The 57,671-nt window shown below is 44.1% G+C and carries 49 protein-coding genes (2 of these 49 running past the window's edge); 33 read left to right on the forward strand and 16 right to left on the reverse strand.

From position 1 onward, the window contains the following. The 3 genes from MHI55_RS15245 to MHI55_RS15255 form a co-directional block, all read right to left on the reverse strand. Window positions 1–410, reverse strand: partial view of an aldo/keto reductase gene (locus tag MHI55_RS15245; RefSeq protein ID WP_036608033.1) — the beginning only. Its footprint begins 571 nt before the window's first position; only the first 410 of its 981 coding nucleotides appear in the window; the start codon lies at window positions 408–410; its stop codon lies off the left edge, out of view. Between the two features lie 231 nt (window positions 411–641). Then, window positions 642–1,520 carry an NmrA family NAD(P)-binding protein gene (locus tag MHI55_RS15250; protein ID WP_101313720.1) on the reverse strand — a complete coding sequence of 293 codons (879 nt, stop codon included), beginning with the start codon at window positions 1,518–1,520 and terminating at the stop codon, window positions 642–644. A 146-nt stretch (window positions 1,521–1,666) separates the two neighbouring features. Further along, window positions 1,667–1,984 carry a helix-turn-helix domain-containing protein gene (locus tag MHI55_RS15255; protein WP_017688544.1) on the reverse strand — a complete coding sequence of 106 codons (318 nt, stop codon included), beginning with the start codon at window positions 1,982–1,984 and terminating at the stop codon, window positions 1,667–1,669. A gap of 362 nt (window positions 1,985–2,346) precedes the next feature. Between MHI55_RS15255 and helD the strand changes: the two genes are divergently transcribed. Both helD and MHI55_RS15265 read left to right on the forward strand, forming a co-directional pair. Next, window positions 2,347–4,761: an RNA polymerase recycling motor HelD gene (gene helD / locus MHI55_RS15260; RefSeq protein WP_340390489.1), complete on the forward strand. Its 2,415-nt coding sequence runs from the start codon at window positions 2,347–2,349 to the stop codon at window positions 4,759–4,761. 220 nt (window positions 4,762–4,981) lie between these two features. Further along, window positions 4,982–5,686, forward strand: coding sequence for an SDR family oxidoreductase (locus tag MHI55_RS15265; protein ID WP_101313722.1), 705 nt, complete (start codon window positions 4,982–4,984; stop codon window positions 5,684–5,686). Between the two features lie 117 nt (window positions 5,687–5,803). On the opposite strand, the gene MHI55_RS15270 is transcribed toward MHI55_RS15265, so the two are convergent. The 3 genes from MHI55_RS15270 to MHI55_RS15280 form a co-directional block, all read right to left on the reverse strand. Next, the gene (locus tag MHI55_RS15270) at window positions 5,804–6,634 is read right to left on the reverse strand and encodes a carbohydrate ABC transporter permease (RefSeq protein WP_017688542.1); all 831 of its coding nucleotides are present in this window, start codon (window positions 6,632–6,634) and stop codon (window positions 5,804–5,806) included. Window position 6,635: 1 nt separating this feature from the next. Further along, window positions 6,636–7,508: a sugar ABC transporter permease gene (locus tag MHI55_RS15275; protein ID WP_101313723.1), complete on the reverse strand. Its 873-nt coding sequence runs from the start codon at window positions 7,506–7,508 to the stop codon at window positions 6,636–6,638. A 68-nt stretch (window positions 7,509–7,576) separates the two neighbouring features. Beyond that, on the reverse strand, window positions 7,577–8,890 hold the full coding sequence (locus MHI55_RS15280) for an ABC transporter substrate-binding protein (RefSeq protein ID WP_101313724.1): 1,314 nt from the start codon (window positions 8,888–8,890) through the stop codon (window positions 7,577–7,579). A 206-nt stretch (window positions 8,891–9,096) separates the two neighbouring features. Here MHI55_RS15280 and MHI55_RS15285 point away from each other — a divergent pair, with 206 nt between their 5' ends. The 3 genes from MHI55_RS15285 (at window position 9,097) to MHI55_RS15295 (ending at window position 14,632) form a co-directional block, all read left to right on the forward strand. Next, window positions 9,097–10,860, forward strand: coding sequence for a histidine kinase (locus MHI55_RS15285; RefSeq protein WP_340390490.1), 1,764 nt, complete (start codon window positions 9,097–9,099; stop codon window positions 10,858–10,860). Window positions 10,861–10,876: 16 nt separating this feature from the next. Then, window positions 10,877–12,403, forward strand: coding sequence for a response regulator (locus tag MHI55_RS15290; protein ID WP_101313726.1), 1,527 nt, complete (start codon window positions 10,877–10,879; stop codon window positions 12,401–12,403). A 243-nt stretch (window positions 12,404–12,646) separates the two neighbouring features. After that, on the forward strand, window positions 12,647–14,632 hold the full coding sequence (locus MHI55_RS15295; RefSeq protein WP_257467812.1) for a methyl-accepting chemotaxis protein: 1,986 nt from the start codon (window positions 12,647–12,649) through the stop codon (window positions 14,630–14,632). Window positions 14,633–14,726: 94 nt separating this feature from the next. On the opposite strand, the gene MHI55_RS15300 is transcribed toward MHI55_RS15295, so the two are convergent. Next, a complete protein-coding gene (locus tag MHI55_RS15300; RefSeq protein ID WP_101313728.1) occupies window positions 14,727–15,599 on the reverse strand; it encodes an AraC family transcriptional regulator in 873 nt (290 codons plus the stop codon). 245 nt (window positions 15,600–15,844) lie between these two features. Here MHI55_RS15300 and MHI55_RS15305 point away from each other — a divergent pair, with 245 nt between their 5' ends. Both MHI55_RS15305 and MHI55_RS15310 read left to right on the forward strand, forming a co-directional pair. After that, window positions 15,845–17,044 (forward strand): MFS transporter, encoded by a 1,200-nt coding sequence (locus MHI55_RS15305; protein WP_101313729.1) that lies wholly within the window; start codon window positions 15,845–15,847, stop codon window positions 17,042–17,044. A gap of 215 nt (window positions 17,045–17,259) precedes the next feature. Next, window positions 17,260–18,015, forward strand: coding sequence for a gamma-glutamyl-gamma-aminobutyrate hydrolase family protein (locus MHI55_RS15310; protein ID WP_101313865.1), 756 nt, complete (start codon window positions 17,260–17,262; stop codon window positions 18,013–18,015). Window positions 18,016–18,123: 108 nt separating this feature from the next. On the opposite strand, the gene MHI55_RS15315 is transcribed toward MHI55_RS15310, so the two are convergent. Together MHI55_RS15315 and MHI55_RS15320 are read right to left on the reverse strand one after the other, a co-directional pair. Further along, window positions 18,124–20,448: an MMPL family transporter gene (locus MHI55_RS15315; protein WP_101313730.1), complete on the reverse strand. Its 2,325-nt coding sequence runs from the start codon at window positions 20,446–20,448 to the stop codon at window positions 18,124–18,126. A 19-nt stretch (window positions 20,449–20,467) separates the two neighbouring features. Further along, entirely contained in the window at window positions 20,468–21,115 is a 648-nt protein-coding gene (locus MHI55_RS15320) for a TetR/AcrR family transcriptional regulator (RefSeq protein ID WP_076253018.1), read from the reverse strand. Window positions 21,116–21,351: 236 nt separating this feature from the next. On the opposite strand from MHI55_RS15320, the gene MHI55_RS15325 reads away from it, so the two are divergent. From MHI55_RS15325 to nspC, 5 genes are all read left to right on the forward strand, one after another. Continuing rightward, window positions 21,352–22,245 carry a TetR/AcrR family transcriptional regulator gene (locus MHI55_RS15325; RefSeq protein ID WP_101313731.1) on the forward strand — a complete coding sequence of 298 codons (894 nt, stop codon included), beginning with the start codon at window positions 21,352–21,354 and terminating at the stop codon, window positions 22,243–22,245. Window positions 22,246–22,462: 217 nt separating this feature from the next. Then, window positions 22,463–23,722 carry a cytochrome P450 gene (locus tag MHI55_RS15330; RefSeq protein ID WP_101313732.1) on the forward strand — a complete coding sequence of 420 codons (1,260 nt, stop codon included), beginning with the start codon at window positions 22,463–22,465 and terminating at the stop codon, window positions 23,720–23,722. Between the two features lie 197 nt (window positions 23,723–23,919). Then, window positions 23,920–24,393 carry an IS200/IS605 family transposase gene (gene tnpA / locus MHI55_RS15335; protein ID WP_340386860.1) on the forward strand — a complete coding sequence of 158 codons (474 nt, stop codon included), beginning with the start codon at window positions 23,920–23,922 and terminating at the stop codon, window positions 24,391–24,393. 1,024 nt (window positions 24,394–25,417) lie between these two features. Beyond that, complete coding sequence (locus MHI55_RS15340; RefSeq protein ID WP_017688530.1) at window positions 25,418–26,656, forward strand: saccharopine dehydrogenase family protein; 1,239 nt, start codon at window positions 25,418–25,420, stop codon at window positions 26,654–26,656. 1 nt (window position 26,657) lies between these two features. Further along, window positions 26,658–27,785 (forward strand): carboxynorspermidine decarboxylase, encoded by a 1,128-nt coding sequence (gene nspC, locus MHI55_RS15345; protein WP_062834375.1) that lies wholly within the window; start codon window positions 26,658–26,660, stop codon window positions 27,783–27,785. A 185-nt stretch (window positions 27,786–27,970) separates the two neighbouring features. Here nspC and MHI55_RS15350 read toward each other — a convergent pair whose 3' ends face one another. Then, window positions 27,971–28,744, reverse strand: coding sequence for an SDR family NAD(P)-dependent oxidoreductase (locus MHI55_RS15350; RefSeq protein ID WP_101313733.1), 774 nt, complete (start codon window positions 28,742–28,744; stop codon window positions 27,971–27,973). 111 nt (window positions 28,745–28,855) lie between these two features. Between MHI55_RS15350 and MHI55_RS15355 the strand changes: the two genes are divergently transcribed. Continuing rightward, on the forward strand, window positions 28,856–29,212 hold the full coding sequence (locus tag MHI55_RS15355) for a MerR family transcriptional regulator (RefSeq protein WP_101313734.1): 357 nt from the start codon (window positions 28,856–28,858) through the stop codon (window positions 29,210–29,212). Window positions 29,213–29,302: 90 nt separating this feature from the next. Next, entirely contained in the window at window positions 29,303–30,175 is an 873-nt protein-coding gene (locus tag MHI55_RS15360; protein ID WP_017688526.1) for a YitT family protein, read from the forward strand. A 73-nt stretch (window positions 30,176–30,248) separates the two neighbouring features. On the opposite strand, the gene MHI55_RS15365 is transcribed toward MHI55_RS15360, so the two are convergent. Next, entirely contained in the window at window positions 30,249–30,920 is a 672-nt protein-coding gene (locus MHI55_RS15365) for a cyclase family protein (RefSeq protein ID WP_340390491.1), read from the reverse strand. A gap of 163 nt (window positions 30,921–31,083) precedes the next feature. Between MHI55_RS15365 and MHI55_RS15370 the strand changes: the two genes are divergently transcribed. The 5 genes from MHI55_RS15370 to MHI55_RS15390 all read left to right on the forward strand — a co-directional run bounded on the left by MHI55_RS15370 (window position 31,084) and on the right by MHI55_RS15390 (window position 36,950). Next, window positions 31,084–31,278, forward strand: coding sequence for a hypothetical protein (locus tag MHI55_RS15370; RefSeq protein ID WP_245838061.1), 195 nt, complete (start codon window positions 31,084–31,086; stop codon window positions 31,276–31,278). Between the two features lie 181 nt (window positions 31,279–31,459). Further along, window positions 31,460–33,430 (forward strand): AraC family transcriptional regulator, encoded by a 1,971-nt coding sequence (locus tag MHI55_RS15375; RefSeq protein WP_340390492.1) that lies wholly within the window; start codon window positions 31,460–31,462, stop codon window positions 33,428–33,430. Between the two features lie 31 nt (window positions 33,431–33,461). Next, on the forward strand, window positions 33,462–34,046 hold the full coding sequence (locus tag MHI55_RS15380) for a nitroreductase (protein WP_339187434.1): 585 nt from the start codon (window positions 33,462–33,464) through the stop codon (window positions 34,044–34,046). 331 nt (window positions 34,047–34,377) lie between these two features. Then, window positions 34,378–35,511, forward strand: coding sequence for a serine hydrolase domain-containing protein (locus tag MHI55_RS15385; protein WP_339187431.1), 1,134 nt, complete (start codon window positions 34,378–34,380; stop codon window positions 35,509–35,511). Window positions 35,512–35,807: 296 nt separating this feature from the next. Beyond that, window positions 35,808–36,950 carry a DUF4309 domain-containing protein gene (locus MHI55_RS15390; protein WP_339187430.1) on the forward strand — a complete coding sequence of 381 codons (1,143 nt, stop codon included), beginning with the start codon at window positions 35,808–35,810 and terminating at the stop codon, window positions 36,948–36,950. 103 nt (window positions 36,951–37,053) lie between these two features. Here MHI55_RS15390 and MHI55_RS15395 read toward each other — a convergent pair whose 3' ends face one another. Together MHI55_RS15395 and MHI55_RS15400 are read right to left on the reverse strand one after the other, a co-directional pair. Beyond that, on the reverse strand, window positions 37,054–38,022 hold the full coding sequence (locus MHI55_RS15395) for a DMT family transporter (RefSeq protein WP_340390493.1): 969 nt from the start codon (window positions 38,020–38,022) through the stop codon (window positions 37,054–37,056). A 160-nt stretch (window positions 38,023–38,182) separates the two neighbouring features. Then, the gene (locus MHI55_RS15400; protein ID WP_340390494.1) at window positions 38,183–38,743 is read right to left on the reverse strand and encodes a TetR/AcrR family transcriptional regulator; all 561 of its coding nucleotides are present in this window, start codon (window positions 38,741–38,743) and stop codon (window positions 38,183–38,185) included. Between the two features lie 201 nt (window positions 38,744–38,944). Here MHI55_RS15400 and MHI55_RS15405 point away from each other — a divergent pair, with 201 nt between their 5' ends. The 10 genes from MHI55_RS15405 (at window position 38,945) to glyA (ending at window position 48,904) form a co-directional block, all read left to right on the forward strand. Continuing rightward, entirely contained in the window at window positions 38,945–39,352 is a 408-nt protein-coding gene (locus MHI55_RS15405) for a cupin domain-containing protein (RefSeq protein WP_076253026.1), read from the forward strand. Window positions 39,353–39,663: 311 nt separating this feature from the next. Next, window positions 39,664–40,653 (forward strand): LacI family DNA-binding transcriptional regulator, encoded by a 990-nt coding sequence (locus tag MHI55_RS15410; protein WP_076212070.1) that lies wholly within the window; start codon window positions 39,664–39,666, stop codon window positions 40,651–40,653. Beyond that, window positions 40,646–41,524, forward strand: a complete 879-nt coding sequence (rbsK, locus tag MHI55_RS15415) for a ribokinase (protein WP_340390495.1) — start codon at window positions 40,646–40,648, stop codon at window positions 41,522–41,524. The genes MHI55_RS15410 and rbsK overlap by 8 nt, the downstream gene beginning before the upstream one ends. Further along, complete coding sequence (gene rbsD, locus MHI55_RS15420) at window positions 41,524–41,925, forward strand: D-ribose pyranase (RefSeq protein WP_017688515.1); 402 nt, start codon at window positions 41,524–41,526, stop codon at window positions 41,923–41,925. The genes rbsK and rbsD overlap by 1 nt, the downstream gene beginning before the upstream one ends. A gap of 14 nt (window positions 41,926–41,939) precedes the next feature. Next, entirely contained in the window at window positions 41,940–43,421 is a 1,482-nt protein-coding gene (locus MHI55_RS15425) for a sugar ABC transporter ATP-binding protein (protein WP_340390496.1), read from the forward strand. Between the two features lies 1 nt (window position 43,422). Next, on the forward strand, window positions 43,423–44,394 hold the full coding sequence (gene rbsC, locus MHI55_RS15430) for a ribose ABC transporter permease (RefSeq protein ID WP_036615973.1): 972 nt from the start codon (window positions 43,423–43,425) through the stop codon (window positions 44,392–44,394). 14 nt (window positions 44,395–44,408) lie between these two features. Beyond that, window positions 44,409–45,341 carry a ribose ABC transporter substrate-binding protein RbsB gene (gene rbsB / locus MHI55_RS15435; RefSeq protein WP_036615972.1) on the forward strand — a complete coding sequence of 311 codons (933 nt, stop codon included), beginning with the start codon at window positions 44,409–44,411 and terminating at the stop codon, window positions 45,339–45,341. Between the two features lie 324 nt (window positions 45,342–45,665). Continuing rightward, window positions 45,666–46,409, forward strand: coding sequence for a YggS family pyridoxal phosphate-dependent enzyme (locus tag MHI55_RS15440; protein WP_339308445.1), 744 nt, complete (start codon window positions 45,666–45,668; stop codon window positions 46,407–46,409). A gap of 19 nt (window positions 46,410–46,428) precedes the next feature. Beyond that, window positions 46,429–47,634, forward strand: coding sequence for a benzoate/H(+) symporter BenE family transporter (locus MHI55_RS15445; RefSeq protein ID WP_101313745.1), 1,206 nt, complete (start codon window positions 46,429–46,431; stop codon window positions 47,632–47,634). Between the two features lie 25 nt (window positions 47,635–47,659). Continuing rightward, window positions 47,660–48,904, forward strand: a complete 1,245-nt coding sequence (glyA, locus tag MHI55_RS15450; protein ID WP_076327916.1) for a serine hydroxymethyltransferase — start codon at window positions 47,660–47,662, stop codon at window positions 48,902–48,904. Between the two features lie 135 nt (window positions 48,905–49,039). Here glyA and MHI55_RS15455 read toward each other — a convergent pair whose 3' ends face one another. Together MHI55_RS15455 and MHI55_RS15460 are read right to left on the reverse strand one after the other, a co-directional pair. Continuing rightward, on the reverse strand, window positions 49,040–49,660 hold the full coding sequence (locus MHI55_RS15455; protein WP_340390497.1) for an SDR family oxidoreductase: 621 nt from the start codon (window positions 49,658–49,660) through the stop codon (window positions 49,040–49,042). 45 nt (window positions 49,661–49,705) lie between these two features. Then, the gene (locus tag MHI55_RS15460) at window positions 49,706–51,136 is read right to left on the reverse strand and encodes a PLP-dependent aminotransferase family protein (protein ID WP_340390498.1); all 1,431 of its coding nucleotides are present in this window, start codon (window positions 51,134–51,136) and stop codon (window positions 49,706–49,708) included. Window positions 51,137–51,421: 285 nt separating this feature from the next. On the opposite strand from MHI55_RS15460, the gene MHI55_RS15465 reads away from it, so the two are divergent. From MHI55_RS15465 to MHI55_RS15480, 4 genes are all read left to right on the forward strand, one after another. Next, a complete protein-coding gene (locus tag MHI55_RS15465) occupies window positions 51,422–53,527 on the forward strand; it encodes a serine hydrolase domain-containing protein (protein ID WP_340390499.1) in 2,106 nt (701 codons plus the stop codon). Window positions 53,528–53,871: 344 nt separating this feature from the next. Next, window positions 53,872–55,317, forward strand: a complete 1,446-nt coding sequence (locus tag MHI55_RS15470; protein ID WP_340032950.1) for an amino acid ABC transporter substrate-binding protein/permease — start codon at window positions 53,872–53,874, stop codon at window positions 55,315–55,317. After that, window positions 55,310–56,038: an amino acid ABC transporter ATP-binding protein gene (locus MHI55_RS15475; protein WP_036615952.1), complete on the forward strand. Its 729-nt coding sequence runs from the start codon at window positions 55,310–55,312 to the stop codon at window positions 56,036–56,038. The genes MHI55_RS15470 and MHI55_RS15475 overlap by 8 nt, the downstream gene beginning before the upstream one ends. Before the next feature lie 121 nt (window positions 56,039–56,159). Further along, window positions 56,160–56,516 (forward strand): hypothetical protein, encoded by a 357-nt coding sequence (locus tag MHI55_RS15480; RefSeq protein WP_101313750.1) that lies wholly within the window; start codon window positions 56,160–56,162, stop codon window positions 56,514–56,516. A 58-nt stretch (window positions 56,517–56,574) separates the two neighbouring features. On the opposite strand, the gene MHI55_RS15485 is transcribed toward MHI55_RS15480, so the two are convergent. Continuing rightward, window positions 56,575–57,671, reverse strand: the 3' portion of a protein-coding gene (locus MHI55_RS15485; RefSeq protein WP_101313751.1) for a glycoside hydrolase family 27 protein. 184 nt of this gene lie beyond the right edge of the window; 1,097 of the gene's 1,281 nt are visible here — the last part of the coding sequence; its start codon lies beyond the right edge, outside the window; its stop codon occupies window positions 56,575–56,577.

The following is a 57,671-nucleotide window of genomic DNA, read 5'->3' on the forward strand; positions in this document are numbered from 1 at the left end:
ATAGGCGTATTGTAGTCCCAACGATGAATGATATAGAGATCCACATAATCGGTTTCCAATCGTTTCAGGCTTTTATCAATCTCACTCAGGATGGCTTTTCTGGAAAGACCAGAACCGTTGGGTCCTTGATGCATTTGTCCGTGTACTTTGGTAGCAATGACAACCTCATCCCGATTTGCATAATCTTTTAACGCCCGACCAAGATACTCCTCGCTTGTACCCAGAGAGTATACATTCGCTGTATCGAAGAAATTAATGCCTAGATCCAGCGCTTTCTTTATCACCGGGCGAGAATTTTCTTCATTCAGTACCCATTCATGAACCCATTTACTGGCATCCCCAAATCCCATACATCCCAGGCAAAATCGAGATACGTCCAAGCCTGTATTACCAAGTTTAGTATATTCCATGTCATGTTCAAATCCTTTCTAATGTTTATTATTGCCACCTGTAGGGTGATCTATATACACATTATTATGTCATAACGAAGGGAACAACCTGTACCACATTTCTATCAAAGTTTTGCCTAATCCTATCAGAATCTCTGAATTTGAATCAGTTGAGCCCATTAAAGTTCTCATATAAAAAGAACAAGCCACTCGTTTCTCCGTTGGAGATTCAAATGGCTTGTTCATAAAATATTATTTAATCATTGTTTGATGAATCCAATCGCTTATTTTGGTTGATTTAAGATTGGCTTTGATATTATCATCTAACTCTTCATACCGTGGAAGAAGATCTGTATGCCCATCAATCCATTGGTACAATCCTTTAAGACCTGCTGCTGTCTCACTTCCCAACAAAGGCTGAATCGCTGCTTCAAAATGATCAAAAGGAAGAGACATGAAGCTGATCTTTTCACCTAATACAGCACTGAATTGTTCCGCTAATTGTGTACCTGTCAGGGCTTCTAATCCGGGTGCTGGGATAATGCTTCCTGCCAATTCCGAATGAGTCAAGGCATAATAGTGGAATTGAGCTGCATCGTTTAAGCTAATCCAGGAGATCGGCTTGTCTGCTGGTACCGGGTAGGCCAAAACGCCATTGTTCAGTATTCCGGGAATCAGGAAGTTTTCCAAGTATACAATGGGTTCCACAATGATATATGGAAGACCACTTTGCTGCAATTCATGGATAACTTCACGTTTCAATTCAATTCCTTTGGAATGGGTGATAGGGTCAGGAACATAGGTACCCGTGTTAACTACAATCAATTTAACGTTTGCCTGTATAGCAGCATCAATTGCATTTTTGGTATATTGTCTGATCTTATCCGAATTGAACTCCACCGGCAGGTTCAGGAAGACTTTACTTACACCTTCATGCGCCGTATGAAGCTGTTCCACATCTGATAGATCCCCGATGAAAGCTTCAATGTTTTGTTCCTTTAGTGTTTTGGCTGTTGCCTCATTTCGAGTAATCGTGCGAACCTCACAACCTTGTTGAACGAGTAATTGAGCGACAGCGCCGCCTTGGGAGCCCGATGCCCCATATACTAAAAATCGATCATTCTGTGTCATAGTGGTCAATAACTTCCTTTCAATATGTGATTGGAATGAATGAGTTAACACTCAGCATTGACCTCAGCATAACGGATTTAGAATAGGAGCGTAAGTACGCACATTAATGATATAAAGTATCCCTTGGGATACTATGGGAAGGCGTTTTACATATGTTTCGATCCCCAATCACCTAACTGAAACAAGATCGAAGTCAGGCTTTGTCCTTTTTCTGTAAGGGAATATTCGACTTTAGGCGGAACTACAGGGTGGGTAACACGGTTTATCAAACCAGCTTCTTCAAGTTCTCGTAATTGCCTGGTTAACGTGCGATGCGTAATGGGGTCAAGCATTTTCTGTAATTCATTGAATCGAATTGTTGAATGGCGGATGAGACGATTTATAATTAATAACTTCCATTTCCCACCAATCATATTGACTGCAAACTCAACAGGACACCGGTCCTCCACAGGTTCTATATTCATATTTATGTATCCCTCCCAAAAGCATCAACTAATGTTTTGTTCATTTTATCGAATTTATAAAGGGGTGTATAGCTTACAGCGCATTCAGGGTATGAACCATGCCCAGGACACAAAAAAAGATGCCCCCAGTGTAGTTCGAGGGACACCTTATATAATATAAATTATTGTTCAACTCAGACAGAACGAAAAAAAGCATTGAACGTGAAAAAAAGCCATGATATAATCTATAGCGCACTTGACATTTATATTGAATGTAAAGGGTGGATCATTATTTCTCCTAATTTAATTTTACATCCGACATTCCGATTTGTCAATGCTCTTTTTTTTGGTCCTAATAAATGGAAAAGGGAGTGGACTTATTCATGGATAAAACAAACGAATGGAAGTTGGAAGAGGAAAGACTAGTGCAGGTGAGGAACAAACTTCAGGCACGACTCGACGAGTTAGAACCGAAGGTTGCCGGACTGCATGAACAGGCTGCCGAAATTCGTAAACGGTTCTGGGAAGAAGTAACGATTAATACGGGTTCGTACACGGATTTTGAAGATGCATTCTATACCATTAATCAGCAGTCGAGAGTGTTGGCCGAGAGGGAGCGCGGGCACAAGCTGTTAACACAACAATGGAAAAATACAAAGAGACTGCTTCCAACGCCGTATTTTGGCCGTTTCGACTATAAGGAAAAAGGCATGACATTGACTGAACAGATCTACATCGGTGTATCATCCTTCATGGATGAAGATGGATTGAACTTTCTAATCTATGACTGGCGTACGCCAATTGCAAGTCTGTACTATGATCACTCTCCCGGGCCAGCAAGTTATGACACACCTTCAGGACGAATCGACGGAAAGATGGAGCTCAAGCGTCAATTCCAGATTCAACATGGGCAGCTTCATAGCATGTTTGATTCAACTGAGACGATTGGTGACGAACTGTTGCAGCAAGTGCTCGCCAAGGGTGCAGACTCACAAATGAAGAGTATTGTAGCAACTATCCAGAAGGAACAAAACGCCATCATCCGTGATGACCGAAGCCGAATGCTTATCGTTCAGGGGGCAGCTGGCAGTGGCAAGACGTCGGCTGCGTTACAGCGAGTCGCTTACTTACTATATAAACACCGCCAGACAGTTAAAGCAGATCAGATTGTACTTTTCTCGCCGAATCCGATGTTTACCAGTTATATCTCGACTGTGCTCCCGGAACTTGGGGAAGAGAATATGCAGCAGACGACTTTCCAGGAATACCTGAATTATTGGCTGGATTCCTCCATCCGACCAGAGGATGCCTTTGATCAGATTGAATATGTGCTGACAGCTCAGAATGATCCGGGATATGAAGCTCGTATGGAGGCGATCAAGTACAAAGCTTCCGAGACATTCCTGCAAGTGCTCCAAAACTACGGTAAGTGGTTAGGAAGAGAGGGGACGCGGTTTAACGGCATTCAATTTCGGGGACGTGAATTCATCAGTTCAGACCAAATCAAGACCCAATTTTACAATTTGGATCAGAATCTTACCTTGTCCAACCGTATACTTCTTTTGCAGGAATGGTTGCTGAGAGAACTTGTTTCGCTGGAACGTCTGGAACGGGAAGCAGACTGGGTTCTGGAGGAGTTGAATTATCTGGACACGGATGAGTATGTGGAAGCTTTCCGCATGTTGCACAAAGAAAAGCCTGTATTCGATGTAGCGGAAAAATACGCAGCACGAGATAACGGTAATGACAGCGCAGTGCAAGATGAGGGTGCCTTTAACTTTGCAGTGCGAGAAGAGGAGCTGCTTCGTCAGAAACTGGTGAAAGACATGTTTAAACCTTTAAGAAAGAGTGTGCGGAAATTTCAGTTCGTGGATGTGAAAGGGATATATGAACAACTATTTGTAGATGAGACCGCTTATCGGGAACAAACGAATGGGGCAATCCCCCCACAGCACTGGCCTGAGATTTGTAAACAGACCAAGGCCATGATCCTTCAGAACAAGCTGTTCCATGAGGATGCTACTCCGTATTTATATGTCAAAGAGATGATCGAAGGCGTCCGGACGAACACAGAGATTCGTTATGTCTTTGTCGATGAAGGCCAGGATTATTCGGCGTTTCAATACGAATATCTCAAGAAACTGTTTTCTCGTGCCCGCATGACGGTGCTGGGGGATTTCGGGCAAGCGATCTTTATGCAGGCTACGGATTTGGCAGCACCTAACTCGCCACTGGTTCACCTTTACGGAGAAGGTGAAACTACTTTGATACGGCTCGTACGCAGTTATCGTTCAACCAAAGAGATTGTTGAATTCACGAGACAGATGTTACCAGGGGGAGAAGAGATTAGACCGTTTGAAAGGGGAGATCAGAAGCCTCTTTTAACAGGATTGAAGGACGAAAAACTGCGTGGTGCGCAGATTCTCGCAGACATCGCCGCTCTTAAGGCGGAGGGGGTTGATTCCATCGCTGTGATTACAAAGACCGCGGCTGAAAGCCGTGACGCCTATGAAAGGTTGCAAAGTCAAGGCGGCGAAGGGTTGCAGCTCATAACAAAGGACACACAGATTTTCGAAAAAGGAATCATGGTTATTCCTGTGTATCTCGCCAAAGGCGTTGAGTTCGATGCTGTCCTGGTCTATGATGCTTCACCCGTTGCTTACAGCCAGGAATATGATCGTAAGCTTCTGTATACGGCATGCACACGGGCCATGCACCGACTTCATCTATATACTGTTAGTGACTGGTCACCATTTGTGCAGGCGTTACCTGCGAATCTATATGACATAAAATCATAATCCATATGTAAATCCATTCTCAATGAAGGACCAAAGAAAGATGCTCGGAGCCTTTTTTCAAAGGTTATCGGGCATCTTCTTTTACTAAAAACATGGATCATAAAAGTTATTCTTTACTGATCGTTCCCAATGTGATAGATTGATATTGGGAGTTATTAGAATGATCATTCCCGAAGATCTCGAAAATGAATACATTCTCAATGAGAGGGAGTAATAATAAATGAATATTTCCAAACAAGTTGCTATTGTAAGTGGGGCTAATCGAGGGTTGGGCAAGGAGCTTGCTCTTGAACTGCTGGCGAGGGGAACCAAAGTGTATGCTGGCGCGCGAAACCCTGAATCCATTAATCTGCCCGGGGCTATTCCACTGCAACTCGATATTACGGATCCACAATCTGTCATGGCTGCAGCTGAGGTAGCTAGTGATGTAACCCTTCTAATTAATAATGCCGGTTCCGCTACGGGTGCTTCTCTGCTCACGGGTGAGCTGAACGATATTCACTTGGAATTCAATACACATGTATTTGGTACGCTTTCAATGATTCGTGCGTTTGCACCGGTAATAGAGAAGAATGGGGGCGGTTCGATACTGAATATCCTGTCCGCTCTATCCTGGCTCAGCCTTGGTAACTCAGGTGCATATTCAGCTGCAAAATCCGCTCAGTGGGGAATTACGAATGCATTACGTCTGGAATTAGCCCCTAAGAACGTTAGTGTTGCCGGATTGCACGTGGCGTTCATGGATACGGATATGACTGCAGGTATCGACGCACCAAAAACGAACCCAACGGATATTGCCAAAATTGCAGTAGATTCCATCGAAGCGGATCTCTACGAGATTATTGCTGATGATACTAGTCGGAATGTACAACAGGGTCTTGCTGGTGGTGTTGCTGCCCTTTACCCGCAATTGTTTCAAAAATAGAGAAGTGTAGATGCATTTTCACGCTATAAATAAAACAACCCCCGCCAGATCTGGTGGGGGTTAAGTATGTCATGAATACTCCAATTCTATTCCTTGAGAACCGTGAGAATATAAGGTTTAACCTTTAACTGCACCGGCAGTAAGGCCGCTGACGATATATTTTTGCCCGAATAGATACAGGATGAATACAGGCAGGGAAGTAAGCACGAGATTGGCGAAGATCAGGTTCCAGTCCCGGCTATATTTGCCGTAGAAATTGTAGATCGATAGTGGCATCGTCCATGTGGAACTGTCTGTCAGGAAGTACACCGGAATTGTGATGTCATTCCAGACGGACATGAACACCATGATGGCTACCGTTGCGTTAACGGGCAGAATGAGCGGTGTGACGATGCGGAAGAACACCCCGAACACACTTGCTCCTTCCAGAAATGCCACTTCGTCCAGTGCTCGTGGAATGGTTTTGATGAATCCACTATACAAGAATACACTGAAGGCTGTATTTAACGCGGCGTAGATCAGGATGACACTTGTGATGCTGCCGTAGAATCCCAATCCCTGTACAACCCGTATGGTCGTAATAATCGACATTGGCGCAATCAGTCCCATGAAGAAATACATGTAGATCGTGCCGGATAGTTTGGTTTCCCGACGTGCCAAAATGAATGCCGCTGCCGAAGAGGCAACGATATTAATGATGGAAGATACGCCAGTAATCAAAATGCTGTTGAAGAATGCTCGCGACAGACCGCCTTCCTGGAAGACACGAACATAGTTCGAGAACTGCCATGTTTCCGGAAAACTCAGGGAGAAACTAAGCACTTCGGCGCTGGTTTTGAATGAACCAAAGATCAGAATGACAAGCGGCAACAGAACGATAAGAGAGGCCAGAATCAGGAAACCTTCCACGATATAGTTGCGGATGGCGAGTTTGCGTGTATAGCCCATGTTATTCCGTAACCTCCTTACGCCGCATGAAGATCAATAGCGGTATAGCAATAATGGTAACGACGACGAAGAGAAGTGTGTTGACCGCGGTACCAAGTCCCCAGTTGCCTTCGCCGAAAGATCGCAGAATGATCGTACCTACGACCTGGGAAGCGTTACCCGGGCCACCACCGGTCATGACATATACTTCGGAGAATACTTTGAGTCCACCGATCAATGTCAACATCAAGTTAATGTTAATTGCGGGCAGCAAGAGTGGTAGTGTGATCTTGAAAAAACTTCTCCACGAACTTGCGCCATCAATCTTGGCTGCTTCGTAATACTCTTGAGAAATGGACTGCAGGCCCGCCAGATAAATGGCCATCTGGAACCCGGCACTCTGCCAGATCGAGACGATGGCAATCGTCCAGATCACAATCGATGGGTTGGTCAGCCAAGCTTGGCTTAACGAATGTAATCCTACAGATTCCAACAAATTGTTGATGGTACCTTCGGTACGCAACATGGGAGTGAACAGGATGCTGATCACAAGGATGCTGAGAATAGAAGGGGCGTAGAAGATCGCGCGTAGCAGGTTCTTTGTTCTTAATCGCATGTTAAGTCCTACGGCCAGCAATAGGCCGATAACGTTTTTGCCAACTACAGTGACGATTGCAAATATCGCCGTGTTTTTCAGCGCCAGAATAAGCGTTTTGTCCGAGAAAATTTTCTGGAAATTATCCCACCCGATGAACTTCAGCTCCAGCCGATCCAGCCGCCAATCCGTGAATGAATAATAGAAAGCGGCGAGAGCAGGCACAACAAAAAAGATGGAGTAGATAATCAGTGCGGGAAATATCATGTAATACGAGTACAGATTTTTAGTCCTTTTCATGTCTCACACTCCGTTATAGCCAGGCAGCATAACGGTCGATCCTGTTATGCTGCCTTATATTTCACTCTTTAGAAACCTTCTACACCTTTATCCTGCATCAGCTGACTGAACTTCTCATCCCAGGATTTCAGTACTTCTTCCGGTGACAATCCGCCTGCAAATTGATCCTGCAATAATCGGTACAGTTCGCTGCGATCAACCAGCATGTATGCATCCGTTGTCAGCACGGTTTTCTTCGGCGTAATATAGTTGTCTACAATATCCTGCTTGTAAGCCGGCAATTCTGGTGTGGTGACGTCACTGAAATTGGATACGTACCCTTTGGAGTCCACGATCTGTTGTGCGACATCCTTGGAAGCGATATAGTCTAGGAACTGTTTGGCTTCATCCAAATGTTTGGATTTCTTCGGAATGAACAGTTGTCCGCCCAGTGGACTTGCACCCAGACTGGCATTGTCTGACGATGGAATCGGGAATACGCCCAGTTCCATATTTGGATCTTGCTCGGCCACGCCTTCAATTAACCAATCGCCCATAAACATCATGGCCACTTCCTTGTTCAGGAATTTACCTACGGCCATGTCATAGCTGTCGCTAAGCACATCCGTGTTGGTGTAACCTTTGGTGTAAATTTCATATTGTTGTTCCAGGAATGTTTTGAATTCCGGGATATCAGACCATTTTTTCTTGTTGCTGTTCAACTCATCAAAAAAAGTCGGTTCATTTTTGGCTACAAAATCGGCAAAAGCTGCAGCAGGCCAGATGTTGGCAGCCCAGGCATCTTTGTACGGCATAAATACAGGTGTAATGCCACTTGCTTTGATTTTTTCACAGATCGCCAGGAATTCTTCGTAGTTGGTTGGAAGCGACAACCCGAGTTCTTCAAAGATTTGTTTGTTATAAACGACCCCTTGCATCCCCGTATCTTGGCTGACATGGAAGCTGTAGAGATGACCACCAGAAGAGAGGACGTCTTTGTTCACAATTCTGCTTGCCCAAGGCTCGTTATCCAGAATCTCGAAGTTACGTTCAAGGTTCAGGTCTGTGACTGCGCTCGCCAGATTGTACTGAATAATGTCAGGCGTTTCATCTACAGCCAGTTTGGTTTGCAGTACAGTTGTCGTTTGTTCCGCTGGAATCAGCTGCAAATTGACACGAATGTTCGTTTGTTTTTCGAATGCATCAAGAATGTCCTGCTGGATGAAAGCAGAGTCCTGAGAACTTTTAGAGATTGCCAGCTCCAATGTGACTTTGCCACTCTTGCTGTCCCCGCCAGCAGCTGTGCCGGAATCCGTACCTCCTGATCCACAAGCCGTTAATGAGACCGATAATAAACTGGCCAGAATAATGGAAAACACCTTTTTTCTTTTTATTGTTTTCAATGCAAATCCCCCTCTGAAACGTGTAGTGAATCCGTTTACAAGTCCGATTATAGATTCTTTTCTCGCCCCGGTACATGTCTGTGCTTGAACGTTGATGTGTAAAATCCTGAACTTGAAATCGCTATCATTTCATGAAATACCGTGATAGAGTAGACATGAATATAAGGGATTTCACATCATGTCAGAACAGGAGGGCATCTCTGAGAATGGCAAAGCTCATACATAAAGCAACTCAATTCAGTTTGCAGACAAAGGTGTTTTTGACATTTCTGGCTCTGCTTTTGTTTGTGCTGGGCTGTTTTATCGTGTATGTAAATGTGATCGTTGTCCGCCCGCTCAAACTGAAAACAGAGCAGGATACGCTCGTTACAGCTACGAAGGTAAGAGAGCAAGTTGATCTATACGTAGAACAACAGAACCAGATGTCGCAGCGAATATTATCCAGCAAAAATATATTTGTAGCCATGGACAAGAGCTCCTCAGCTCATAGTAACTATGAAAGACTGAAGCAAATTCGGATCATCAAAGACATCATGTTTCAGGCCATCGGGCCGAGCATGAATATCAAGGACATGTCCATCTACGACAATCACGGGGTTCTCCTGACATCATATCTGGGTTCGGGTAATCCTCCCGCAATCCTGAACACCATGATGGAGAGTAGTCAGGTCGGACGAGATTGGACGGAAAGTGGTTTTGTTCTGCTGCGTCAAGACGATACGATCTCCTTTGTGCGCACGATCAATGATCAGAACGGCAAGGTGTACGGTTATCTTAGCATCCAGATGGAACAGGCCTATATACAGAACCTAACGGAGGGCATTACCGCTGGCGATGTCTATATTCTGAATGAACAAGGCGAGCAGATGACAGGTTCGGAAGCGGGTGTGACATTTACCAATTGGACAAAGCCTGCATCAGACGAGGGACTGGATGTAGACAAAAACGACAATTATATCACACATTCCACATCACCCAGTACAGGCTGGATCACGTATATCATAACGCCCAAAAAATCTGTTCTAGGCTCGATCCATTCGGTTCAGACGATGTCCATTCTGCTGATTACAGCACTGATGCTGGTTTCGTTTGTGTATATCTTCATGTCGACACGTAACCTGCTGCTGCCTATCCGCAAGCTACGCGGTCAGATCTGGCGCATGAACTACAGCAATATGAATCTGAAAGTGGATGAAACGCCGAAGAATAACGATCTCTTATTGCTAAATGAAGCCTTTCAGGATCTGATGGAGAGGCTGCAGCAATCCATTGACCGGGAAAAATCGGCGCTTCATGAAGAAGTAAAGGCGCGTAATTCGGCGCTGCAAGCCCAGATTGCACCTCATTTTATTCATAATGTCTTATACCTGATCAGTATTGCCGCCCAAGAGGGGAAGACCAAAGTTGTATCGGATATGTGCAAACATCTTTCGGACAGTCTGCGTTATATTGTCTCTTCACCATACGCGCATGTGACTTTGGCTGAGGAGCTTCAACATACGAGACATTATCTGTCCCTTGTACAACAAAAGTACGAAGAGGATCTGGAGTGGGACATCTGTGCTGACGAGCTGGCGAACGATATCCGGTTGCCGAGGTTGGTCATTCAGCCGTTTGTGGAAAATTGCATTGAACATGCCTTTGCCAACACCGCGCCGCCTTGGCGTATCCAGATTACCGTGAAGCAATATAACGGATTATGGGCTTTGGAGATCAAAGATAACGGAGAGGGCTTTCCACCGGATAAGATCCAGGAGATTTTAGCCAATATTCAGGCATCGGGTTCCGTAATGAACCAGACTGCCGATCGTGGAACAGCCCTTGGTAACATGGGGATTATCAACAGTGTCAATCGACTCAAACTAATGTATAACAACCGGCTCTTTATTAATATATTTAACAATCATGCGGAAGAGCAACATGGAGCAACGATTCAAATCATCGGCTCACTGACGAGAGATTTTTACTAGCGAGGAGGCATAGGCGATGTATAACGTTATGATCGTTGAGGATAGCAAACCGATATTACGTAATATTAAAATGCTCTTGGAGACGCTGAGCTTCCCGATTCGTGTAGCGGCTACGGCAACGAATGGAGAAGAAGCCTTGGCAGCGTTAAAGCAGGAACCGATTGATCTGCTGTTGACCGATATACGAATGCCGAAAATGGATGGGCTGTCCCTGATTGAGCAAGCCAAAATTGCCAACCCGGATCTGAAGGTCATCTTGATTAGCGGTTACAGCGATTTTGAATACACAAGAAAAGCATTGAACCTGCAAGTGTTTGACTATTTGTTAAAACCTGTCGAGCGAGAGGCGCTTGAAGAAGTCATGAGTCGGGTAATTGACCAACTTGATCAACAGATGTCCAAGGAACTGCTGGATTTGCAGGAAATCATTCATCCCCAATGTGAGACTACGCCGAAACAGGGGGAGGAGTTTCCGCCTTTATTCAGCCAGATGATGATCATTATGAGCAAACAGCCTTTTACCGCAGGGCATGAACGATGGGTGCAGGGGGAACTTGGTGGCATAGTGCAGGATTTTTTTGCATTCCATCCTTGTCGTGTTTACACTAGTCAAACCCCATATCAATTTATCGCTTTTGTCAACAAGAGTGCACTTGAGGTGTACTCTTCCGTACATGAATGTCTTGAATCGTTGCGACGGCATTTGGTTGCGCATGACATCGATGCGATCATTGGAGGACAACTTCTATTCGCTGAGTCTGGTAATCTGCCGGAGCTCTATCACCGCATGTCGTCCATTTTGTCTGAGCAGCAACGTTTGAAACAAGGAATAGTGCTGGATACCGGGAATCCGGTGTCGATGGCCAGATCTGAGACAGGCTGTCTGGATCCGGTGCAGGAATCTGCTTTTGTACAGATGATACAGGCTCGGCAGAAAGAACGGTTTGCTCTTAAGTTATCCGAATTGCTGAATCGATGGGCAGAGGAAAATGTACATATGACCGAGGTGGATCGGTTTATTGGATTGATTGTAGACACGTTTGCTCATCTGTACGAGGAACAGGGGGCGGGCATGAGATTGGGTCTGGAGCTTCGGTCAAGACAATTCGCCCAGGCACAGTCCTATGCCGATTTTTGCCGGGAACTGGCGGAATGGACGGGACAGTGCTTCGATATGCTGCAATCCCACGTTCGAAAAAGCAAGGCGATCCTGTTTGAACAGATTGACGATTACGTAAAACTAAATAAATATTCTCAATTATCTATCAACGACATTGCCATGAAGTTTCACGTTAGCCCGTCGTACGTCAGCAGAGTGATCAAAAATGCAACACAAATTACATTTGTTCAGTATTACACCCGGCTTCGCATTAAGGAGGCATGCAGACTGATGGAATGCCAACCGGACATGAAGTTTAAGGAAGTTTCCGATTTGCTGTCGTTTAGCGATCAGCACTATTTCTCGAAGGTGTTCAAAGAGTATACGGGACTAAGTCCTACGGATTATAAACAACAGATGTCTGGTATAAAGACCCAATCATAGTTAACAAACCCTTTTTAATTATGTTATAATACTAAACAAATACGGCTTGTTACTGAATTCATTCAGGCAATACCTATGTATATACATGCTCAGAGTTTCTTTGGGTGTGCATATATATGGGTTTTTTTGCGTTTACTGGCCGATTAGTTCTACCAAAAATGAATAAAGAGAGGAAGATTGAACTTGAAAAAGGAAAGTGAAAAAAGGTCATTTTATAAGAAAGGAGGAGCCGTTTTACGATTAATGAGTACTCGACTCATTGCAGCTTTCCTTGCGGTACTTATTATCCCCACTGCACTTATCGGTTATTTCTCATATGATAGTGCCAAAGATCAGGTACAACAAAAAATGACGGATCCCATCAACACCATTTTAACCATGACAGGGCAGCATATTAACAATCTGGTGGGGGAAAAAGCAGCATTATTGAGTTACATAGACAGTATGTATGGCACCACCCCCAGTCAGACGAACAACGAAGCAGTACAAGTAGGAATCGACCAGTTAGCTGATACATATCCTGATATTCTTGCCATAACCGTGGGCAACGACCAAGGCGATGTTATATCATCTCCAACAATAGAGGATGCAACATACGATCCACGCAGCACAGAATGGTATGCCAATGGTGAAAGTAACAATGGATCACTCTATTTTTCGAGTATTATGAATGATCCGGCATCGGGGAAGATTTATGTAGAGATTTCAAAAGCTCTTTCAGATGAACATGGTGTAGCAAGTATTAAACTTGATCTGGAGCCATTAGCAAAAGCGTTATCATATGTGGATGTCGGAGGTAATGGAAGTCTGATTGTAGTAGACTCCAATCGAACGATTGCAGCTTGGTCCGGTGCGATTGCAAAAGGTGGAGGAGGAGAGCTCGGCGGAGCACTCATAGAGGGAATTCCAGTCCATCCTAATACGGCTTCAAATTCCGATGAACCGATGGCATTTTCTCAATTTGTCAGAACGGATCTGGCGTATGATCTGGAGGTATATAACGGTGTTAATGCTTTAACGGGTTGGAATGTCATTGCTTTGATGGGCCATGAAGATTTTATCGCCGCAGCGAAACCCATTATGGTATCGAGTCTAACGGTCATTGTTATATCTGTATTGATTGCCGGTGTAATTATTTTCTTCATTCTGAGATCTTTTATCGTACCTATGCAAAAACTGCGAAAGGCCACCCGCAGCGTAAGCGAAGGGAATCTGTCCGAACGGGTTAATCTTAAAACCGAAAACGAATTTGGTATATTGGCAAATGATTTTGACCAAATGACCATCTCCCTTCAATCGGTGGTTGCTGAACTTCACCAGACTTCATCGTTGTTAAGTCACTCTTCCCAGATGATTCAGGAAAGTACAGAACAAACCACCCAATCGGTTCAACATGTGGCCGAAACCATGCAACAGACTGCGGAATCAGCTATCGTTGGGGCGGAGAATTCGGAACAAACCGCGAATGCCGTAGAAGAGATGGCGAGAGGCATCAGTACAATTGCAGAATCTGCGAGTGCGATTGTGGATTCGGCTGAAGAGACGGAGCGCGCTGTTGCTAATGGTGGGAAAACGATAAACCAGGTCGGAGAACAAATGGAACACATTCTCGGAGCTGTTGAAGAAACCTCGGCATTGATTAATGAGCTGTCCAGTCTCTCCGCCGAAGCTAATCGAATGAATGAAGCGATTGCGGATATCTCTCGGCAAACCAATCTTCTATCACTGAATGCCTCTATTGAAGCATCAAGAGCAGGAGAACACGGAAAAGGTTTTGCTGTCGTTGCAGGCGAGGTACGAACGTTATCGATGCAATCCAAACAAAGTGCGGACGAGATTGGCGCTACCATTGGCAAAATGCTTGATTTGATTGCCAAATCCACGTCTCTTATGAATGATAAAGTTCGTAATCAAGTTGGTGAAGGAATGCGGATCAGCCAAGAAGCTTCTGCAACCATATCGAACATTGAACAATATACAACGCATATCGTGGATCAAATTCAGGATATTTCCGCTGTCTCAGAACAGTTGTCAGCCAGTACGGAAGAAGTCTCGGCTACCGTTGCCGCGATGAGTCATATCTCTAAAGTATCGGCTGATAGTGCTCAGACAACTTCAGCAGCAGCCCAAGAACAAATGGCGGCGATGCAGGAGATATCCGCATCATCTGCACAGCTATCCAAAACAGCTGAGAATATGCAAGAACTGGTTCGCCGGTTTAAGCTCTAGAGTAGAAGTAAGTAAGTGTGTAAAGAAATATGTAAAGAGACATGTAAAGCACCAGGCGCTCCCCTAATGGAGCGCCTTTCTGCATGTAGTACGATTAGTAAGAATGTGACACCTCATCCCCGAACATATCCTTTTGATTCTTTTTTCGGAAACTTCGTGGTGATTCACCAACCGTTTTGGTAAATAAAATCGTAAAGTAATTGGGGTTATCGTAACCGACCAGTTTGGCAATTTCCCATATTTTTTTGTTGGTTGAGACTAATAATCGGGTGGCTTCACCCAATCTTCGTTGAATCAGGTAATGATAAGGAGAAGTGCCATAGTGATTTTTATACATATGAATTAAGTAATAAAAATCGATATGAAATTGATCTGCCAATTCTTTGAGCTTAATGTTTTGCCGATAGTTGGTATCCAAATAGTCTTTAATGCTCTCAGCAAGGGTATTGCTCTCAACGATCTCCCCACTAGGAAGCTGCTGACGGGACTGCCGATCGATGATCAGAAGTATTGCTTTCAGGACATGCCCAGAGATCGACTCGTATCCATGTTCCCGGATTGAAAATTCATTGAAGAGAGTCTGCATTAACGAATGGAGCTCATCGGAATATCGGTTGGCTCGAATGATCGGATTGTTAGAGGGAGGGATGACCCAATCCTCAAGGGTCTGGGTGCCTTCTGCAAAACGAAAGCCGCAATAAAAGGTGGATAACGGGAATTCAGGATTGGACTTCTCCTCGTGAAGAGTACCCTTGTTATATATGAGCATGTCCCCTTTTTGAGCCCAGTGTTTGGTACCGTCAATGGTGAACAATCCTTTGCCTTCAGTTACGTAGATAATCTCATGCAGATCGTCATGTTTATGCGTCGGAAAACTCCAATGGGGATTGTCGGCCAGTTTTCCTACATAAATAATGGTGCAATCTCGATTTGGATGCCGTTGGCCGGATTCGTGGTGTGGATTCATCTATGTCTTCCCTTCAGAATCTGTAATGAAAGTCTGTGTTGAAATGACAACATATATAATGTTTTGCAATAAAACCACAACAACCTTGATTGTCGCCATGGTATATCTGACAGTACAATTTCACTATCCAAAATGTACTATATATCGAAAGTGAAGGGATGGGAAAGCAGAAAATACATGAATTAATGATCGTAGACAGAATTGAAGCGCTTGCAACAATAGAAAGGATTAGTGAGTATTGATTTATGACTAGAAATAGAGAGAACCTACTTATTTTAACGCTTACGCTTGTTAGCTTTGTACTGGGAACAACCGAGTATGTCATTGTGGGTGTGTTGAAGGAAATTGAAAGTTATATGAAAATATCACTTGCTGCCGCGGGTATGCTTGTCTCCGGTTTTGCGATTGCATACGCAGTGGGTACACCATTTGCTGTGGCTTTCTTGGCCAAAATATCCAGAAGAAGTTCCATATTGATCGGATTTGCAATCGTGTTAGCATTAAATCTATTGACCGTGTTCTCAACAACATTCTCTTCTCTGATGGCCATTCGCATCGTGTCGGCCGTTGCTTGTGGACTTACGATATCGCTTTCGATCTCGATCGTAAGCGACGCAGTAAACCGGGAGCGAAGAGGGGAAGCTATCGCCTGGATTCTGGGCGGATTTTCAATCGCTAATGTGCTAGGTGTTCCGCTCGGTACTTTTATCGGACAACATCTGAGTTGGTCCATGACGTTTGTTGTTACGGCATGCATAGGTGTTGTGCCGCTGGTGTTCATGTTCCGTATTCTGCCACGCCAAACAACAACGATTGCAGGTTCGTTCAGTGATCAGATGTCTCTCTTTTTAAAACCACGGATATTGCTGGCCTGTCTGATCCCTGTACTGGGAAACAGCTGTATTTTCGTCGTTTTTACGTACATTACGCCACTCCTGAGTGAGACGATGGGTGTGCCAGTACAATGGATTAGTGCCATACTCCTGATCTATGGCGCCTGCAGCATACTGAGTAACTGGATTGGTGCCAAAATAGCCAAGGATGACTTCCTGCCCAAGCTCAAGCGACTTTTCGTCATCCAAGCCATCCTGTTCCTTGGCATGAGTTTTACCGTTTCTAATGTGTGGATGGGCTTGGCGTTTCTGTTCCTGATTGGATGTCTGTCATCCTCCATGAGCGCGGCATCCCAGTTATATTTGTTTGATGTGTCAGGATCGATCGCGCCGGGGTCCAAAGCATTTGCATCTACACTCCTGCCTGTGGCGGCCAATGTGGGTATAGCGCTAGGCTCTGGTGTCGGGGGAATTGCCGTTAATATGGGTGGTCTCCAGTGGGTGCCTTCAGTTGCTGTGATGCTTGCCTTGCTGGCTTTTGTCGTTACCCTGATATGTCAGCGTTCCATCCAAGTGAATTCAGACGAAGCAACCACTGTAAAAGCAGCTTAGATGAGATGCTGTCTAGACTAAACGCATGAATGCGTGTATATGGTATATGAACTACAAACAAAGTCGCTGTTATACGGCTTTGTTTGTTTTTTTAGTTTTCCAGCATTCCGGATGTAACGGGTTCGTAGATGATAGAGGTAGGATAATGCAATAATTCAGTGAATTTATATATGAAGAGATCTGATAAAATGAATGAAAAGCTTGGAGGTAATGCCATGAAAAAGCCGATGATCGGTGTTCTGCCTTTGTATGATACAGACAAAAAAAGTTACTGGATGCTTCCAGATTATATGAACGCCATAGAAGGAGCAGGTGGGATTCCACTTATGCTACCTTTGACAACGGATATCGAGATCATAGCAACGCTGGCTAATCAGTTCGATGGGTTCCTGTTCACCGGGGGACATGATCTCAATCCTGAGCTGTATCATGAGCATGCAGAGGTTACCTGTGGAGAGTTGTGTATTGAACGCGATATGATGGAGTCGATATTATTACAAAAGGTAATTGAGCTTGATAAACCTACCTTTGGCATATGCCGTGGACTGCAGCTATTTAACGTTATGTTGGGTGGAACTTTATATCAAGACATTCCCACTAGCCTTCAACTTCATGGGAACAAGATCGTTAATCATAAGCAAAGTCCGCCGTATACGAATCTTGTACATGATGTACATATTGAGGAAAATAATTTGCTTCGTGATATCTTGCAAACTGATACGATAAAAGTGAACAGCTACCACCATCAGGGAATCAAGATGTTATCGGATAAGTTAACTGCTGTGGCCGTCGCTGAAGATGGACTCGTTGAATCCGTGGTCATGCCAAACCGCTCGTTTGTTTTGGCTGTGCAGTGGCATCCAGAGTACAGCTACAAAGTAGATGACTATAGTCAGAAGTTATTTGCGGCGTTTGTTAATGCTGCTAAATCCCCACGCTATACTATCCATATTGAAGACATCACCGCATAAAATGTGAAAAAGAAAAAAAGACCTCCTGTTTATAAAAACAGAGGAGGTCTTTGTATTGGTTAATGCAGTCGTAATAGTAATCATGGTATCGCCGTTCTATTGGCAGAATTATTTTGATCCAGACTTCGTGTTGGCATGCTCTTCAGCATTCAGGGAAGCAATCAGCTTCTCGCCTTCAACATCCAGGTTTGGTAGAATGCGATCCAGCCATTTTGGAAGTGCCCAAGCTTTGTCTCCGAAAATAGCCATGATGGCAGGGACCAAGCCCATACGGATGATAAAAGCATCAATCAGAATGCCTACCGCCAAAGTGAAACCAATCTGCTTGATCATGACATCGTCAGTGAATATAAATCCTGCAAATACAGAGACCATAATCACTGCTGCGGCAACAACCACGCGACTTACCTGATTGTACCCATGAACAACGGATTCGGTCCCGCGATGACCATGCACATAGGATTCCCGCATGGAGCTCACAAGGAAGACTTGATAGTCCATCGCCAGGCCATACAGGATACCTGTTACGATGATCGGCATAAAGCTCAGCAACGGGCCGCCGGTATCGAAACCAAAGAGCGAATGCAGCCAGCCCCATTGGAATACAGCAGTGGTGATCCCGAATGTAGCCAGGATACTAAGCAGGAAGCCAATTGTTGCTTTGATGGGAACGATGATCGAACGGAATACGAGTAACAGAATGATCAGTGACAACAGGATAATAATGCCTACATAAATAGGGAACACCTGCGCCAGTTTGGCGGACATATCGATGTTAACAGCTGTGAGTCCAGTAACTCCGAGTTTCACATCATAGGTCTGTGCGATGCCGGAATCAGCCGAGCGCAGATCAGTGACCAGTGTTTTAGTGAGATTATCGTTAGGACCCGTTTTTGGAATGAGACTGAAAATAGCTAAATCTTCTGTCATCCCAAGCGGTGTGACTTGTGCAACGTTATTCTGACCTTGAAGTTCCATCACCAGACCACCCAAGAGTTCCGGTGTAACTTTTGCGGAAGACTGATTAGGCTCTGCGACCAGAATAAGGGGTCCGTTGAATCCTTCTCCGAAGCCTTCGGAGATGGCATCATAACTTTGTCTTGCAGTTGTATCCAGATTCGCTGAGGAAGCGCCGGGGATACCCATTTCCATTTTGGTGATCGGCGTCGCGGCAAAACCAAGAATGACGATGATGGCGATAATGGTAGCCCAACGATTTTTGATAACGAATTTCACCCATCTGTTCGCGACTCCGTGGTTAGTGGCTTTAGGATGTTTCGCGCTTTTCTCACGAGCTTTGGCGGAACAGATGCGTTCTCCTACCAATCCCAGTAAAGCCGGCAACAGGGTTAAAGCAACAAATACGTTGATGAGCACGGTGGCAGCTGCGACTAAAGCCATCGTAGACAAGAATGTGAGACCGATGACAAGCATACCGCACAGTGCAATAATGACGGTTAATCCGGCAAAAAATACTGCGCTACCCGATGTACCAATGGCTCTGGCCGTTGCTTCTTTTGCGCTCAAGCCTTGATCAATGATCATTCGACGCTGGCGATTAACAATGAAGAGCGCATAGTCGATTCCAACAGCCAATCCAACCATTAGAGCTAGAACGGAAGTGACACTAGGCATTTCGATGAATTTGGAGATGGAGAACGCACCACCAACTCCAATGGCAACTCCTAGGAGTGCAGTGATCAGAGGCAGACCTGCTGCAACAACGGAGCCAAGGGTGATCAGCAATACAATGACAGCAATGACCAGTCCAACAATCTCTGCCGAGCCGACTCCAATCGATACCGTTTTGAGAGTTTCGCCCGGCAACACCTTAATATTGGTTCCTTGCTCTACCGTCATAACGGACTGAATAACGGAATCAAATACATCCTGTGTTATGGCAGACTGTTCAATTGTAAATTGGAACTGGAACAGTGCAATGCTGCCGTCCGAAGAGATCAGCATGCCAGGTACAGGAACACCATCCACCATCAAAGGTCCATAGGGAGGAGGCGTGGTTGTTGCGGATTGCGCCATATCAGTAGCCTGAGCATTCTGAACCATTTCCGCCTGAGCACCCGAATTACCCGCTTCAGCTGCATAGTCCGCAGGGTTAATGACTTTGTCTAATCCGTAAACTTCATTAACACCTTTCATCATGGCCGCCAAACGTTCAGGCGTATCCAAACGCTCGTTGTCTGGAGCTTTGAAGACAACACTTCCTTGACCGCCGGAGGCGGCAGGCAGTTCTTTTGCCAATTGATCCAGAACCTTCTGTGACTCTGTGCCTTCAATCTTCATTTCGGAACTGATGTGAATACCATTGATGCTGATCATGGAGATGACAATTCCCAGAATTAAAACCCAGCCAATGATGAAATAGGCAGGTTTGCTAAAAGCGGTTTTCCCCACTCTGTATAATAATGTAGACATTTCTCTATTTTACACTCCTCTATGATGAATGTGGATGGTTGGCATGTTCAAATCCTGCCCGTAAATGATTAAACGTGGTTTCCAAAAATTGATCGAATGTTAAAACACCGGGCTTGGTATCTTCAGTAATGACTTGTCCGGGCAGTAACACATTGAGTCTTCCATCAATTAATGGCAGTATTGTTCCATATAGTGCGTTGATCAAAAGATAAGTATAGATCTCGTCATACTTCCCGTTAGATAAGTCTAATAAGGTATCTTGTGCCTGCGTCTGCATCCGGTGCATGGCTCCAAGGTAATGCGGTTCAAGCACGGGATAGGTCTGGGATAGCGATAGTAGCTGATGAAGTCTTCCTATTAGTTCTGTTGTAAGCTGCATCTTGATCAGGTTATACAGTACGTCAAGCAAGGAGACGTTGTCGGGCAATTCGGTGAGCAACTCTTCGAGTTCCGTTGTATTCTGAACGGATATTGCGCCTCTGGCTACTGCCTCTTCCTTACATGTGAAGTAGTTTGCAAATGTTCTGCGGGAACAACCCACCTGATGCACGATATCTTCGACCGTAAAGCCATCAAGCCCATGTTCAAGGGTAAGTTCAAATGCAGCACTAGCAAGTGCTTTTTCAGTTGCTTCTTTCTTCAAATGTCGCAAGTTTCGTTTGATCATTATTCTCCGCTTATGCGTTCACCTCCAATACCAATGACTATGGTTTAATTCTTTTAAGAAGAGCACACTTACTGAATATGCACTTTGTGAGGTTTATCATAACAAACAAGTTGCTCATTGTGCAAATTTACTCATTGTGCAATTATTTTATATGACAGCTATACTGCGAATCAATGCTTCAACTCCTGAGGAATGAATGTTAAAATCAATAGAAAAACTTGGGGCGATAACGAGATATGAGTAGTCGTAAACAAAGTTTATTGGAAACAGCACTTGCACTATTTTTAGAGCACAGCTATGCAAATACAACAATCCAGATGATCTTGGATCAATCGGGTGTATCCAAAGGCACATTCTACAAATTCTTCAGTTCAAAAGAAGACTGTTTATATTCTATTATTGATCAGCGTATGCAAGAGGATGTTTTCATTCGCAAAGAGCTTGAACAAAATCACTATACATCGGATTATGACCTGCTTGTAGATCAGATTGCGATTCCTATGTCTGTACCTAATAAAGAGCGAGTATGGGAATTATATTGGACGGGTTTTTATTCCGGGGAGATCAACTCAGCCAAACTGGCTACAGTTCACCTAAAATGGCTGTCCACACGCTTGATTCAGGTTTACGGGAACGATATTAGCTTATATGCCAACGAAGGGGCCATATTGTGCTACGGCATATTACATCAGATTGCCAACACATCAAGAAGTCTAAATACGCAAAAACCGGTATGGAGCGAAGTGGTTCCCAAAGTATTAACGTACATTGAAGTGATCCTAAGAACAATGCATCAGAGAAATGAACATATTTTCGACTTTCAGTCTCTCTATTTCCTGAATGCCGATGAGCGTAACCATGATATGGGTCTGGACATCGATAATGTATTGATCGAATTTGATGAGTTCAACAACCGTGTTCAAAAATCCAAGGAATCTGCATCATTGAAGCAACTTTCGAAGGGGCTTTTAGCGCTATTACAGGATCAAGAGGATTTAAATATTCCTGTAATCGAAGTGGTGCTTCAAGCGTTTCACAAAGAGTACAAATCCAGTGCGTTTCAATCTGAAGCCAATAGACTGACCGAAGCCTGTTGGTGGTATTTGGAACTGGTGAAGCATCGTAATTAATATGGGGGTTGGCTCGTAGCCGACCTCTTTTTTTGCTTTTTTATGCTTCTAGTTATTAATTAATATACTATTAGTATATTAATTAATTGTTGTTATAACAGTTACTTTTTGCTTTTTAAACAATGATATTTGAAATTAAATATACGAGTAGTATATAATCGAAATGAACATATATTTCCATAGATTTGAATAACTTCACTTCGAAAGGAAGATTAATATGAATAACTCGAATAACCAGACATCAGAAAAAGCAGAATTTAATTTGTTTAGCGAAGAAAATAGTAAAGATCCATTTGCCATGTTTGCACAGATGCGTTCCAAAGGCTCCGTTGTCCCTATTCCTAATCCAATGGGTGGAGCAGGGCAAACCTGGATTGTAACTCGGATGGACGTTGCCATGGAAGTGCTGAAAGATCACTCTCGATTTACGGTAGATATGAACTCTATTGATAGTGGCAATGATATTCGAAAGAATCTCTCAGGTGAGCTTGGTTCATCGGAACCCCAGACTTTTTTTACCGGAAAGTCGATGCTCTTTGTTGATGAACCGGATCACCGAAGATTGCGTAGCCTGGTTTCCAAAGCGTTCACGCCAAGATATATGGAAAGCCTGCGTCCACGCGTCCAGGAAATTGCCGATGAGTTGATTGACCAAATCGAAGGAAAGGGAGAGATGGATCTTGTAAAAGACTATGCCTATCCTTTCCCAATAAACGTTATTTCCGAAATGTTGGGTATACCTCAGGAAGACCGACCTCAGATTCATGTATGGTCTGAAGCCATTGCAAAAGGTCTTGGTTTTGGTAAACAGGACCCTGCCGTAGCGCAGCACTTGCGATCATTCGCAGAGTACACCTCACAACTTGTGGCGAACAAACGAGTAGAACCTTCAGATGACCTCATCAGTCAATTGATTGCGATTGAGGAAGAGGGGGATCGACTGAATGAAGATGAATTAATATCCATGATCACGTTATTGATATTTGCCGGACATGAGACAACTTCCAATCTGATTGCAACTGGTTCTTATCTTCTTCTGACCCATCCCGAACAACTGGAACAACTGAAACAAGATCTGAACCTGGTTCCTTCTGCGGTGGAGGAGTTGCTACGATATAACGGACCCGCGACTTCCTCAGGTCCTCGTTATGCAACACAGGACACGGAGCTGGATGGACAATTGATTCAAAAGGGAGATGTTGTGATTCCCCTCCTGAAATCAGCGAATCGGGACGAACAGCAATTCACTGATCCAGAAGAATTGGATATTGAACGCAAAATAAAACGGCATTTGGCCTTTGGACACGGCATCCATATGTGTCTTGGCGCTCCACTTGCTCGTGTAGAAGGGGACGTGGCGTTTACTACGCTTTTACGTCGGCTACCGGATATTCAGCTCAGTATTCCTCAGGAAGAGATTCATTGGCACTCTGCTTTGTCATCACAGGGATTGGCAGCATTGCCCGTAAAATTTTAATAGATAAACTTAGTGTAACCCATTGGAGTATGACGAATTTTCGTCATACTCTTTATTATGGCTTTAGCCAGTTGAGTGCGTGAAACGCGCGAAACAAAAAACCACCCGCTATGCGGGTGGAGGGATCGAGGGTTTGACCACCAAGACCATTCCGATAAAATTGAGATGTTCAGGCTCAAAGAAAGGAATGGTCTTAGATGGCAAACAAGAGCTATAGCCTAGCTCACACAAAGTGGATGTGCAAATACCACATTGTATTCACCCCGAAGTATAGACGGAAAGAAATCTATAATCAAGTAAGAAAAGACTTAATCGAAATTTTTAGACGTCTATGTAAGTACAAGGGAGTAGAAATTATAGAAGGTCATATGATGCCCGATCATGTTCACATGTTGGTAGCGATTCCACCGAAAATAGCTGTCTCAACGTTCATGGGATATCTAAAGGGAAAAAGTTCGCTAATGATATTCGAGAAGCATGCTCAGCTCAAGTATAAATACGGCAATCGAAAGTTTTGGGCAGAAGGGTACTATGTGAGTACAGTGGGTCTAAATGAAGCAACGGTAAGAAAGTATATTCGTGAACAAGAAGCACATGATCAAGCGTTAGATAAGCTGAGCGTAAAAGAATACGAAGATCCATTCAGCAGTCATCGGAGCAAAAAGAAGTAAAACCAGTTTAACTGGTGAGTGAAAGTGACAAATAACACTGAGCCTGAACAGCCCTGCTGTCAGGCTAGCGTCTTTAGGCGCAGTTTGGCAACAGGGGGTTATACCCCAAGAGCAAACCACCCGTTGGACGGGTGGTCCTGATTTGTATAGATGATAGAATGGGATGAACAAGAAGCATTTCATGGAGTGAACATGCTTAAAGCAAAAACATAAAATTGAGTACATAAATTTTGTTGTAGAGGTAAACCTTATGAATAAAGATGAACAATTCATGCATAAAGCCATTGAGATTGCTCTGCAAGCTCGCAAAGAAGGAAACGAACCATTCGGCTCATGATCAATTAGCGGAAATTGCTGGTGGCAACATCATGATCTCGTGTGAAGAAGTATTTGAGAAAAGTCCTCAAAAACCTGAAGTAGTGGGGGAATTACTGAGCGCAGAAGGCTTGAAATTATTCGAAGGATATCAATTTCATTCCTAGTCGTTATCCGGAAAAAAAATTATTTTTTTGATAATTGCTTGATTTTTTTTTCAACGTCTGATAGTGTAAGACCTGTGATTTTGGGAAGTTAATTTATCAATATGAATTAGAGCTTTCCAGCAGATAATTTTGACCACTTCACCAGGAAGTTAAGGCCATACGGACAGCCGGGTCAAACGCCGATTGGCAACTTACGTTGCTTTATTGATTGAGTTCAAAGCTCAAATTTTATAAGTTGGTTACTTTACAACCAGTGCAATTGCACATCAACTTGTGAAACGGTCAATAAGAGTGGTAAAGGCGAATTATTTGCTATATAGACTCTGATCCAATATTGATATACATGAAGGAGCTTTCCGCCAAAGGAGTTCTTGTGAACTTTTTTGGTCATGGAGACTTCACGTCTTTTTTATGATGTATATCGATAAGCAAGTGTGATGATGCGCGATTGCGAGCATTTTTCACCTTGCTTTTTTTGTTGTCTTGTTGTCACCGTATTAAACCAATTAAAAAAAATACATATTGGGATAGGAGAATGTAAAATGGGAAAAGCACTAATCATCGGCGCCGGCGGCGTTGCTTCCGTGGCAGTACACAAATGCGTTCAAAACAGCGAAGTTTTTGAGGAAATCTGCATCGCGAGTCGTACAAAATCCAAATGTGATGAACTCAAAGCCAAGCTGGACGGCGGAAAAACAAAAATTACAACAGCACAAGTAGATGCTGACAATGTTGACGAACTGATCGCTCTGATCAACGAAGTTAAACCTGATATCGTTATGAACCTTGCTTTGCCGTATCAAGATCTGACAATCATGGATGCTTGTCTTGCAACTAAAACAAATTACATGGACACAGCGAACTATGAGCCACATGATACAGCGAAGTTTGAATACAGCTGGCAATGGGATTACAAAGAGCGTTTTGAACAAGCAGGCATCACTGCATTGCTCGGAAGTGGATTTGACCCAGGCGTGACTGGTGTATTCTCCGCTTATGCCCTGAAGCACTACTTTGACGAAATTGAGTACATCGACATTCTGGACTGCAATGGCGGCGACCATGGCTATCCGTTCGCAACCAACTTCAACCCTGAGATCAACATTCGCGAAGTATCTGCGAACGGAAGATACTGGGAGAATGGTGAATGGATCGAAACAAAACCGATGGAAATCAAACGTGTCTACGACTTCAAAGAAGTTGGCGAGAAAGACATGTACCTGTTGTACCATGAGGAATTGGAATCTTTGGCAAAAAACATGCCAGGTCTGAAACGTATCCGTTTCTTCATGACATTTGGTCAAAGCTACCTGACTCACTTGAAAGCTCTTGAAAATGTAGGCATGACTTCAATCGAGCCTATTGAATATGAAGGTAAACAAATTATTCCACTGCAATTCCTGAAAGCAGTACTGCCGGATCCAGCATCCCTTGGACCACGTACTGTGGGTAAAACAAACATCGGTTGTATTTTCAAAGGCAAAAAAGATGGTCAAGACAAAACATATTATGTATACAATATCTGTGATCACCAAGAGTGCTACAAAGAAGTTGGTTCCCAAGCAATCTCGTACACAACAGGCGTTCCAGCTATGATCGGTGCAGCAATGGTCATGACAGGCAAATGGAACAAACCAGGCGTATATAATGTAGAAGAGTTCAACCCAGATCCATTCATGGAAGAGTTGAACAAATGGGGCCTCCCATGGGTAGAAGACTTCAACCCGGTACTCGTTGATGAGCTGCCAGAAGAAGTTAAAGAATCGGAGCTTGTTCGCTAAAATGCGGTTCGAGCAATTACCGACACCATGTTTTGTTGTTGACGAGGCGCTTATTGAGAAAAACCTGAAAATCCTGAACGGTGTTATGCAGCGTACAGGTGCCAAAATCGTGCTGGCTCAAAAAGCATTCTCCATGACTGCGATGTATCCGCTGATTGGAGAATACCTGAGCGGTGCAACGGCAAGCGGTTTGTATGAAGCGCGTCTGGGCCATGAGGAAATGGGCAAAGAGAATCATGTCTTTGCTCCAGCATACCGCGCAGAAGAGATCGACGAGATTCTCTCCATCTGCGACCACATTATTTTCAACTCATTTTCACAGCTTGCAAAATTCAAGGATAAGGCGCTTCAAGCTGGCCGTAAGGTCGGCTTGCGCGTCAACCCTGAATGCTCTACCCAAGAAGGACATGAGATCTACGATCCGTGTTCTCCAGGTTCGCGTTTTGGCGCAAAACTGGAGGATTTCGATGCAGACCTGTTGGAAGGCGTCTCCGGACTGCACTTCCACACACTGTGTCAGCAAAACTCCGATGATCTGGAGACTACGCTGAATGCAGTGGTCGAGAAGTTCGGACAATGGTTGCCACAAATGGAATGGATCAACTTCGGTGGTGGACACCATATCACACGTGAAGATTATGATATTCCAAGACTGGAAGCATGCATCAAGCGTATGCAGAACGACTATGGCCTGGAAGTATATCTGGAGCCGGGAGAAGCTGTTGCGCTGAACGCGGGTTATCTGGTGACTTCTGTGCTGGACTTCCATAAGAACGGTATGGACATTGCCATTCTGGATACTTCAGCTACATGCCATATGCCGGATGTGCTGGAAATGCCATATCGCCCGCCGCTGATCGGTTCGGGAGAAGTGGGCGAGAAGGCTCATCTGTATCGCTTAGGTGGACAAACCTGTCTATCTGGTGACGTAATTGGGGATTATTCATTCGACCAGCCTTTGCAAGAAGGCGACCGTCTGGTATTCGAGGACATGGCGATTTACTCCATGGTGAAAACCAATACGTTCAACGGCATGCCGCTTCCAGCGATTGCAGTCAAAAGAAAAGACGGCGATTGCGAAGTTGTTCGCGAATTCGGATATCAGGATTTCAAAATGAGGCTGGCATAATTACTTCATTATATAGTAAGTATTAATATAGAATTGAAAATAAATACAAAGAAGGGAACCTGGAGACAGGTTCCCTTTTTAACGTTAACTGAAGTTTAACGATTACATTTAATGATGTTTATCAGTGAGGTTAGATGAATGTTTACCGGTATTGAGCCGACTTAGCTTCGACTTCAGTTTTCGGGTTAATTTTGTGGTTTCGAGGCTGCTCTCGCAGCGTATGGAAAGATCGGTTCTCTTAGTTCAAAGTCATATGTTAACCCATCCACAATGCCCACTACACTCTCACTGTCATACAACTCCAGCAAAAATCCAGCCATTTGTTCCGCTGTATGGAACTTGGGAACCCTGCCTTCATATTCAAACTCATCTACATTAAAGGAATGTTTCGCAAATTCCGTCTCGGTTGCAGCCGGAGCTAGCACCTTGGCCTGCATCGCTGCGTTCTTGCCTTTTAACTCTTGCGCAAGTCCTTCCGTAAAGGCACTAACATAGAACTTGGTTGCGCAGTAGGTTACTGCATCGGCTACAATCGTATATCCACCCCCAGAGGAGATATTAATGATCTGTGTGCCATCAACATTTGCATAATCACGTACATACAGGGAAGAAAGAATCGTAAGAGCTTCTATATTAAGATGAAGCATCTGCTCAATCTTTGGCAGGTGTTGTTCGCCAACGGAAGCGAAATTCCCGAATCCGGCGTTGTTAATCCAAGTCTCAATGGAAGAAGCCTTAAGACTTTCATAGAATTCATGCACATTAGCGGCAATAGACAGATCCACTGTACGAATGACAACATCCAAATCAGGATTGATTTCAGTTACTTTTGCTTTTAATTTGTCCAATTCATCGGTTCTGCGTGCTGCCAGGATTATATTTTTGCCACGAGCTGCAAAAGCTAAAGCCGCTTCATATCCAATGCCTGAACTGGCACCGGTAATCACTGTATATTTCATGAAAATTCCTCCTGGATCTGATTTCATTTTTTATTGTGATGTGACCACGAGTTGATTATACTGATTAGAGCTTACTCTAAGTCAAGCGGGAAAATGGAGGGGAGGTTAACCATGCATACCATTGGTGAAGTGGCAGAATTACTCCATATCAGTGCACATACGTTGCGTTATTATGAGAAGGAACAGATTGTAACTCCTCTCCGAGATGCCAGTGGAGACAGGCGATACAACGAGTCACACCTGAAGTGGCTGCAATTTGTGATCAAATTAAAAGAGACTCAAATGCCCATTGCTATTATTAAGAAATATGCGTCCTTGTTTCAGGAAGGGGAGCATACGGCGGTGGATCGTTTAAAGCTGCTGGAGGAGCATAAAGAGTCGATTCAAAAACAGATGCACATACTTAACACAGCAGATGAGATGCTTGAGCATAAAATTTCGTCGTATCGAACGCTCATCGGACAATGAACTAACACACACAAATGACGATCTATTGCCAAAACAGTGATTTTTATTATAGACTGTTTTTTATCGGTTGTTCATCAAGGGGGAAATGCAATGCATCAAAACAGAAAACAAAAGTCAAACAAGTTAAAGATCCTCTCCAAAGTATTATTGATTATCATAGGGGGATTTATAACGGCATATGGCCTGGAAGCCATATTGATCCCGAATAATGTCTCAGATGGTGGTGTCACAGGTCTGAGTATCGTAGGATCACAGCTGTTCGGATTACCACTGGGGATGCTCATCGGGATTATTAACATTCCATTTGTGTGGCTCGGGTACAAGCAAATCGGAAAAAGCTTTGCGTTATATTCGATCATCGGTATTGCTTCACTCGCAATCAGCACCAGTCTGATGCACCATATACCAACCATCATTGAAGGTGATACCTTGCTTGTTACGGTTGTCGGCGGGATTATCATCGGTTTTGGTATGGGACTTGCATTACGTAATGGCGGTGCATTGGATGGCATAGATATGCTGGCTGTACTCCTTTCGCGAAAAGTACCTTTTGGGACCAGTGATCTCATCCTGTTCCTCAACATGTTTGTATTTATTGTCGTTTCTACCGTGTTTGGTCTGCAAGGCGCGATCTTGTCAGGACTTGCGTATTTTATTGCTTCTAAAGTAATACATATTGTTGAAGAGGGCTTGAGCGGCTCCAAAACGTTTAAAATTATTACGAATCAACCTGAGATTATGGTTGAAACCATTCGGGACCGTTTAGGCCGTGGAGCAACGTATACCGAGGCTTACGGTGGCTACTCTAATGAGCAATTCAAGGAAATTACTTGTGTCATTAACCGGATGGAAGAGAGTAAAATTAAAGATATCATTCACGAAATTGACCCAACTGCTTTTGTAGTCGTATACGATGTAGCTGAAGTGAGAGGCGGCAATTTCAAAAAGAAAGATATTCACTAACATACAAAAACGCGCTGACAGGAGGAATACTCTTGCCAGCGCGTTTTTGTTTACCTTATGCATATAAAAAAAATCAAGCTTCCGTAAAAATTGTACTGAAGCTACTGTCAACACCTTCAATATATAATGGAACAGCATATACCTTTTCAATTCCAGATAAATCATGGTTTAAATTCATATCCTCTATAAGTAGAATGAACTTGCCATCAACCCGACCTTTCCCGAGCATAATTTGATGAAAAGCGATAGCTTCATCCACGTGAATCACAGAGCCTGAAGAGATCATATCCATCCCAACTGCTCGCAATGAATCAAAAACCATCAGGTAGCTTGCAGCATCCGCTGCAAACCCTGGGTTATGATCCCTATAACGAACAGGGTCAGATGATCGAAACTTTCCAAAACCTGTGCGTATGAGCAGTAGATCAGAGCCAGCGATCTGATGTTCATAGGGCTCCAGGTCAGCTTTGGTAATAAGTTCATCATTACCTTTGGGAATATCGAGGATTGTTGGATGAGTAAAGATAAAATAGTCTATTGGAATCTCGCTTATTTTTAGACCTTGCGGATTGAAATGCCAAGGCCCGTCAATATGAGTTCCATTATGGTTGAGGGATGTGATGATAAATTGGTTATACAGGTCTCCTTGATCTATGCTGGACTGCTGCTGAATCTCAACAGAAGGGTTATCTTTATAAACGGGAGTATTTACACTAAGAGGATAGGACAAGAGGATCCGCTTCATCTATTGTTCTCTCCTTTATGTCACACAGGATTTATATAATGTTTGGTGAATGTATGGACTCATATTATGAAAGGAATCGGTACTTCATGCATAAGCACAGCTCTATTATGGAAAACTTCTGTAGTGTGATTAAATAGCATGATTCCTATGGGAGGTTAGCATAGTGACAAAGCAGGACCCGCAAGAGCTTTTGAAGCAAAAACATGAACTGGATGATCAAAAAAGACAGTTCACTAATTTTTCGCGGAATATTTCAGGTCATGGTGAGGTTGAAGCTGGTCAAGAGTTCAGTGTTGACCGGGTACCAGATGATCAAAACCGTATGAAATCGGTTGAGAACAGACGCGGCGAAGTCTAAACCGTTACAACATAAGCCGATCCTTTCATGGATCGGCTTATTCGTGCGTAGCATTTTATCGAATAGGAAGATATATGTTGTAGTTGAGAATGATTATCGATAGAATGGAGAAAAGTGAAAATATCCGCTGATTTTGCTGATGTTTTGCTAACTTAATGGATTGTGGAAGGTGAAGGAAGAGATGCACGTAGAAGAGCATGTGAAGTTATGGAATCTGGCCTCAATTAAAATATGGGAAGTGCGTCACGTCGTCGTGCGCGCTGGCGAACCCATCCATGCCTATCGATTTCCAATTAGCGGTTTTATATATACAGTTCGCGGCAATGCAACGATTACGCTGGATGACACGATGTACGCGATCGATCAGATGCAAGTCTTACATGGAGGCAAGGGGGTATGGATGAATATCTCCCTGAGCGAGGATTCATTCGAATTTTATTTGATGTTTTATCGGGCTAATTTGTCGTTATCCAATACTCGTGAGAATCAAGCTCTGCTCAGGCAACATGTCCCGTTTCACGTGCAATATGCTTTCGCCCCAAGCTATCCCATTGACTTATATGATAAAGTCCAAAGAATAGAGCAACATTGGGAACGGACGGATGCGTTCTCGAAATTTCAGGTAAAGACGTTATTTTATCAATTTATTAATGAATTAATGAGGCAGTTAAGTGCACAAGGAATTGAGACTGCCAAGCCCGATCTGGTAGCTCAAGCCGTTCGTTATCTTCAAGAGAACTACATGTTGCCCGTTATGGTCGATCCGCTCGCAGAACTTCTGGATTGCAGTGCAGGGCATCTGTCGAGAACGTTCAAGAAAGAGACAGGCAGCAGTCTGATTACCTATTTAACTCGGATACGGATGTACAAAGCCAAGGAGCTGCTGTTGCACACAGATGCATCTCTTCAGAAGATTGCCGAGGCAATCGGCATTCCAGATGTGATCTATTTTAATCGTTTATTTAAAAAGCATGTTGGCCTTTCACCAGGTCGGTTCAAACAAAAATGTATCGCCCTGCCAACCGGTCAGAATAATGCTATTCAAGAATCAGAATTGTCCATTGTCAGTCCCATGCATCGCGGTTATGATCCTATTGATGATGATAATTATTATCAATACAACTCAAAAGGAGAATCACTTACATCTATGAGATCGAGAAAACCCGTTGCATTGCTTTTGATGCTCAGCCTTACTTTATTAATATCAGCCTGTTCCCCTTCTCAGGGCAGTTCAGCAACAAGCAGTAATGGAACAAGCGGTAACAATGCTCCAACCACCGAATTCGCGCAATCCACCGAATCAGCAGTACAGGAGCGTGTTGTTAAGCATCCTTGGGGAGAAACGGTCATCAAAGGTGATCCTCAGCATATTATTTCGTTGTTCCCGGCTGCAACTGACTATTTGTTAGCACTCGGTATTGTACCCCAGGCAGCATCCAGTAATGAGGAGGGGAGTGATCAGTTTCCTACCTACCTGTCCGATCAACTACAAGGAAAAGAAAATCTGGGCTGGCAGGTTGATCCCAACTACGAAAGCATATTGGCGGCAGAGCCAGACCTGATTATCGGTCAGGATTTCATGAGTGATGCCTATGACAGCCTCAGCAAAATTGCCCCTACCTTGCTGGCAGAGAAGCTGCAGGACGAGCAAGGTATTATTCGTATGAAGACAAGCCTGTTACATATGGGAGATATGTTAGGGAAGACGGATCAGGCCAAACAGGTCATTGAAGAATACGAAAAGAAAGCTGCAGAAGCCCGTGAGAAAATCAAGCAATCCATCGGAGACGAGACCGTGATGTTCCTGCGTTTATCCGATAAAGAAGTGCGTTATTACAGTAAAAGAAACTATGAGGTTCTGTACGACGATCTAGGCCTGACACCTCCTGTATCCATACCTGACCCGACAGATTCAATGAAAGTAATCTCCATGGAGTCGTTACCATCGATTAATCCCGATCATATTTTCCTGTTGTCATCAGACGAGAATGAAACGACAGAATTGCAAAAAACAGCAGTGTGGAAGAGCCTGAATGCTGTCAAAAACAACAATGTCTACATCGTTGACTACGGCTTGTGGTTCCAAGGTCCCGGAGGACCCATCGGACAGACCAAGATTATCGACGAAGCGGTAAATTTCCTTACCCAATAAATAAGGAAACGAGACAGGAGGATTAATGCATATGGAAACGTCCGTCGTAGAGAAGCTCATTCGTGAACGAAGAACCGTTCGTCAGTTCAATGGCAAACCGCTGGCGAAAGAAACGATCATGCACTTGCTGGAAGCGGCCGTGTGGGCACCTGTTCATTCCCGTAAAGAGCCATGGCGCTTCATATTATTTGTAGAAGAAGGTCGGAAGCAATTTGCTGATGCGGTGCTGCATACGTTCTCCAAGGATGAGCGAGAGCGATGGGGAGAGAAGCTGCAAAAAGACTATTGCGAATCTATCCAAGCCCATCTGCTGGTTGTGATTGAGGCTGATCCGAGACAACGGGTATGGGAAGATGCTGTGGGGGCTAGTGCTGCCCTTATTCAAAATATTCAACTTCTGGCATGGGAGCAGGATATCGGTGTAGTGTGGAAGACAAATGAATATAATTTTGACCCTGATTTCTACGCCAAGACAGGTGTAAAAGCAGGAGAGAGAATTGTTGGCACACTTCATCTGGGGTATTTTGATACAAACAAGGTTCCCAAACCTCGTCCTCGCACACCCGTAGAAGAATTGATGACCTTTGTCTCCACGGCAAGAGCAGAAGTACAGTAGTAGTGATACTTCATACGGTTCCGAGCTGTGAAACGAACTCATTGTAAGCCGCGAACATAGCGGCTTTTTTGCATAATTGAATATCGATGTTGATTGGATGTCAGACATTGAGGAGTTCAAACTGTTTCTGATTAACGTTATCTCACACTGCCTGCCAAATCATGAACGAAATGAAATACAAATTCGGCGGTCAATAAATGGATGGTTGAGGCCATATAGGTGGTAGTCAATCGTTGTAAAAGGTCGTATATTAATAATATGTCGATTGTGGGAGGGAACATGTACCACATCGCAAAATGATAAACGATTTTACATAGAAGGACGGGAAAAAATGGACTTTAAACCGCTTGCTTCATTTATTGACCGCATTACATCCTGGCGTGTACCGTGGGCAGAGGTGCTGGTGATGCATCGAAATGATACCGTTTTCCATTATCGTAATGGATACGCCAATCTGGAAGAGAAAACACCTATCGGTGATGGAGCGATCTTCAATCTATACTCCATGACCAAAATTATGACTTGCGTGGCAGGGCTGCAACTGGTGGAGAAAGGGGCAATGCTGTTAAGCGATCCCTTATCTGATTATCTGCCAGAGTACGCTGAGATGACGGTTAAGAAAACGATGCCGAACGGGGAGATCCGACTGGAAAAGGCGACAAGAGCCATTACAGTACGTGATTTGTTCACCATGACTGCCGGGTTCTCGTATGACGTTGGTTGTCCAAGCATTCAAGAAGCTGTAAAAAGCACCGATGGAACATTGCCAACACGCGACTTCGCGAGAGCGCTTGCGAAAGAACCGTTGCTGTTTGAACCAGGGACACACTGGAATTACAGCATGTGCCATGATGTGTTAGGAGCCTTGGTGGAAGTGGTAAGTGGCAAACGCTTTGGTACGTATCTGCGGGACGAAATCACAGGAACCCTTGGCATGAACGATACAGCGTTTAATCTGAACGATGAGCAGCAGACACGTCTGATTCCACAGTATGCTTACAATGATGAGCTTGAAAAGGCTGTACGTTTGGACGGCAATGGATTCCGTGTGGGTACGGAGCTGGAAAGCGGCGGTGCAGGGTTACTATCAACCGTTAGCGATTATGCACGTTTTCTGAACGCGCTTACTGGGCATGGTACGAGTCCCGAAGGCGTGCGCATTCTGTCACAAGCTTCAGTGGAACTGATGCGAACGGACCACCTGAACGAGATGACTCGTGCTGATTATTCCTGGGATCATATGTATGGATACGGCTATGGACTGGGTGTTCGCACACATATCTCCAAAGCAGCAAGCGGCTCACTGAGTCCAATTGGCGAATTTGGATGGAGCGGCGCTGCTGGTTGTATGGCTATTATTGATCCGGATTCAGAGCTTACAGTCATGTATGCACAGCACCTGCTGAACAGTCAGGAGCCGTACGTTCAACGACGCTTACGAAATGTGGTATACTCCTGCCTGTAAATCATATCGTATTCGAAGTTACTTGAAGAGCCGCTAAATAGCGGCTTTTTTATGTTATATGAGTCGAAATCTATTAATTAGTTTGTTATTTCTTTATTAGAAAGGGTATGTTATCATTCTTAGGAAAATAGTACTAGTAGGAGGATATGCTTATTGAACATGAACTTAAATTCATTACATAGTTTGATCAAGATTATACTCTAGCAAGTACCTGTTTGAATGTTGAGATTGTGCACGGTTTAATATTAGAAAAGCGATGTTAGATTTTTATTTTTTTACTCAAAGGAGAGTCATCGATGATACACCCTAAACACAATGCAAAATGGGCTTCTCTGGCCTTACTTACCTTAATCGCCTATGTTCTGAGCGCATTGCTTCTGCTACCACCTAATGCCGCTGCCAAAGGAGAGCAAATCTCCGCCAAACAGCTCGAAAGTATGAGCCGGCTTTCATTTACGCTTCGTGATGCCAAGCAAACGGCTTACACCGTTTATATTTTTGCTTATGATGAACAGAAGAGTACACTAACCGAAGAAAATGGTTGGACAAACAATAAAAAAGGCGACAAGAGTTATTCAGGCACGTATCGTGCAGCCTTGCTGAAAAAAGGTGCAGCATACGGAACTGTTCAGGCAGCAAAACTGGATCTGAGTACGATTATTTTGCCTCAAACCTGGAACTTTGTTGTGAAAAGCAAAGAGTCTAGTACACCAGACATGCTGATGATCACCGATTGGGGAACTTCTAATTTCAATGAGGTAAAAACGTATATTGTTCGTTCCGGGGAATTGCGCCGTGTAACATATGTCGATAATAAGGGAAAAAAAATCGACGATTCCTACTCTGCAAGCAGAGATGATGGAATCCGTACTCTTTCAGGTGCCCGAGTGCAGTTCAAAAATTACAACAACCTTCAATTTGTCTATGGGGTTGATACGTTTAAGCTGAATGTGAACAAATTGGAATTGCGGTTGGAAGATACACGTAACCTCCGTTCAGAAGCTTGGCCAAACTCGGGTGTTGGCGATCGCGCTTACCTGAAAAGCCTGAAGGAAGCTGCTATAAAGGGTGTGTTGCCAGGCCGGACGGACATCAAGATTGGCATGACGCTTCAAAATGCGCAAAAAAAGCTGGGGAAACCCAATTCTCGTTCAAACGGGGAATGGGGAGCGTACTATTATTATTCTAAATTCGGCATCGGGTTTGATTCATACATGCACGAGCTTAGCAAGAAATCACGTATTGCGGTTATCCAGCTGTACAATGAAAAGCAGTACCTCTCACCATGGAATGTGAAACGATGGATGGGAAAACCCACCTCGGAATATTATAATGAAGTTGTGGGTGGTTATGAGATGGAATATGAGCTGGGTAAGCACACTATAGTTTTTAATTATTTGGAAGAAGAAGACTTAATTGACTTTACGAATATATATTAAGGTATAGCATCGTAAAGAAATGAAAGCATAGCTTGATCACATTTACAAAAAAAAGCCGCTGATTAGCGGCTTTTTTTGTTATCAATGAAAGTGGACGCGTAGTCTATTTCATTGGAGTGTTATTAGAGCTTTGCACAGAACGTACACGATTGACTAAATAAATGCCAACCGACACGAACAGCAATGCGACCAGATTTTTCAGTTCCAAGATCGTTTCCCCCAGGAATAACGCTGATAATAAAGCTCCAAATACAGGGATTAGGAAGTTATAGACAGACACTCTTCCGACCTTGTTGTACTTGAGAAGCATATTCCATAGACAAAATGCGACAGATGACAGCAAAGCCAGGTAGATTAAGTTACTCGTGGATTCCAAGGTGAAATGGGTGACACGACCGCCGAGTGATAGACCTAACAGCGTAAGTACCAGTCCCCCGACGAATAAGCTGACACCTGTTATGATCAGAACATCGATGGTGGCGGTGAGACGTTTTGCGTAAAGGGCTGTAACGGAAAAAACAAGTGCCGCTATAATAACGAAGCCTTCGCCTGTGAATGAAAAGGAAAAAGCAAGCAGATCCGTATGGAAGTTTACGATGATTACGCCAACGAATCCAAGCAAGCAACCAACGATTTTATTTCTGCTTAATTTGTCGTTTTTATAGATGAAATGGGCCAGAACAACACTGAAAAAGGTTGTAGTAGCGTTCATAATGGAGCCTTTGACACCCGTTGTATTGGCTACGCCAACGTAGAAAAACGTATATTGCAAACCCGTTTGCAATATACCTAGCATGATGAGGCTAGTCCACTGCGGCTTGGACAATTGGAGCTTCTCTTTTCTAACGATACGAGACAGGAGCAAGAGCAGCAAGCCCGCCAGTGTAAACCGGTATCCGGCAAATACATACTTGGAAGCAATATCTTCCGGCAGAATGTTAAACGCGATATATCCAAGTTTGATGGATGGGTACGCACTTCCCCATAACAAGCAACACAGGCTTGCCACGAGCATGACAAAAATGGGATCACTAAATTTACTCGGTTTCTCAAGGGTATTTCTCTCTATCACTTTCGATCTTCTCCTCACATTTCATGTACATATGTATGTATGAATCTATTAATATCCTCACTGACCATATCACATATCGCTAATCTTTGTAATGATAATTAATAAACCGCTCCTCAGCTGATAAGAATATCAAGAAGGAACGGTTCATGAGGAGTCTATGTTATAGATTCCTTTCTAATAAAATCCCAACTTGTTCTGCGACAATATAAGGTTGCCGGGGGAATCCATTTGTGAAATAGGATTCCACGATACCCACGATTGCTGTACCAAAGAACGTGAGAATCACTTCTTTTGTTAGTCCTTTATTTTTCCCCTCCGTTACATTCACCTCATCTTCCAGTTCTTCAATGACAAGAGCCAGGAAGCGATTGCGGAAAAAAGGGGCTCCTTTACTCAGTAACATAGCCGAGAAAAATGAATAGTGAACTTCAAAATATTCGAACCAAAGTACATTGCTTTCTATAAAATCCAGATCGGATGCTTCCTTGCACAATCTTCGTAGTTCATCGATATGTTCTTCAATTAATTTATCCAGCAAGTCAAATTTGTCCGAATAGTGATGGTATATCGTTCTGCGGCCGACATTTGCATGATCAGAGATATCTTGCATCGTAATGGTATCAAAAGGTTTCTCATTCATGAGTTTGATAAAAGCGGATTTGATCGCTTCCTGAGACTTAAGTATTCTTCGATCTGTGATAGAAACGATAGTAATCACCATTCTTTCCAGAGAGTAATTGCACAAATGTTGTTCCTTTGCGCCATAAGGCACAGATCGGGTTCATTTGATCCTTGCAGAGGCAGTGCAATTATTTTATATTATACACGAATGTGCGATATTGCACGTATGTGTGTAATCACTTTTAGGTCAACATTAGGAGCAGGAAGCATTAATCAATAAGATCACACTGGAGGAAATAAAATGGCTAAACATGAAGAAGTTAAAGATGGAGTGATATTCCCGGTAGGAGAAAAAAACGAAGCATTTTCGCAATATTTCATAGGGCAAAGTTATCTCCAATCCTTGGTTGCTGATCCCAAAGTGAATGTGGGTGTTGGTAATGTAACGTTTGAACCGGGATGCAGAAATAACTGGCATATCCATCGTGGTGGATTTCAGCTGTTGTTAGTGACTGGTGGGGAAGGTTGGTATCAGGAAGAAGGAAAACCTGCCCAATTCCTCAAAGCCGGCGATGTTATTGTGACTCATGATGGTGTAAAACACTGGCATGGGGCCGCTAAAGATAGTTGGTTTGAACACATTGCAATCACTGCGGGTACACCAGAATGGTTGGAACCTGTTACAGATGAAGTTTATGGGGAGTTATAAAAATAAACGCTATGAATTGATTTATTCGAAAATGGTACTATCTAATTTGTTAAATTAAAGGCTAATTAAGTTCAGGAGCTTGCTGATTTTATGTTGATCTGGGTGCCATCACTCTGAGTTTTAATCGAGTGATGGCCTCTTTACGTCTATGAAGTATCGATCTCCCTGCCAGGAGAAAACCATGATATAGATGGATTCCAGTGCACTTTATGTATACTTGGAGAAATTTCCAGAATGAAAACACTTGTCAAATTAAAAATAATATGATAATTTAAGTTATGTAACCGGTTACACATAGAGGAGAGCAACTTATGACAACAATTAAAGATGTAGCTCAACTGGCTGGCGTATCTGTTGCCACCGTATCCAGAGTCATTAATGATAGAGGTTATGTTCATGCCGACACACGCAAGAAAGTGGAAGATGCTGTGAAGGCGCTTAACTTTTCGCCAAATGAAGTGGCACGCTCATTATATAAGCGTAAATCCAAACTGATTGGCCTGTTGTTGCCGGATATTACGAACCCTTACTTCCCGCAGTTGGCCCGCGGCGTAGAGGACCGGATGCAGGAGCAGGATTACAGACTGATATTCGGAAATAGTGATGAGGATGAACGGAAGGAGCAGGATTACATCCAGACGTTTATCCAGAACAACGTGGTCGGTGTGATCTCTTCAACGAACTACCCTCATTCTTCGATATATGAAAAACTGAAGATTCCCGTTGTGTTTCTGGACAGAACTTCACTGGATCGTCCATCCGTGTATGCGGATGGCAGGGAAGGTGGAAGACTAGCTGCAAGGGAGATTATCAAACGCGGCAGTCGCCGGATCACAGTTATGCAGGGACCGTCACAGATCAGACCCGCTCAGGATCGTTTTGAAGGGGCGATTGAAATCATCCGTGATGCTGGGTTAGACTACCGGGTAATCCAGACGACCTCATTTTCAATTAATGAGGCAAGTGTGTGGGCTGAAGAATTATTCAGGAAGTATGCGGATACAGACGGGGTCATTGCGAGCAATGATATCGCAGCCATGGCAGTACTGCATGAGGCATCACGGATCGGAAGAAAGGTTCCTGATGACGTACAAGTGATTGGTTTCGATGATATTCCGATGAGCAGCCTGTTATCGCCGGCATTGTCCACCATCCATCAGCCAGCATACGAGATGGGAAGAGAAGCGGCGGGATTACTTATCCAGCTTGTGGAACAAGCTGCAATAGAGAATAAAAACATACAGTTGCCCGTGAGTTTCATCGAACGGGGCACTACGAGAAAGGTGAGATCAGATGGCTAAAATATGTGTAATTGGAAGCAGTTCAATGGATCTGGTTGTTACTTCATCAAGACGGCCGGGGGCGGGTGAAACCGTTCTTGGCGATAGCTTCAAAACGGTTCCTGGTGGCAAAGGAGCCAATCAGGCTGTTGCCGCTGCACGACTGGGTGCCGAGGTTGCGATGATCGGCCGGGTAGGCGACGATGCTTTTGGCAAAGATATTGTAGAGAACTTTAGAGCAAATGCTGTAAATACGCAAAATGTGAAACCGGTTACACATTTAGAAAGTGGTACGGCTCATATCATTCTGGCAGAAGGTGATAATAGTATCGTAGTGGTTGAAGCGGCGAATCGGGAAGTTACTCCTGCATATGTCGATGAAGCAGCTGAAGTGATCCGCGATGCAGATATCGTATTAATTCAGCAGGAAATTCCGGAGGAAACGGTTGTGCATGTGAGTGCATTGTGTGCAGAACTCGGAACACCGCTGCTGCTTAATCCCGCTCCGGCGAGAACATTGCCGCAAGAAGTGATCGACAATGCCGCATATATCACGCCAAACGAGCATGAAGCCGAGATTTTGTTTCAGGGCATGAGTCCTGCACATGCATTACGTCAGTATCCTAACAAGTTGTTCATTACGGAGGGCAGTAAAGGTGTACGGTACTTTGATGGCACTGAGGAAATTCTAGTCCCAACTTATAAAGTTGAGGCTGTTGATACTACGGGGGCAGGGGATACGTTCAACGCCGCATTTGCAGTTGCTTTGGCTGAAGGAAAAGCGTTACAAGAGAGTATACGCTTCGCCAATCGGGCTGCATCGTTGTCCGTCACCAAGTTCGGAGCGCAGGGCGGCATGCCGACGCGTGATGAAGTAGAGGAGAGCTTGTAATGAAAAGAAATGGCATGTTGAATAGTCACATTTCCAAGATTTTGTCTGATCTGGGCCATACGGACATGATTGCGATTGCGGATGCAGGTCTGCCGGTACCGGACGGGGTACTCAAAATTGATCTGGCCCTTAAACTGGGAACACCAAGTTTTCGCGAAGTGGTGGAAGCGATCGCAGAAGATATGGTCATTGAGAAAGTCATTGTGGCTGAAGAGATTTGCGAAGGCAATCCCGTAGCTATGCAATTCATCACAGAGAAATTCGGGGTAGAAGCAATTGATGCTTCCGTCAGCCATGAACAATTCAAAGCATTAACTCGGCAGGTGAAAGCGGTCATCCGCACAGGTGAAGCCACACCCTATGCCAATTGCATTTTACAATCGGGAGTCCATTTCGGTTAAAAGGAGGTTGCGTAATGCACATTCAGATGCAAAACATTCATAAAGCGTTTGGAACGAATCAGGTGCTGAGCGGAGTGGATTTTGAACTAAAGGATGGTGAAGTTCATGCCCTGATGGGGGAGAATGGAGCCGGCAAATCCACACTGATGAATATTCTGATTGGTCTTCATCAGCGTGATCAGGGAACCATCAGCATAGACGGAGAAGAAAACTATTTTGCAAGTCCGAAGGAAGCCGAGAAACTGGGTATCACATTCATACATCAGGAACTGAATGTATGGCCTGAAATGACGGTGCTGGATAACCTCTTTATTGGTAAGGAAATGACATCATCATTCGGATTGCTCAACACAAGACAAATGAAAGCGCTTGCCAAAGAACAGTTCGCCAAACTTTCCGTAGACATACCACTGGAACGTCCTGTGGGAGAGTGCTCTGTCGGGCAACAACAGATGATCGAGATTGCCAAAGCGCTAATGACAGATGCCAAGGTCATCATTATGGATGAGCCAACAGCAGCACTTACGGAGCGTGAGATCCAGAAGCTGTTTGGTGTAATCAGCTCGCTGAAGAAGGAAGGCGTATCCATCGTCTATATTTCTCACCGAATGGAGGAGATATTCACGATCTGTGACCGGATTACCATCATGCGTGACGGAAGAACGGTAGACACACAAGCTATTCCGCAGACAAGCTTTGATGAAGTGGTGCGGAAAATGGTAGGTCGTGAACTTACCGAGCGTTATCCCGTCCGGAATCCTTCTTATGGTGAAGTTGTCCTCGAAGTAAGGAATGCAAGCAGCAAAGGTCTATTCGAGAATATTAACTTCACCGTGAGAGCGGGGGAAATACTCGGTTTCTCAGGACTCATGGGTTCTGGACGAACAGAGATCATGAGAACCATCTTTGGTTTGGATACGTTGGATAGCGGTGAAATCTTCATCCGCGGCAAAAAAGCGAACATTCGTAAACCGGCAGATGCAGTGAAACATGGAATCGGGTTTATTACAGAAGACCGCAAGGATGAAGGGCTGGTATTAGACTTCTCTATTCGCGAGAATATGGCGTTGCCAAATCTGTTCAGTTTCTCAAGCAAAGGTTTCATCTCAACTTCGAAAGAACAAGACTTCGTAGATACACTGATCAAACGTCTACAGATCAAAACGCAATCCTCCGAGACGGCGGCAAGGAATCTATCCGGGGGTAACCAGCAGAAGGTGGTTATCGCGAAATGGGTTGGTATCGGACCAAGCGTACTTATCCTGGATGAACCTACCCGCGGAGTGGATGTCGGGGCGAAGCGCGAAATCTATGAATTGATGAATGAACTGACTGACCGCGGCGTTGCAATCATCATGGTATCGTCGGAGCTGCCTGAAGTGCTTGGCATGAGCGACCGGATCGCGGTTGTGCATGAGGGACACATCAGTGGCGAGGTTGCAAGGGAAGTAGCAACACAAGAACACATTATGACATTGGCCACAGGGGGACAGTGATATGACAACAATGCAGGAAAACAAAACGGCTAAAAGCGGATTCCGTTTCTCAAACGTGATACAAAAATTGGGACCGCTGCTTGGCTTAATCATTCTTATTCTCATCGTATCGGTGTTGAATCCCAGTTTCTTGGAACCGCTTAATATCTTGAATTTATTGCGTCAAGTCTCGATTAATGCGCTGATTGCCTTTGGTATGACGTTTGTTATCCTGACGGGTGGAATTGATCTGTCGGTCGGCTCAATCTTGGCTTTATCCAGTGCTTTTGTAGCAAATATGATGTTGTCTGGTCTCGATCCGATCTTGTCCATCATTATTGGTGTAGCACTCGGTGGTGTCATGGGTATGGTGAACGGACTAATGATTACCAAAGGTAAAATGGCTCCGTTTATCGCTACATTGGCAACCATGACGATATTCAGAGGACTGACATTGGTGTACACCAATGGTAATCCAATTACAGGGCTCGGGGATAACCTGTTGTTCCAACTGTTTGGCCGCGGTTACCTGCTGGGCATTCCGGTACCTGCAATCACGATGCTGATTACCTTCATGATTCTGTGGATTGTTTTGCATAAAACGGCTTTTGGTCGTAAAACGTACGCCATCGGCGGTAATGAGAAAGCTTCCATTATCTCGGGTATCAAAGTTAATCGCGTGAAAATTATGATCTACTCCCTGACAGGTATGCTCGCTGCTCTGGCAGGTGCAATTCTGACATCGCGTTTGAATTCAGCGCAACCAACGGCAGGTACATCCTACGAGCTGGATGCAATCGCAGCAGTTGTATTAGGTGGTACAAGCCTTGCTGGAGGACGCGGACGCATCGTTGGTACACTGATCGGTGTTCTGATTATCGGCGTGTTGAATAATGGATTGAACTTGCTTGAAGTAAACTCATTTTATCAAATGGTTGTAAAAGGTATCGTCATTGCCATTGCCGTCCTGCTGGACCGCAAGAAAACAGCATAAGGAGAGAAGCGAATATGAAAAAGTGGACTGTAACACTCATAAGTATGCTGATGATCATCGTTCTGGCCGGGTGCTCTCTGGAGCCACCGGAATGGGCGAAACCTAACCCAAACAAAAGTAATGGACAGAAGAAAATAGGTTTGTCGATATCTACACTAAACAATCCATTCTTTGTATCACTGAAGGACGGGGTAATGGCTGAAGCCAAAAAACAGGGAATACAGGTCATCGTGGTGGATGCGCAGAACGATTCGGCAAAACAAACCAATGATGTTGATGATCTCATTCAGCAAGGCGTTAGTGCACTGCTAATTAACCCTGCGGACTCTGCAGCGATCTCCACAGCGGTTCAATCCGCTAATAGTGTGGGCATTCCTGTGATCACGCTGGATCGCTCCGCAGATAAAGGCGAAGTGGCGGCACTAGTGGCATCTGATAACGTTAAAGGTGGACGCATGGCAGCTGAATATTTTGTGGAACAACTGGGTGAGGGAGCAAAAGTCATTGAACTTGAGGGTGTACCTGGCGCTTCCGCAACAAGAGAACGGGGTAAAGGTTTCCATGAAGTGGCCGACAAGCAACTTGATGTGGTTTCTAAACAATCTGCTGATTTCGATCGGTCCAAAGGATTAAATGTCATGGAGAACTTGCTACAAGGTAATCCTGACGTACAGGCAGTATTTGCCCATAACGATGAGATGGCACTTGGTGCGATTGAAGCGATTCAAAGCTCAGGTAAAGACATTCCGGTCATCGGATTCGACGGGAATGATGATGCAATCAAATCCATTCAGGATGGTAAATTGACAGCAACAGTCGCTCAGCAGCCTATACTGATTGGCCAACTGGCGCTGCAAGCAGCTCTGGATGTGCTCAGTGGCAAGCAGGTGGAGTCATCGATTCCCGCTGAATTGAAGCTGGTAACGAAGGAAAATGTGAATGAGTAAATCATCATAAAACATGTATCTTCTTGGACATGAACATAGAACTAAACCAAGCCGCTAATTTAGCGGCTTTTTTCATTTTGGAAGAAGCGTGCGGACATCACATCAATCAGATTATTGACTTTTTAAAAGCATATTAAAGGTGCCCCAATTGTATTAATATCCACTTTGTCTTTTTGGAGTGCTCCAAAAGAGCATTTTTGGATATGTATATCCAATCCATCCGTTGCTATACTAGCATGACGTTCTACACAGTCTTCACAATACATAAGGAGGAGCTAATCTCATTGATTCATTCCTGTTTGGAATAGAAAGAAGGTGGCTGACATGAAACATCTAGTAGAAGAAAATCTTCAAGCTGTAAGACAGCAAATGGCATTGGCCTGCCAGGCTTCAGGTCGCAACATAGAGGACATCAAGTTGTTGCTCGCGACCAAAACGGTACCGCTAGAGAAATTACAAATAGCTATTCAAGCAGGTGAGGTCCTGTTTGGAGAAAACAAAGCTCAAGAACTCCGAGACAAATTCCCACTCATGGAACAAAGCAAGCAGGTGGAATGGCATTTTATCGGACATCTGCAAACAAATAAAGTAAAGGACGTAGTTAAATATGTTACTCTCATCCATTCCGTAGATCGTCTGAAACTGGGTCAAGCGTTACATAACCAGCTTCTCAAAGAGAATAAGAGCTTAGACATTCTTGTGCAAATTAATACGTCCTACGAAGAAAGTAAATTTGGTGCCTCTCCAGAAACAGCCGTTGAGCTTGTAGAACAGTTGTCTCAATTCGAGACATTAAACGTGAAAGGTTTAATGACCATTGGAAAACTGAATGCGACAAACGAAGAAACACGACATTGTTTTCGATTGTTAAACCAGATCCGTACACAGATTAAAGAGAAAAATATTCCACGCGTAGAAATGGATATTTTATCGATGGGTATGTCTGGTGACTTCCAAGTCGCCATTGAAGAAGGAGCTACAATGATACGTGTAGGGACAAGTGTATTTGGTCAACGCTATTTACCGGACGAGTATTACTGGAATGAAAACACACGCATCGATGATTAAGTGAGAGGTAGTGTTAAATATGAAGACAGCATCCCCTTCGTTACGCGGCCGTGATTTGATATCTCCGGTGATCGCCGCTTTAATATCCGTAATTGTTAATTACGGGGGTACGTTTATCCTTGTTTTTCAAGCTGCAAAAGTGGCTGGTTTAAGCCCGGAAATGACCGCTTCCTGGATTTGGTCCATCTCGATTGGGGTAGGCGTAACGGGAATTTGGCTCAGTTATCGATATAAGGAACCGATTATTACAGCCTGGTCTACACCAGGTGTGGCGTTTCTCGTTTCAGCATTAGCGGTAACTCCTTATCCAGAAGCTATTGGCGCTTACATGATTTCAGCAGTCGGATTTATTATTTTAGGTTTGTCAGGCATGTTTGAACGTTTCGTTCGACTTATTCCCCCAGGCATCGCTTCCGGATTGTTAGCTGGTATTTTACTACAGTTTGGTATTTCGGCCTTTGGAGGGGCGAAGGTAGATCCTTTGCTTGTGATTGTACTGTTTGCAGGCTATATCGTGCTAAGAAGGTTTACTTCCCGTTACGCCATTGTTGGCATATTGGCAATCGGTTTGATTTATTTGATATGCATGGGGAAAACAGACTTCAGTACGATCCAATTAGCGGTCGCTTCGCCTGTATTTGTTGTTCCAGCATTTTCGTTAAATGCTTTACTTGGCGTTGCGCTACCGCTGTTCATTATTACCTTGACAGGGCAGTATATGCCCGGAATGCTTGTTCTGCGTAATGATGGATTCAAGACAAGTGCCAATCCTATTTTAGCTGTAACAGGTTTGGGTTCGCTTCTTGCAGCCCCATTCGGATCACATGCTTTTAATGTGGCAGCTATTACAGCAGCGATTTGTACAGGAAAGGATGCACATGAGGATTCAACCAAACGTTATATTGCAGGTATTGCTTGTGGTGTTTTTTATATTTTTGTCGGCATTTTTGGCGTAACATTGGCTGCTCTGTTTTTGATTCTTCCTGCTACCTTTATTGCAACATTAGCGGGATTAGCCTTACTTGGAACGATCGGTGGCAGTCTTGCCAATGCATTAACGGACCCTAAGGGACGTGAAACTGCATTGATTACGTTTTTGGCGACAGCAGCGAATGTGACTTTGCTTGGTGTGGGTGGTGCATTTTGGGGACTGTTTGCAGGAATGATGGCACATCTACTGATGAATAGTAAATTTCCCAAAAAACAACTTGGAACGAATAAATAACCGTAATATTGAGAGGAAGATGTTCATGAAACATTTGGAGAAGCAAGATAAAGTAATAGGAATGGCTGTCCAGCAAGAGCTTGGAAGGCAGCGGGATAAGATAGAACTGATTGCATCAGAGAATTTTGTAAGTCAAGCTGTGATGGAAGCAACAGGTTCGGTATTGACCAATAAATATGCGGAGGGGTATCCGGGCAGAAGATATTATGGCGGGTGTGAGCATGTCGATACAGTCGAAGAGATAGCAAATAGCCGCCTTAAAGCACTTTTTGGCGCTGAACATGCGAATGTGCAGCCTCACTCCGGTTCTCAGGCCAATATGGCAGTATATTTTGCCTCGGTTGAGATTGGGGACACAATACTTGGCATGAATCTATCCCAGGGTGGTCATCTAACCCACGGAAGTACTGTTAATTTTTCAGGTAGGTTTTACAATTTTGTTTCATATGGTGTCGATGCACAGACGGGCCGCATTGACTTTGACGAAGTACGTAAACTTGCTTATAAGTATCGTCCACGCATGATTGTTGCAGGTGGAAGTGCATACCCGCGGACCATTGAGTTTGAATTATTTGCCCAGATTGCCGCCGAAGTGGGAGCTCTTTTCTTTGTAGATATGGCGCATATAGCAGGAATTGTTGCGGCAGGTTTGCATCCTAACCCGGTACCACATGCCCATTTTGTTTCAACCACCACACACAAGACCTTACGAGGACCACGAGGGGGAGCCATTTTGTGCCGGGAATCCTGGGCAAAGGCGATAGACAAAGCTGTATTCCCGGGGACTCAGGGCGGGCCATTCATGCACGTTATCGCGGGGAAAGCGGTGGCATTAGGCGAGGCATTGCAAACCGAGTTCACAACATATATTGAAGGTGTTCTGAATAACGCCAACGTATTGGCAGAAACTTTAATGAATGAAGGACTTACCCTTGTATCGGGAGGAACAGATAATCATATCGTGTTGGTTGACTTACGAACTATGGGCCTTACAGGCAAAGAAGCCGAAGCTTTACTGGATGAAGTAGGGATTACGGCGAATAAAAATGCAATCCCTCACGATACGGCAAGTCCTTTGGTTACAAGCGGTATTCGTTTTGGAACTCCGGCTATGACTTCAAGAGGGCTTGGAGCCAGGGAAATGAAAGAAATCGCTCAGCTGATAGGGCTTGCTTTTAAAAATCCAAAAAACTCGGATGTGAAAAATCAAATATTAGGTAGTGTCCGTGAAATCACTTCGCAATTTCCTCTATATGAAGGGCTTAAATAGCTCAACAGCAGACACAAATAGAGCCTGCAATTGTTCCTAATGGATAACAATTGCAGGCTCGTAATGTGCTTGTTTATATTGAAACTTACTTTTTTGAACGAAGAGATATACCTTAATTGAGATTTAGGAGACGCCCTAGTAGGATATACCTACACGAGACTGTACATACTCATCAGACATTAATTGCTGATAAGCAAACTCCGCAGTATCGATTACAGATATAGAAGTTCCACCGTCAGGCAAATAGTCGCGCTCAACCCGGTACTTACCAAGAGATTCTCCATCAAATAAGTAGGTAGGACACACGATTGTCCATTCTAACTCTGAAGCCTTCAGAATGTTGTACATCTCCAGATGCTCTTCAGCTGCTCGCGTGGACTTACGTTTGGACTCAGGGGATTGAAAACGAAGCAAGCCAGGATCCGTTCGACTTTCCAATATTCCTGCTGTACCAACGGTAATGATTCTTTTGATACGCTCCTGAGCCATAGCCTCAACAATATGTCCCATGGATTGCGATAATGTAGTTGTTCCATCGGTACTTAAGGAACTAACAACGAGATCCACACCCTGTATGGCGTGATGAATATCCTCTTTGACTAAAGCGTTTCCTTGATGTAGAACGAAATTGTCATCGTTGATTTGTACCTTTTCCGGGCTTCTAACCAGTGCAGTTACATGATGATTGGAACGTAGGGCATTAGAGACGAAATGACTTCCAACCCGTCCGGTGGCTCCCAATACTAAAATTTTCATCCTAAAAAACATCCTTTCGAATCCGATTGGAGAGCATGTTCTCCATCATAGTACAATCTTTGCAAGTCGATGTATGCCTTCCTCAATCTGATCCTCATCCACTTTCGCAAAACCTAATATCCATCCCTTTCGATGACTCTCCAAGCAATATCTGCTAAGCGGATACACGCGTACACCTTGATCAAGGGCAGCATTTGTCAGCGCTTCTTCGTCAAATGACGTTTCAGATTCTAGAAGCATATGTAATCCCGTTTCCACACCACTTAATGTAAATCGTGAGCCTAGCCCAGAAGCAACAATGGCTTTGGTCATGACTTCGTGTCTGCGTCGATATATGTTCCGAACTCTTCTCATATGGCGCATGAAATGACCACGTTCAATAAAGTGAGTAAGCGTTAATTGTTCCATAATCGGCAGATGACGATACGTTAGTTCGTGTACTTGGGTAAGGCGATCGATGGCTATTTTGGGGCCGATGATAGCGGATAGTCGTATGCCTGGTGCAACCATTTTGGAAAAACTCATCATATAAAGCGTATTCTGGGGTTGCTGACTAAATATAGTTGGAAGCGGATCTCCACGGTACCTAAATTCGCTATCGTAGTCATCCTCAACAATCCAATATCGATGATGAGCTGCCAAGTGCATCAATTGTTGCCTGCGTGGCTCCGACATAATAACACCAACGGCGCATTGATGAGAAGGTGTGACAAATACGAGTTTCGTCTGTGGGTGAATATGATCTACACATAATCCATACTCATCGACTGGAACGGGATCGACTTGCATCCGGCGGTATTTCATCGCCATCCAAGCGGCTGGGAAGCCGGGATCTTCTACGGAAACTCTGTCTCCCTCACTTAAGAGTGCCTGGGCAATTAAATCAATGCTATGTTGTGCACCTGAGGTTAACAAGATTTGATCAACATCGATATGAATGCCTCGTTCAAGTGACAAATAACGTTGAATCTGTTCTCTTAACGCCAGTAACCCTCTGGCATCACCATAAGCCCAAAGACCCAGATCAGGTTCAGTGGAAGCTTGTAAAAAGGATTGCCTCCAGGCTTTTGTGAAACTTTCATCCAGATAAGGCTCGTGGGGATTAAAATCAATTTCTATTTTGCGATTGTCTCTATTGCCAAACCAACTATGCAGATGACCAATCGATTCGTTTAGTGTAGGCAATTCGGGCGGTATAGGCCCTTGCATCGTGACGTCTTCTGATGAACGAGGTGCATATGTCCAATCACTAACTCTTGTCCCGGCTCGTCGAGAGGTTACCGTATACCCTCGACTGAATAATTCCTCGTACACAATCTGTATGGTTGAGCGTGAAACACCAATTAATTGAGCAAGTTCACGTGAGGGGAGTAGCAATTCTCCTGGTTGCCATTTCCCGGTTGTGATATTATGAATCGCTTGATCCAAAAGTTGCTGCCAGATCGGGCGTTGGTCATTCCGATTAACTTTTAGCATTGCTTCAACTCCATTACTCATGCTGAATTATGGACTGCATTTATTTATGTACTTAGCCATGTTATTGGCAATCCATTGATTGATATACCATTATAGCAAAAGTTTAATTTGCAAACAAAACAAAGCTGGACTAAAGGGATTTTTACTGTGTGTCCAACCTATTTGGGTTGGTCCTGCTTGGTTCATACTCGATTCATATTCAAGCCACAGACAGTTCATCTTCTTCGGTTACACTACGGGAGTACTAACACAGAGATTCCTAATCCATAGACTAGACAGGAGAAGATGAGATTGACACGAAAGAAACGAACTTCTATCGCCGCCATAACCTTGGTGTTTGCAATGATGTCCCCAATGTCGGCCATGGCCACACCTGCTACCAGTAACGGTAATAACCCTACGTATGATCTAACTAAAAAGGCAGTAAGTGCAAAGGCCAAGGTACTCACTGAATCATACGCTACGACAAGTGTGCAGTACGCACTGATGGATGAGGGTGAGATTGTGATCTCCGGTCAGGCAGGCAACAATGATCTGAAAAACAACATCCCGCTTTCTTCAGATACCATGTATGGCATTGGTTCAACCAGCAAAATGGTGCTCACCACTGCCGTAATGAAGCTTGTTGACCAAGGCAAGATCGATCTCGATGAGCCTGTCGTGAAGTATATTCCAGACTTTAAAATGAAAGACAAGCGTTACCAACAGATTACACCACGCATGTTACTGAATCATTCATCCGGACTTCTCGGAACGTCAAGTAACAGTGCAATTCTGTTTGGAGATAATGATACCTATGCACATGATACGTTACTGGATCAATTGGCGACGCAACATCTGAAGGCCGATCCTGGCGCATACTCGGTGTATAGCAATGACGGTTTTACATTAGCTGAAATTCTGGTTGAGCGGGTCAGCGGCATGGACTTCACAACTTTCATGCACCGGTACATAACTGAACCCCTTGGTATGGAGCATACCAAAACACCGCAGGATATTGTGGACTTTAGCCAGATGGCAGCAACATATGCCCCTTCGCATGAGGAGCAACTCCCATTAGAGACTACAAATATGATTGCCTCGGGAGGCATCTATTCCACCGCTGAAGATCTGGTTCAGTTCTCGAAAATCTTTACAGGTGATGTTGAAGGTGTTCTTTCGGAGGAATCCGTAGAGGCCATGGAGCAAGAAGAATACAAGAGAGGCATGTGGCCAGAAGAAGGCGATTCGTCCATTGGTTACGGCCTAGGCTGGGACAGCGTGAACCTGTTTCCTTTTAATGATTACGGCATCCAGGCAGTAAGCAAAGGTGGCAATACAATCACCTATCATTCCTCCTTGATTGTGTTACCGGAGTATAATATGGCTGCTGCCGTAACCTCTTCGGGTGGTCATAGCTCAACGGATCAATTGCTGGCAACTGAGCTGTTGCTTAGTGCGCTTGAGGAGAAGAATATCATTCCAGAGCGTAAACCGGAGAAGTCACATGGTGCACCGGTGAAAACAACCATGCCGAAGGAACTTACACAGCACACAGGCATGTACGCGGGTGGGGCAAACATGTTAATGAAGCTGGACGTAAAAGATGACGGGCAATTAACGCTATCTAATCTGTCGTCTCCTAACAGTTCTGATCAGACCTATACGTACACCGCTGATGGATCATTTGTTAATGATGCGGCTACGGAAAAGCTGAAGTTCGTTCAGGAAGTCAATGGGAACACATACTTGTGGTCTCGCTCGTATCAGTCTGTGCCTGGGCTTGGGCAAGTTGCTTCCTCTGAATATAAGGCAGAAAAGCTTGAAACCAATGAATTGTCTGCAGAAGTAAAGGCCGCATGGCAGAAACGAGAAGGCAAAGCCTACGTCTTGGTCAATGAAAAATACACATCAACACTGTACAACGCAGCGATGCCGATGATTCCCATTCATACTTTTAATGAGCTGCCGGGTTATGTCTACACGAATAAAATCGTTGGAGCTAACCAAGCTGTGAACCAATTGCAAATTCCTGGATTAGCGGGCCGTGACACTATGGAGTTTAATTTCTATGAGGAAAATGGCGTGGAATATGTTACAGCTGGAGGCAACGTTTATGCTGCTCAAGACATCATCAAACCGATCTATGCGGGAAAACAATCGAAGACAACGATTCAGGCGAATGGTCATGCCACATGGTATTCGATTCCAGCATCAGCAACAGGTAAAGAAATGACGGTCAAGATGTCTGCAAACAGCGCATTTGCTGTATATAACCAAGCTGGCATAGGCATTAATCATACAGTGGTCAGTGGACAAAACGAAATTGTGTTGCCTGAGAACGGAACTATTGTATTCGCGGGTGAAGCTGGTTCGAAGTTCGAGATTGTATTGACAACCAGAGCAAATTAATAGATTATAAAAAACTGTACAATAAAAAGTCGCGGAAATCGCGGCTTTTTTTGAGTTTTAAATTTTAAATAATACGTTTTAAAGTAAATGTACCTTTTTTCAGATTCACAATGTAATATTGGGTTTCGCGAAGCTTACTTAAAGGGTAAGTATTAAAAGGACTTTTACTGGTTGGAAAAAAATGATGGAGGAAAATGTTGCAAGTGGAAAGGCAAAGCATTGATTGTTAATATACAGTAAATAATAACAATCAAATGGGCAGAAGATCGACAAAAAGCATAACCGTAATACCGATTCCAAAGAAAATAATGATTATTCGGACAATACCGAGACGGGGAGGACACATGAAAACAACGAAGATCTCATTTTTTATACTTTCACTGATGCTGCTCCTGGTGAGCGGTCTATCGGGATGGGTAGGGAACGCTGCCGCAGCGTCCGATTCCGGTAAAACCTATGTTATCGGAACTGATGTCACATTTGCTCCATTCGAATATGAAGATGAGAATGGTGATTTTGTTGGTATCGACATGGATTTGCTGGATGCCATCGCCAAAGATCAAAATTTCAAGTATCAAATCAAATCCCTGGGATTTAACGCAGCTGTACAGGCACTTGAGGCGAATCAAGTCGATGGTGTAATCGCAGGGATGAGTATTACGGATGAGCGAAAAGCGAAATTTGATTTTTCAGAGCCATATTATGATTCAGGCGTTGTTATGGGGATTAGTTCCAATAATGATACCATTAAAAGTTACGAAGATCTTCGTGGTAAAAAGGTCGCTGTAAAAACGGGAACAGAAGGGTACAGCTTTGCTGAGTCCATCGCCTCAAAATATGGCTTTACCGTTGTTCCATTCGATGAATCATATCAAATGTATGATGATGTAAAGACCGGTAATTCGGTGGCCTGTTTTGAAGATGAACCCGTTCTAAGATATGGGGTAAAGCAGAATAATGGTTTGAAAATCGTTACCGCCAAAGAAGACGGGGCTTCCTACGGATTTGCGGTAAGTAAGGGTAAAAATCAGGAACTTCTGGAGATGTTCAATGCTGGTCTTGTGAATATCAAAGCAAACGGTGAGTACAAGCGCATTATCGAAGAATATGTTGGAGAGAATTCCCAAGTCGCAAATCTGGGGCGTTGGGAGTTAATACAGAAATCTCTTCCTGCACTTTTTAAAGGTCTGGGAAAAACACTTTTATACACGATTGTATCCCTGTTCTTCGCGTTTATCATCGGTCTGATTTTCGGATTCATGAAGGTGGGACAGAACAAATTCCTTCGAGTTGTTGCCACCGTATTTGTGGATATCTTCCGCGGTATTCCGCTGATTGTCCTGGCATTCTTTATCTATTTCGGGATTCCACAGGCGATGGGCTTCACGATGCCATTGTTCCTGGCGGCTATTCTGACACTTAGTCTGAATGCAGGGGCGTACGTAACCGAGATTATCCGAGGCGGGATTCAATCGATTGATCGTGGTCAGATGGAAGCTGCCCGTTCATTGGGCATTCCTTATCGCAAAGCGATGATAAAGATCGTTATTCCGCAGGCAGTGCGGGTTATGATTCCGTCCTTCATTAACCAGATGGTTATCACGTTGAAGGATACGTCAATCTTATCCGTTATTGGTCTCGTAGAGTTGACACAATCGGGTAAAATTGTTATTGCAAGAACGTTCTCCTCTTTTGACATTTGGTTAACGGTTGCGGTTATGTACCTGATTGTCATTATCACATTGACCAAAATTGCTGATTATCTGGAGGTGAAGGTTCGTCGTGGCTAAAATAAAAGTTGAAGGTTTGAAGAAAAGTTTCGGCTCGAATCAGGTCCTCAAGGGAATTGATGTGGCGGTCAACGAAGGAGAAGTTGTCTGTGTCATCGGGCCTTCCGGTTCGGGAAAAAGTACCTTCTTGCGCTGCATTAACCAATTAGATGTGATTACGGCAGGCCGGGTTATTGTGGATGATCAGGATCTGAATGACCCTAAAACCAACCTGAACAAAGCTCGCGAAAATATTGGCATGGTATTTCAACATTTTAACTTGTTCCCTCATTTTAGTGTACTTAAAAACATCATGTTTGCGCCCAGAGAACTCGGGATATTAAATGCACAGCAGGCGCGTGATACAGCACTCAAATTACTTGAGCGTGTGGGTCTGTCTGATAAAGCAGAGAGCTTCCCAACACAACTGTCAGGTGGACAAAAACAACGTGTAGCTATCGCTCGTGCGCTTGCTATGAATCCGGATGTTATGTTATTTGATGAACCGACGTCGGCGCTTGACCCTGAGATGGTAGGAGAAGTCCTCGGTGTTATGAAGGACCTCGCGAGCGAAGGCATGACGATGATGATTGTTACCCATGAGATGGGTTTTGCTCGTGAAGTAGCTGATCGTGTGATCTTCATGGACGGTGGTTATATTGTCGAGCAGGGCACTCCTGAAGAGATATTTGGAAATCCGAAGAATGAACGGACGATCAGCTTTTTGGAAAAGGTACTCTAGCACTGAATCGAGAATGAATACATTGAAAGTCGCTATTTTAGCGGCTTTTTTTGTTATATTTATGAGGTGATTTAATAGAAAGACCGAACAAACTAAGCCAAGAAAGTGAGGTCTATACTCTATGGAAAACGTGTCACAAGAAGATCAACTGCAATCCATTAAAGCCTTTCAATCAACCATCCGCAAATCGGAAAATGCCTTAGTGAATATGACTCAGAAAAGGAATAACACAACATTGTTACAGAAACGTCTCCAAGCTTTATACATCGGCCTAGCACTGTTGGAAAAGGTATGGAATCAGAAATCTCATCCCTACACGGAGGAAGATATCGCAGAAGCTCGTCTTGTCTTGATGGGATTGTTCCCATCTCTAGAGAGCATGTATGCCAATTCCAAAGAAGGTAGCCCACAAAAGACTCTTCTAGAAAGAAGGATTAAAGCATTTCATCTGGCCGTTCAAGCCATGGATACATACTGATGAAATGAGAGAGAGGTCTGTCTAATGAACGACAGACCTCTCTTTTTCTTTTGCAAGCTTAGGAAAACCGATAGAGACGCACACCGTGCACAGGTACAGTAGTAACTAAGGAATTCTCTGTTAATTGAGCTGCTTCTTGGCTCCACAATTCGGTACCTTCGGTAATGCCGGACAGTCCGACCTCATCAATGGACAGATCCACAGGTAGAGCATTCTCGCCGATGTTAAACACAGCGACGTAAGAGGAACCATCCGTATGCTGGGCAGTCCACACAATAAGATCTTCTTTGCGTAAGGCTTCTCTGGCTCCGTAACTCTCGCGATGCATTCGCAGAACCTCACGATTAGTTAGCAGGGATAGTGTCCAGTCATCGTTATCTCGCAGTTCACCACCAAAGATGAGCGGGGAACGGAAGATGCTCCACAGTGACATCATCGTCAACTGCTCGTCAGGTGTGAACCGAGTCCAGCGATCTGCTCCACCACCGTCTACAGAACGGATACCGATATGACCCAAAGGCAACATATCACAGTCTGGCCAGCAGCCTGCTTTGGGAACGCTCTGCCACGTCCGGCAGCGGTCGAACATATCCAATAACAGTGGCCAGAGGTCCCAGAAGTCGTCCGTGACACGCCACATGTTGGCATGATCAGCCAAGAATTCTGAGTATTCTACTGGAGCAGGGCCAGGAGAGAGACTTAGTACCATGGGCCGACCGGAGCGCTCAATCGCTTTGGATATCATTTCGATCTCAGGCTGATGGGTGTCATAGAGCCTTGAAGCAGCAATATCGTCAACCTTCACCAAGTCAACGCCCCATTGTGCATACAGTTCAAAAAGCGAATCGTAGTAGGCTTGTGCGCCTTCTTTTGAGCTATCAACACCATACATATCTGTATTCCACGGACAGATGGAGTTAGGATGAGCAATATCGCGCGCAGTGGCGGTTGTTCCCAGAATCGGAGTAGCCGCATGTGCAGCTTGACGTGGAATACCACGCATGATGTGAATGCCGAATTGCAGCCCCAGACTATGAACGTAGTCGGATAATGGCTTGAATCCCTGTCCACCTGCAGCGGAGGGAAACCGATTCTCGGCAGGCATAAGTCGCGAATATTCATCCATGATGAGTGGAACGAACGGACGATATTGCG

Source organism: Paenibacillus sp. FSL E2-0151 (assembly GCF_037993015.1).
Classification (GTDB): Bacteria; Bacillota; Bacilli; order Paenibacillales; family Paenibacillaceae; genus Paenibacillus; species Paenibacillus amylolyticus.

Coding starts and splice junctions, on each gene's coding strand:
- MHI55_RS15250 (WP_101313720.1), bottom strand. CDS start 1,520: ATGACACAGAATGATCGATTTTTAGTATATGGGGCATCGGGCTCCCAA.
- MHI55_RS15255 (WP_017688544.1), bottom strand. CDS start 1,984: ATGAATATAGAACCTGTGGAGGACCGGTGTCCTGTTGAGTTTGCAGTC.
- helD (WP_340390489.1), top strand. CDS start 2,347: ATGGATAAAACAAACGAATGGAAGTTGGAAGAGGAAAGACTAGTGCAG.
- MHI55_RS15265 (WP_101313722.1), top strand. CDS start 4,982: ATGAATATTTCCAAACAAGTTGCTATTGTAAGTGGGGCTAATCGAGGG.
- MHI55_RS15270 (WP_017688542.1), bottom strand. CDS start 6,634: ATGGGCTATACACGCAAACTCGCCATCCGCAACTATATCGTGGAAGGT.
- MHI55_RS15275 (WP_101313723.1), bottom strand. CDS start 7,508: ATGAAAAGGACTAAAAATCTGTACTCGTATTACATGATATTTCCCGCA.
- MHI55_RS15285 (WP_340390490.1), top strand. CDS start 9,097: ATGGCAAAGCTCATACATAAAGCAACTCAATTCAGTTTGCAGACAAAG.
- MHI55_RS15290 (WP_101313726.1), top strand. CDS start 10,877: ATGTATAACGTTATGATCGTTGAGGATAGCAAACCGATATTACGTAAT.
- MHI55_RS15295 (WP_257467812.1), top strand. CDS start 12,647: ATGAGTACTCGACTCATTGCAGCTTTCCTTGCGGTACTTATTATCCCC.
- MHI55_RS15300 (WP_101313728.1), bottom strand. CDS start 15,599: ATGAATCCACACCACGAATCCGGCCAACGGCATCCAAATCGAGATTGC.
- MHI55_RS15305 (WP_101313729.1), top strand. CDS start 15,845: ATGACTAGAAATAGAGAGAACCTACTTATTTTAACGCTTACGCTTGTT.
- MHI55_RS15310 (WP_101313865.1), top strand. CDS start 17,260: ATGAAAAAGCCGATGATCGGTGTTCTGCCTTTGTATGATACAGACAAA.
- MHI55_RS15315 (WP_101313730.1), bottom strand. CDS start 20,448: ATGTCTACATTATTATACAGAGTGGGGAAAACCGCTTTTAGCAAACCT.
- MHI55_RS15320 (WP_076253018.1), bottom strand. CDS start 21,115: ATGATCAAACGAAACTTGCGACATTTGAAGAAAGAAGCAACTGAAAAA.
- MHI55_RS15325 (WP_101313731.1), top strand. CDS start 21,352: ATGAGTAGTCGTAAACAAAGTTTATTGGAAACAGCACTTGCACTATTT.
- MHI55_RS15330 (WP_101313732.1), top strand. CDS start 22,463: ATGAATAACTCGAATAACCAGACATCAGAAAAAGCAGAATTTAATTTG.
- tnpA (WP_340386860.1), top strand. CDS start 23,920: ATGGCAAACAAGAGCTATAGCCTAGCTCACACAAAGTGGATGTGCAAA.
- MHI55_RS15340 (WP_017688530.1), top strand. CDS start 25,418: ATGGGAAAAGCACTAATCATCGGCGCCGGCGGCGTTGCTTCCGTGGCA.
- nspC (WP_062834375.1), top strand. CDS start 26,658: ATGCGGTTCGAGCAATTACCGACACCATGTTTTGTTGTTGACGAGGCG.
- MHI55_RS15350 (WP_101313733.1), bottom strand. CDS start 28,744: ATGAAATATACAGTGATTACCGGTGCCAGTTCAGGCATTGGATATGAA.
- MHI55_RS15355 (WP_101313734.1), top strand. CDS start 28,856: ATGCATACCATTGGTGAAGTGGCAGAATTACTCCATATCAGTGCACAT.
- MHI55_RS15360 (WP_017688526.1), top strand. CDS start 29,303: ATGCATCAAAACAGAAAACAAAAGTCAAACAAGTTAAAGATCCTCTCC.
- MHI55_RS15365 (WP_340390491.1), bottom strand. CDS start 30,920: ATGAAGCGGATCCTCTTGTCCTATCCTCTTAGTGTAAATACTCCCGTT.
- MHI55_RS15375 (WP_340390492.1), top strand. CDS start 31,460: ATGCACGTAGAAGAGCATGTGAAGTTATGGAATCTGGCCTCAATTAAA.
- MHI55_RS15380 (WP_339187434.1), top strand. CDS start 33,462: ATGGAAACGTCCGTCGTAGAGAAGCTCATTCGTGAACGAAGAACCGTT.
- MHI55_RS15385 (WP_339187431.1), top strand. CDS start 34,378: ATGGACTTTAAACCGCTTGCTTCATTTATTGACCGCATTACATCCTGG.
- MHI55_RS15390 (WP_339187430.1), top strand. CDS start 35,808: ATGATACACCCTAAACACAATGCAAAATGGGCTTCTCTGGCCTTACTT.
- MHI55_RS15400 (WP_340390494.1), bottom strand. CDS start 38,743: ATGGTGATTACTATCGTTTCTATCACAGATCGAAGAATACTTAAGTCT.
- MHI55_RS15405 (WP_076253026.1), top strand. CDS start 38,945: ATGGCTAAACATGAAGAAGTTAAAGATGGAGTGATATTCCCGGTAGGA.
- MHI55_RS15410 (WP_076212070.1), top strand. CDS start 39,664: ATGACAACAATTAAAGATGTAGCTCAACTGGCTGGCGTATCTGTTGCC.
- rbsK (WP_340390495.1), top strand. CDS start 40,646: ATGGCTAAAATATGTGTAATTGGAAGCAGTTCAATGGATCTGGTTGTT.
- rbsD (WP_017688515.1), top strand. CDS start 41,524: ATGAAAAGAAATGGCATGTTGAATAGTCACATTTCCAAGATTTTGTCT.
- MHI55_RS15425 (WP_340390496.1), top strand. CDS start 41,940: ATGCACATTCAGATGCAAAACATTCATAAAGCGTTTGGAACGAATCAG.
- rbsC (WP_036615973.1), top strand. CDS start 43,423: ATGACAACAATGCAGGAAAACAAAACGGCTAAAAGCGGATTCCGTTTC.
- rbsB (WP_036615972.1), top strand. CDS start 44,409: ATGAAAAAGTGGACTGTAACACTCATAAGTATGCTGATGATCATCGTT.
- MHI55_RS15440 (WP_339308445.1), top strand. CDS start 45,666: ATGAAACATCTAGTAGAAGAAAATCTTCAAGCTGTAAGACAGCAAATG.
- MHI55_RS15445 (WP_101313745.1), top strand. CDS start 46,429: ATGAAGACAGCATCCCCTTCGTTACGCGGCCGTGATTTGATATCTCCG.
- glyA (WP_076327916.1), top strand. CDS start 47,660: ATGAAACATTTGGAGAAGCAAGATAAAGTAATAGGAATGGCTGTCCAG.
- MHI55_RS15455 (WP_340390497.1), bottom strand. CDS start 49,660: ATGAAAATTTTAGTATTGGGAGCCACCGGACGGGTTGGAAGTCATTTC.
- MHI55_RS15460 (WP_340390498.1), bottom strand. CDS start 51,136: ATGCTAAAAGTTAATCGGAATGACCAACGCCCGATCTGGCAGCAACTT.
- MHI55_RS15465 (WP_340390499.1), top strand. CDS start 51,422: ATGAGATTGACACGAAAGAAACGAACTTCTATCGCCGCCATAACCTTG.
- MHI55_RS15470 (WP_340032950.1), top strand. CDS start 53,872: ATGAAAACAACGAAGATCTCATTTTTTATACTTTCACTGATGCTGCTC.
- MHI55_RS15480 (WP_101313750.1), top strand. CDS start 56,160: ATGGAAAACGTGTCACAAGAAGATCAACTGCAATCCATTAAAGCCTTT.